This is a genomic window from Priestia sp. 179-F W1.4 NHS, assembly GCF_045369295.1.
GTDB lineage: Bacteria > Bacillota > Bacilli > Bacillales > Bacillaceae_H > Priestia > Priestia zanthoxyli.
Genome location: NZ_JBIQFF010000008.1, coordinates 1 through 57671 on the forward strand (window position 1 = coordinate 1; position 57671 = coordinate 57671).

General features: G+C 37.9%; 58 protein-coding genes (1 of these 58 running past the window's edge). 23 read left to right on the plus strand and 35 right to left on the minus strand.

Annotated elements, in window-relative coordinates; all coding sequences use genetic code 11:
- Positions 1–391: 391 nt before the first annotated feature.
- The 4 genes from ACH0CI_RS23705 to ACH0CI_RS23720 all read right to left on the minus strand — a co-directional run bounded on the left by ACH0CI_RS23705 (position 392) and on the right by ACH0CI_RS23720 (position 4642).
- Positions 392–1168 (minus strand): enoyl-CoA hydratase-related protein, encoded by a 777-nt coding sequence (locus ACH0CI_RS23705; RefSeq protein WP_047751671.1) that lies wholly within the window; start codon positions 1166–1168, stop codon positions 392–394.
- Positions 1169–1203: 35 nt separating this feature from the next.
- Positions 1204–2736: a fatty acid--CoA ligase family protein gene (locus ACH0CI_RS23710; RefSeq protein WP_028412536.1), complete on the minus strand. Its 1533-nt coding sequence runs from the start codon at positions 2734–2736 to the stop codon at positions 1204–1206.
- 169 nt (positions 2737–2905) lie between these two features.
- Positions 2906–3895 (minus strand): lipoate--protein ligase, encoded by a 990-nt coding sequence (lplA, locus tag ACH0CI_RS23715; RefSeq protein ID WP_049162875.1) that lies wholly within the window; start codon positions 3893–3895, stop codon positions 2906–2908.
- Positions 3896–3910: 15 nt separating this feature from the next.
- Entirely contained in the window at positions 3911–4642 is a 732-nt protein-coding gene (locus tag ACH0CI_RS23720) for an MBL fold metallo-hydrolase (protein WP_224980773.1), read from the minus strand.
- 228 nt (positions 4643–4870) lie between these two features.
- Between ACH0CI_RS23720 and yhfH the strand changes: the two genes are divergently transcribed.
- The gene (yhfH, locus tag ACH0CI_RS23725) at positions 4871–5002 is read left to right on the plus strand and encodes a protein YhfH (protein ID WP_013055337.1); all 132 of its coding nucleotides are present in this window, start codon (positions 4871–4873) and stop codon (positions 5000–5002) included.
- A gap of 38 nt (positions 5003–5040) precedes the next feature.
- Here the strand turns inward: yhfH and ACH0CI_RS23730 are convergent, their stop codons facing one another.
- The 3 genes from ACH0CI_RS23730 to ACH0CI_RS23740 form a co-directional block, all read right to left on the minus strand.
- Entirely contained in the window at positions 5041–6624 is a 1584-nt protein-coding gene (locus tag ACH0CI_RS23730) for a response regulator (RefSeq protein WP_176345055.1), read from the minus strand.
- On the minus strand, positions 6602–8422 hold the full coding sequence (locus ACH0CI_RS23735) for a cache domain-containing sensor histidine kinase (protein WP_406902359.1): 1821 nt from the start codon (positions 8420–8422) through the stop codon (positions 6602–6604). Before ACH0CI_RS23735 ends, ACH0CI_RS23730 begins: the two co-directional genes overlap by 23 nt.
- Positions 8423–8571: 149 nt before the next feature.
- On the minus strand, positions 8572–9861 hold the full coding sequence (locus ACH0CI_RS23740) for an ABC transporter substrate-binding protein (protein ID WP_033580638.1): 1290 nt from the start codon (positions 9859–9861) through the stop codon (positions 8572–8574).
- Positions 9862–10142: 281 nt separating this feature from the next.
- Here ACH0CI_RS23740 and ACH0CI_RS23745 point away from each other — a divergent pair, with 281 nt between their 5' ends.
- Positions 10143–12311 carry a peptidoglycan D,D-transpeptidase FtsI family protein gene (locus ACH0CI_RS23745; RefSeq protein WP_406902360.1) on the plus strand — a complete coding sequence of 723 codons (2169 nt, stop codon included), beginning with the start codon at positions 10143–10145 and terminating at the stop codon, positions 12309–12311.
- Between the two features lie 53 nt (positions 12312–12364).
- Here the strand turns inward: ACH0CI_RS23745 and ACH0CI_RS23750 are convergent, their stop codons facing one another.
- The 5 genes from ACH0CI_RS23750 to ACH0CI_RS23770 form a co-directional block, all read right to left on the minus strand.
- A complete protein-coding gene (locus tag ACH0CI_RS23750) occupies positions 12365–12934 on the minus strand; it encodes a TetR/AcrR family transcriptional regulator (protein WP_013081690.1) in 570 nt (189 codons plus the stop codon).
- A 162-nt stretch (positions 12935–13096) separates the two neighbouring features.
- The gene (gene hemY, locus ACH0CI_RS23755) at positions 13097–14518 is read right to left on the minus strand and encodes a protoporphyrinogen oxidase (RefSeq protein ID WP_013055331.1); all 1422 of its coding nucleotides are present in this window, start codon (positions 14516–14518) and stop codon (positions 13097–13099) included.
- Positions 14519–14655: 137 nt separating this feature from the next.
- Complete coding sequence (hemH, locus tag ACH0CI_RS23760; protein WP_028412544.1) at positions 14656–15588, minus strand: ferrochelatase; 933 nt, start codon at positions 15586–15588, stop codon at positions 14656–14658.
- A gap of 97 nt (positions 15589–15685) precedes the next feature.
- Positions 15686–16729 (minus strand): uroporphyrinogen decarboxylase, encoded by a 1044-nt coding sequence (gene hemE / locus ACH0CI_RS23765; RefSeq protein ID WP_013055329.1) that lies wholly within the window; start codon positions 16727–16729, stop codon positions 15686–15688.
- 196 nt (positions 16730–16925) lie between these two features.
- Entirely contained in the window at positions 16926–19055 is a 2130-nt protein-coding gene (locus ACH0CI_RS23770; protein ID WP_406902361.1) for a transglycosylase domain-containing protein, read from the minus strand.
- A gap of 185 nt (positions 19056–19240) precedes the next feature.
- Between ACH0CI_RS23770 and ACH0CI_RS23775 the strand changes: the two genes are divergently transcribed.
- Complete coding sequence (locus ACH0CI_RS23775; RefSeq protein WP_406902362.1) at positions 19241–19747, plus strand: antibiotic biosynthesis monooxygenase family protein; 507 nt, start codon at positions 19241–19243, stop codon at positions 19745–19747.
- 83 nt (positions 19748–19830) lie between these two features.
- Positions 19831–21219: a hypothetical protein gene (locus tag ACH0CI_RS23780; protein ID WP_154990710.1), complete on the plus strand. Its 1389-nt coding sequence runs from the start codon at positions 19831–19833 to the stop codon at positions 21217–21219.
- Positions 21220–21266: 47 nt separating this feature from the next.
- Here ACH0CI_RS23780 and ACH0CI_RS23785 read toward each other — a convergent pair whose 3' ends face one another.
- Complete coding sequence (locus tag ACH0CI_RS23785; RefSeq protein ID WP_028412547.1) at positions 21267–21932, minus strand: phosphatase PAP2 family protein; 666 nt, start codon at positions 21930–21932, stop codon at positions 21267–21269.
- Between the two features lie 224 nt (positions 21933–22156).
- On the opposite strand from ACH0CI_RS23785, the gene ACH0CI_RS23790 reads away from it, so the two are divergent.
- Positions 22157–23365 (plus strand): M20 family metallopeptidase, encoded by a 1209-nt coding sequence (locus tag ACH0CI_RS23790; RefSeq protein ID WP_028412548.1) that lies wholly within the window; start codon positions 22157–22159, stop codon positions 23363–23365.
- A 113-nt stretch (positions 23366–23478) separates the two neighbouring features.
- Positions 23479–24198, plus strand: a complete 720-nt coding sequence (locus ACH0CI_RS23795) for an EcsC family protein (RefSeq protein ID WP_406902363.1) — start codon at positions 23479–23481, stop codon at positions 24196–24198.
- Between the two features lie 37 nt (positions 24199–24235).
- Here ACH0CI_RS23795 and ACH0CI_RS23800 read toward each other — a convergent pair whose 3' ends face one another.
- Both ACH0CI_RS23800 and ACH0CI_RS23805 read right to left on the minus strand, forming a co-directional pair.
- A complete protein-coding gene (locus tag ACH0CI_RS23800; RefSeq protein ID WP_047751679.1) occupies positions 24236–25441 on the minus strand; it encodes an ABC transporter permease in 1206 nt (401 codons plus the stop codon).
- Positions 25434–26177 carry an ABC transporter ATP-binding protein gene (locus tag ACH0CI_RS23805; RefSeq protein ID WP_034267986.1) on the minus strand — a complete coding sequence of 248 codons (744 nt, stop codon included), beginning with the start codon at positions 26175–26177 and terminating at the stop codon, positions 25434–25436. Before ACH0CI_RS23805 ends, ACH0CI_RS23800 begins: the two co-directional genes overlap by 8 nt.
- A gap of 691 nt (positions 26178–26868) precedes the next feature.
- Here ACH0CI_RS23805 and ACH0CI_RS23810 point away from each other — a divergent pair.
- Positions 26869–27303, plus strand: a complete 435-nt coding sequence (locus ACH0CI_RS23810) for an HIT family protein (protein WP_014461670.1) — start codon at positions 26869–26871, stop codon at positions 27301–27303.
- 85 nt (positions 27304–27388) lie between these two features.
- On the opposite strand, the gene ACH0CI_RS23815 is transcribed toward ACH0CI_RS23810, so the two are convergent.
- The 3 genes from ACH0CI_RS23815 to ACH0CI_RS23825 all read right to left on the minus strand — a co-directional run bounded on the left by ACH0CI_RS23815 (position 27389) and on the right by ACH0CI_RS23825 (position 30602).
- Positions 27389–29284 (minus strand): acyltransferase family protein, encoded by a 1896-nt coding sequence (locus ACH0CI_RS23815; RefSeq protein WP_154974290.1) that lies wholly within the window; start codon positions 29282–29284, stop codon positions 27389–27391.
- Between the two features lie 302 nt (positions 29285–29586).
- Entirely contained in the window at positions 29587–30030 is a 444-nt protein-coding gene (locus ACH0CI_RS23820) for a GNAT family N-acetyltransferase (RefSeq protein ID WP_406902364.1), read from the minus strand.
- 17 nt (positions 30031–30047) lie between these two features.
- A complete protein-coding gene (locus ACH0CI_RS23825) occupies positions 30048–30602 on the minus strand; it encodes a PadR family transcriptional regulator (RefSeq protein WP_028412553.1) in 555 nt (184 codons plus the stop codon).
- A 253-nt stretch (positions 30603–30855) separates the two neighbouring features.
- Between ACH0CI_RS23825 and serC the strand changes: the two genes are divergently transcribed.
- A complete protein-coding gene (gene serC, locus ACH0CI_RS23830) occupies positions 30856–31953 on the plus strand; it encodes a 3-phosphoserine/phosphohydroxythreonine transaminase (protein ID WP_033580646.1) in 1098 nt (365 codons plus the stop codon).
- A gap of 124 nt (positions 31954–32077) precedes the next feature.
- Complete coding sequence (locus ACH0CI_RS23835; protein ID WP_028412555.1) at positions 32078–32608, plus strand: tryptophan transporter; 531 nt, start codon at positions 32078–32080, stop codon at positions 32606–32608.
- A gap of 257 nt (positions 32609–32865) precedes the next feature.
- Here the strand turns inward: ACH0CI_RS23835 and yhzF are convergent, their stop codons facing one another.
- Positions 32866–33084 (minus strand): membrane protein YhzF, encoded by a 219-nt coding sequence (gene yhzF / locus ACH0CI_RS28280; protein WP_465245805.1) that lies wholly within the window; start codon positions 33082–33084, stop codon positions 32866–32868.
- A gap of 73 nt (positions 33085–33157) precedes the next feature.
- On the opposite strand from yhzF, the gene ACH0CI_RS23840 reads away from it, so the two are divergent.
- Both ACH0CI_RS23840 and ACH0CI_RS23845 read left to right on the plus strand, forming a co-directional pair.
- On the plus strand, positions 33158–33553 hold the full coding sequence (locus ACH0CI_RS23840) for a YtxH domain-containing protein (RefSeq protein ID WP_406902365.1): 396 nt from the start codon (positions 33158–33160) through the stop codon (positions 33551–33553).
- A gap of 113 nt (positions 33554–33666) precedes the next feature.
- The gene (locus ACH0CI_RS23845; RefSeq protein WP_014461677.1) at positions 33667–34263 is read left to right on the plus strand and encodes an HTH-type transcriptional regulator Hpr; all 597 of its coding nucleotides are present in this window, start codon (positions 33667–33669) and stop codon (positions 34261–34263) included.
- 3 nt (positions 34264–34266) lie between these two features.
- On the opposite strand, the gene ACH0CI_RS23850 is transcribed toward ACH0CI_RS23845, so the two are convergent.
- Positions 34267–34611, minus strand: coding sequence for a DUF1878 family protein (locus ACH0CI_RS23850; protein ID WP_048020590.1), 345 nt, complete (start codon positions 34609–34611; stop codon positions 34267–34269).
- Positions 34612–35087: 476 nt separating this feature from the next.
- Here ACH0CI_RS23850 and ACH0CI_RS23855 point away from each other — a divergent pair, with 476 nt between their 5' ends.
- Positions 35088–35267 carry a hypothetical protein gene (locus tag ACH0CI_RS23855; RefSeq protein ID WP_013055312.1) on the plus strand — a complete coding sequence of 60 codons (180 nt, stop codon included), beginning with the start codon at positions 35088–35090 and terminating at the stop codon, positions 35265–35267.
- Between the two features lie 35 nt (positions 35268–35302).
- Here the strand turns inward: ACH0CI_RS23855 and ACH0CI_RS23860 are convergent, their stop codons facing one another.
- Both ACH0CI_RS23860 and ACH0CI_RS23865 read right to left on the minus strand, forming a co-directional pair.
- Complete coding sequence (locus tag ACH0CI_RS23860) at positions 35303–35398, minus strand: YjcZ family sporulation protein (protein ID WP_016762974.1); 96 nt, start codon at positions 35396–35398, stop codon at positions 35303–35305.
- Positions 35399–35434: 36 nt separating this feature from the next.
- On the minus strand, positions 35435–35524 hold the full coding sequence (locus ACH0CI_RS23865; RefSeq protein ID WP_074682953.1) for a YjcZ family sporulation protein: 90 nt from the start codon (positions 35522–35524) through the stop codon (positions 35435–35437).
- A 307-nt stretch (positions 35525–35831) separates the two neighbouring features.
- Between ACH0CI_RS23865 and ACH0CI_RS23870 the strand changes: the two genes are divergently transcribed.
- On the plus strand, positions 35832–36755 hold the full coding sequence (locus tag ACH0CI_RS23870; protein ID WP_013055311.1) for a peptidylprolyl isomerase: 924 nt from the start codon (positions 35832–35834) through the stop codon (positions 36753–36755).
- A 42-nt stretch (positions 36756–36797) separates the two neighbouring features.
- Here the strand turns inward: ACH0CI_RS23870 and ACH0CI_RS23875 are convergent, their stop codons facing one another.
- From ACH0CI_RS23875 to ACH0CI_RS23890, 4 genes are all read right to left on the minus strand, one after another.
- Positions 36798–36980, minus strand: coding sequence for a sporulation YhaL family protein (locus tag ACH0CI_RS23875; protein ID WP_013055310.1), 183 nt, complete (start codon positions 36978–36980; stop codon positions 36798–36800).
- A 65-nt stretch (positions 36981–37045) separates the two neighbouring features.
- Positions 37046–37987, minus strand: a complete 942-nt coding sequence (yhaM, locus tag ACH0CI_RS23880; RefSeq protein ID WP_013055309.1) for a 3'-5' exoribonuclease YhaM — start codon at positions 37985–37987, stop codon at positions 37046–37048.
- Between the two features lie 469 nt (positions 37988–38456).
- Positions 38457–39710, minus strand: a complete 1254-nt coding sequence (locus ACH0CI_RS23885; RefSeq protein WP_034267995.1) for an ABC transporter permease — start codon at positions 39708–39710, stop codon at positions 38457–38459.
- Positions 39703–40602 carry an ABC transporter ATP-binding protein gene (locus ACH0CI_RS23890; RefSeq protein WP_028412559.1) on the minus strand — a complete coding sequence of 300 codons (900 nt, stop codon included), beginning with the start codon at positions 40600–40602 and terminating at the stop codon, positions 39703–39705. Before ACH0CI_RS23890 ends, ACH0CI_RS23885 begins: the two co-directional genes overlap by 8 nt.
- A 141-nt stretch (positions 40603–40743) precedes the next feature.
- On the opposite strand from ACH0CI_RS23890, the gene ACH0CI_RS23895 reads away from it, so the two are divergent.
- Positions 40744–40929: a YhzD family protein gene (locus ACH0CI_RS23895; RefSeq protein WP_406902366.1), complete on the plus strand. Its 186-nt coding sequence runs from the start codon at positions 40744–40746 to the stop codon at positions 40927–40929.
- Positions 40930–40969: 40 nt separating this feature from the next.
- On the opposite strand, the gene ACH0CI_RS23900 is transcribed toward ACH0CI_RS23895, so the two are convergent.
- The 6 genes from ACH0CI_RS23900 to ACH0CI_RS23925 all read right to left on the minus strand — a co-directional run bounded on the left by ACH0CI_RS23900 (position 40970) and on the right by ACH0CI_RS23925 (position 47147).
- A complete protein-coding gene (locus tag ACH0CI_RS23900; protein WP_013055305.1) occupies positions 40970–41242 on the minus strand; it encodes an HU family DNA-binding protein in 273 nt (90 codons plus the stop codon).
- Positions 41243–41354: 112 nt separating this feature from the next.
- A complete protein-coding gene (locus tag ACH0CI_RS23905) occupies positions 41355–42158 on the minus strand; it encodes an enoyl-CoA hydratase (protein WP_028412561.1) in 804 nt (267 codons plus the stop codon).
- 6 nt (positions 42159–42164) lie between these two features.
- Complete coding sequence (locus ACH0CI_RS23910; protein WP_335387859.1) at positions 42165–43778, minus strand: long-chain fatty acid--CoA ligase; 1614 nt, start codon at positions 43776–43778, stop codon at positions 42165–42167.
- Between the two features lie 114 nt (positions 43779–43892).
- The gene (locus ACH0CI_RS23915; RefSeq protein ID WP_182029536.1) at positions 43893–45395 is read right to left on the minus strand and encodes a coproporphyrinogen III oxidase; all 1503 of its coding nucleotides are present in this window, start codon (positions 45393–45395) and stop codon (positions 43893–43895) included.
- A gap of 343 nt (positions 45396–45738) precedes the next feature.
- Entirely contained in the window at positions 45739–46617 is an 879-nt protein-coding gene (locus ACH0CI_RS23920; RefSeq protein ID WP_028412564.1) for a Cof-type HAD-IIB family hydrolase, read from the minus strand.
- A gap of 179 nt (positions 46618–46796) precedes the next feature.
- Positions 46797–47147: a YlbF/YmcA family competence regulator gene (locus tag ACH0CI_RS23925; protein WP_013055299.1), complete on the minus strand. Its 351-nt coding sequence runs from the start codon at positions 47145–47147 to the stop codon at positions 46797–46799.
- Positions 47148–47334: 187 nt separating this feature from the next.
- Between ACH0CI_RS23925 and ACH0CI_RS23930 the strand changes: the two genes are divergently transcribed.
- From ACH0CI_RS23930 to ACH0CI_RS23960, 7 genes are all read left to right on the plus strand, one after another.
- Positions 47335–48681 carry a YheC/YheD family endospore coat-associated protein gene (locus tag ACH0CI_RS23930; protein WP_406902367.1) on the plus strand — a complete coding sequence of 449 codons (1347 nt, stop codon included), beginning with the start codon at positions 47335–47337 and terminating at the stop codon, positions 48679–48681.
- Positions 48678–49757: a YheC/YheD family endospore coat-associated protein gene (locus tag ACH0CI_RS23935; protein WP_063247664.1), complete on the plus strand. Its 1080-nt coding sequence runs from the start codon at positions 48678–48680 to the stop codon at positions 49755–49757. Before ACH0CI_RS23930 ends, ACH0CI_RS23935 begins: the two co-directional genes overlap by 4 nt.
- A gap of 4 nt (positions 49758–49761) precedes the next feature.
- Positions 49762–51111, plus strand: a complete 1350-nt coding sequence (locus ACH0CI_RS23940) for a YheC/YheD family endospore coat-associated protein (RefSeq protein ID WP_335387855.1) — start codon at positions 49762–49764, stop codon at positions 51109–51111.
- Positions 51108–52268 carry a YheC/YheD family endospore coat-associated protein gene (locus ACH0CI_RS23945; protein ID WP_028412568.1) on the plus strand — a complete coding sequence of 387 codons (1161 nt, stop codon included), beginning with the start codon at positions 51108–51110 and terminating at the stop codon, positions 52266–52268. Before ACH0CI_RS23940 ends, ACH0CI_RS23945 begins: the two co-directional genes overlap by 4 nt.
- 66 nt (positions 52269–52334) lie before the next feature.
- Positions 52335–52544: a YheE family protein gene (locus ACH0CI_RS23950; protein WP_028412569.1), complete on the plus strand. Its 210-nt coding sequence runs from the start codon at positions 52335–52337 to the stop codon at positions 52542–52544.
- A gap of 29 nt (positions 52545–52573) precedes the next feature.
- Positions 52574–53476, plus strand: a complete 903-nt coding sequence (locus ACH0CI_RS23955; protein WP_033580652.1) for a PucR family transcriptional regulator — start codon at positions 52574–52576, stop codon at positions 53474–53476.
- Between the two features lie 139 nt (positions 53477–53615).
- Positions 53616–54725 (plus strand): ABC transporter ATP-binding protein, encoded by a 1110-nt coding sequence (locus tag ACH0CI_RS23960; RefSeq protein WP_025752961.1) that lies wholly within the window; start codon positions 53616–53618, stop codon positions 54723–54725.
- A gap of 22 nt (positions 54726–54747) precedes the next feature.
- Here ACH0CI_RS23960 and ACH0CI_RS23965 read toward each other — a convergent pair whose 3' ends face one another.
- Positions 54748–54990: a hypothetical protein gene (locus ACH0CI_RS23965; protein ID WP_034268022.1), complete on the minus strand. Its 243-nt coding sequence runs from the start codon at positions 54988–54990 to the stop codon at positions 54748–54750.
- 292 nt (positions 54991–55282) lie between these two features.
- Here ACH0CI_RS23965 and ACH0CI_RS23970 point away from each other — a divergent pair, with 292 nt between their 5' ends.
- Positions 55283–55501, plus strand: a complete 219-nt coding sequence (locus ACH0CI_RS23970) for an alpha/beta-type small acid-soluble spore protein (protein WP_013055290.1) — start codon at positions 55283–55285, stop codon at positions 55499–55501.
- 65 nt (positions 55502–55566) lie between these two features.
- Here ACH0CI_RS23970 and ACH0CI_RS23975 read toward each other — a convergent pair whose 3' ends face one another.
- On the minus strand, positions 55567–56832 hold the full coding sequence (locus ACH0CI_RS23975; protein WP_406902368.1) for a hemolysin family protein: 1266 nt from the start codon (positions 56830–56832) through the stop codon (positions 55567–55569).
- A gap of 184 nt (positions 56833–57016) precedes the next feature.
- On the opposite strand from ACH0CI_RS23975, the gene ACH0CI_RS23980 reads away from it, so the two are divergent.
- Positions 57017–57637 carry an NAD(P)-dependent oxidoreductase gene (locus ACH0CI_RS23980; RefSeq protein WP_406902369.1) on the plus strand — a complete coding sequence of 207 codons (621 nt, stop codon included), beginning with the start codon at positions 57017–57019 and terminating at the stop codon, positions 57635–57637.
- Here ACH0CI_RS23980 and ACH0CI_RS23985 read toward each other — a convergent pair.
- Positions 57554–57671 carry the end of an SPRY domain-containing protein gene (locus tag ACH0CI_RS23985; protein ID WP_406902370.1) on the minus strand. The gene runs 203 nt beyond the window's last position, so the window shows 118 of its 321 coding nt (coding positions 204–321); the start codon falls outside the window, past its right edge; its stop codon occupies positions 57554–57556. The genes ACH0CI_RS23980 and ACH0CI_RS23985 overlap by 84 nt on opposite strands.

Here is a 57671-nt window from a genome sequence, read left to right on the forward strand (position 1 = left end):
AAAAAATAAAAATTAACGTTGACGTTTGTCGCTTTGTTCAGTTTTCAAAGTTCAACCGCCGCTCTTAAGCGACTTTATTATCTTATCAAGTTACCGACGTAATGTCAACAACTTTTTAAAATTCTTTTTTCAGCTTCGTTGTTACTGTTATGTCTCAACGACGCTTTATAATAATAAAATATATCTTTATTAAAGTCAACAGTTTTTAACAAAAAAATTCGAAATCATTACTTTTTGATTCAGATGGCTGTTTTATCTAGATCATATCATCATATTATAGGCAAAAGCTAGGTTTAAACTTTGCCTTCTCTATTCTTGAACCCTTTACTTTTTTCAATTTCTTCATTATACGAAGAAATTAAAAAAGAGCTGTCCATTAGACAGCCCCTTCTTATTTCCCTTTAAAACTAGGTCTTCTCTTCTCAGCAAATGCTTGAAGCGCCTCTAGACGATCTTCTGTCGGAATCGTTAACTCATATGCTTTTCTTTCAATTTGCAAACCAGTCTGCAAATCGGCCTTCATTCCTTCTTTGATAGCAAATTTTGCTTGCTGAAGTGCAATTGGCCCATTTTTTAATAAAAGCGAGATAAAAATATCTATTGTTTCTTCTATTTGATATCCAGGAGCTACCTTCGTTACTAGACCACATTCTTTTGCTTCTGATGCCGTGAGGCGCTGAGCTGTTAAAATTAGTTCCATTGCTTTTGCTTCACCAACTAGGCGAGGGAGACGCTGTGTTCCTCCTGCGCCTGGTATAATCGCTAAGCTTGTTTCCGTTAAACCCATAAGCGCTTCTGTTGAAGCGATCCGGAAATCACATGCTAAAGCCAGCTCCATTCCTCCTCCAAATGCATATCCGTTGATGATTGCTATCGTTGGCTGAGGAAGCTGCTCTATCTTAGAAAACACTTCTCCTATTTTGTAAATATTGCGCTTTACCTCTTGATCAGAGAGGGTTTTACGTTCTTTTAAATCCGCACCTACACTAAAAGATTTTTCACCTGCCCCTTTAAACGTCACAACTCGAATATCTTTTTGAATACGAATTCCTTCAATTACTTCTTCCAATTCTTTAAGCATATCGTAATTAAAAGCATTCATCGCTTCCGGACGGTTCAGTATCACATGGGCGACGTGTCCCTTTATTTCATAAGAAATAGATGACATTCTTTTACCACCTCCAAATTGGAATCGCTTTCATTTTATCGCTCCTGAGATACCTGCTGCTTCAGTGCACGCCTTAAAATTTTTCCCGTTGTATTTTTAGGAAGTTCTTTTAAAAATTCAATTTCACTTGGCACTTTATATTTAGCAAGGTGCTCTTTGCAGTAGGCAATAAGCTTCTCTTCCGTTATCTCTTGATTATTGCAAACCACGTAACACTTCACACATTCACCTAAAGAAGGATCAGGAACTCCGATAACAGCCACTTCTACAATATCCCGATGCGCATATAGCACTTCTTCTACTTCGCGAGGATAAACATTATATCCTCCTACAATAATTAAATCTTTTTTACGGTCAACGATATAAAAATAACCTTCCTTATCCATTCTTGCTAAGTCACCTGTATACAGCCAACCATCTCGGAGAGCATATTCCGTATCTTCAGGAAGCTTATAATACCCTTTCATCACATTAGGGCCTTTGACGATAAGTTCGCCAACTTGTCCTACTTCTACTTCTTTTCCTAGTTCATTTACCACTTTATTTTCAACATTCATAATAGATGTGCCTATAGAACCTGCTTTTCTCTCTCGATCAATCGGATTGAAACACGTCACAGGAGAAGCCTCAGATAATCCATAGCCTTCTGCTACCATGACCCCAAACTTACGTTCAAAATGGGTTAGAAGTGCCACCGGCATTGATGCCCCGCCTGATATACAAAGCCTTACCGTGTGAAAGTGCTCTTTTTTCCCTTTGTCATGCTGAAGTAAAAAATTATACATTGTCGGAACGCCAGCAAAAATAGTCGCTTGTCGATTTTGAATTAATTCAAATATAGAAGATGGACTGAATTTTGGTTCAATTAATATCGTTCCTCCATTCATTAAAGGCGCATTCAATGAAACAGTTAAACAAAATACGTGAAACATCGGCAAAGCAGCTACGACTCGGTCATTCCCATTTATACTTAAATAATCTGCTACGTCTTGAGCGTTTGAATAAATATTCTTATGCGTAAGCATAGCTCCTTTTGGTTTTCCAGTCGTTCCTGACGTATACAGAATGATGGCCACATCTTCTTCTTTTAACTCGAGAAAATCATATGTAGCTTCCCCTCTGTTTACAACTTGCGAAAACGTGTGAAAATAAGAAGGTATACTTTCCACTGTATCTGTCGTTTCACATAAGATAACGTGTTCCAAAAATGGAGTGTGTCCAATGATTTTTTTTAAAACAGGGAGAAGTAAATCAACCGCAATAACTGCTTTTACATCTCCATCCTGAAGCATGTAGCTAATTTCATCCGCTGTGTAAATAGGATTAATGGGTATAACAGTAGCTCCTACTCGAAGAGCACCGTACAATCCAATAACAAAATGAGGCGAGTTGCCGACAATTAAAGCGATATGATCTCCTTTTTTTACACCTAATTGCTTCAGACCATTAGCAAACTTAGATACCGATGCATCAAGATCTGCATAAGATGTTTCCTGATCCATAAAAACATATGCCGATTTTTGCGGAAATTGCTCAGCTGTTTTATGAAGCTGTGCTGACAAATTCATCTCATAACTTCCTCCTTTTAATAACGAATGAATGAACAACCATTCATTATTAAGTCATAATAATGGAAAAATTCTTACTTCTTCTATTCTATTATAATGTTACTGCTGTTCTATTGACAAGACTCATCTGTTTAAAAAGAAAAAAAGCCTGATGTGGCAGACTTTTTTCTTAATAGATTAATTCAACAAACTCTTCTTTTGTAATATTACCAAAATAATGTGGAATATCGATGTCCTCTAAGGCTTGTTCAATAGAAGCTTTTTCATAACGAACACCTGTTAATTTTTCCTGTACTTCCTGGACATCTCCCACTCCAAAGAAATCTCCATAGATGGTGCAAGCATCGATTTTCCCTTTATTCACTTCCAAACGAACGTCAATTTGTCCCACAGGAAAGCGGTGAGAGTGCTGTAAGTTAAATTTAGGTGATTTTCCATAGTTCCAATCCCATGACTGATAGCGCTCTTTAGAAATTTGATGAATCGTTTCCCAATCTTTTTCCGTTAGTTTATATTCTGTTATATTTTCTTCTCCCTCAAAGATATACCGAAGCAGCATTTCTCTAAATTCTTCCACCGTTACTTTCTGTTCTAAAAATTCACTGATATTCGCTACTCTATTTCGAATAGACTTAATGCCTTTGGATTCAATTTTATCTTTTTTTACTTTTAACGCTGATACCACGTTTTCAATCTCTGAATCAAAAAGAAGAGTTCCATGGCTGAACATTCTTCCTTTCGTCGAAAACTGAGCATTTCCAGAAATTTTACGTCCTTCCGCCATTAAATCATTTCGTCCGCTTAACTCAGCATTGACTCCTAATTTCTTTAACGCTTCCACGACTGGCTCGGTAAACTTTTTAAAATTATGAAAGCTATTTCCATCGTCTTTCGTAATAAAGCTGAAGTTTAAATTTCCTTTATCATGATAAACGGCACCGCCTCCAGATAGACGTCTCACTACATGAATATGCTGATCTTCAACATATTTTGTATTAATCTCCTCAATGGTGTTCTGATTTTTTCCAATAATAATAGAAGGTTCATTAATATAAAACAGCAGATATGTCTCATTAATATCTAGATGCTTGAGCGCATATTCTTCAATTGCTAAGTTAATTCGGGGATCATAATTTTTTTGATTATCAATAAATAACATTCATTTTCCTCCTTGTTATTCCCATACGTATCCTGATTCAGCTAACGTGAGCGTACCTCCATAACGAGCAGCAGCTTCCTCTACTAGCTGTTGGTGTTCTCCGTAGTGTGGAAGGTGAGTAAGCATGAGTTGTTTGACACTTGCTTTAGAAGCAAGTGTACCGGCTTCTGTACTTGTCATGTGTCCAGCACCGCTTCCATCTTGGCTAGCATAAAAGTTACATTCACAAATAAGAAGATCTGCATTTTCTGAGAAAGAAACAAATTCTTCTAAATAGCTCGAGTCCGCTGTGTACACGACGGTTTGATTGCCAGCACTTATTTTCATGGCATAACAAACGACTGGATGTTTCGTTTTCATAAATTCGATTGTAAAAGGCCCAACGTCAAGTTTTTGACTCGGATCGTACTCTACTCCTTTGGTAATTCCTTTATGAGTAAGTTTGTTGAAGCTTTCCTGATCATATGTATGTCCGTAAATAGAAAGTTCCTTAACAGCGTTCCCTAGATGAGTCTGAATGAGGCGAGCATATTGAAATACTCCGACATCAGCCACGTGATCATGATGGTAATGAGATAAAATCATCGCATCTATTTCTTCTGGTTTTGCATATTTTTGCAGCTGAGCCAATGCACCGCTTCCACAATCAACAAGCAGCTGAAATCCATCGTGCTCAACTAAATAGCTAGAAGTAGCTTCTGAAACAGCAGGATATCCTCCCCAAAAACCAATAACAGTTACTTTCATTTCAATCACCCTTTCGTACTATTTTTATTACGTTCAGTATACCCTACTTTTTTTTGAAAACTAACTGAAAGATACTCGTTTTGCCTATTTTATCGAAATAACTCATTGTTATATAACAAATAACCACTTAGAATAGCAAAATAGGCTAAATTGTTATAAAACATAATTGACATTTCAACATCTGTTATAATACAATATTAGTAACAAAAAACAACGGAGGGGATTTAAATGTTAGAAAAAATGACTGAATTTTTCAAAAGATTACCCAATAAAAAGTGCGTAGAATGCGGAAACGACATCGAGGAACAGCATGAGTGCTACGGAAACAAATGCGATCACTGCCTAGATATCATGAAATAAAAAAAGCTGAAACTGTTTTATAACAGTTTCAGCTTTTTTTATACGGTCAAACTGCGATACTCGTTTGGCGTAATGCCTTCTACTTTTTTAAACACTTTTCGAAAGTATTTATCATCATGATATCCAATCATATTCGCAATTTCATAGATTTTTAGTTCTTCATTTAGTAAAAGTGATTTGGCTTTATTCATTCTGACTTTCACCATATAATCTGAAATATTTTCTTGAAATTCTTGCTTAAACTTTCTCGAAATGTATTCACGGCTTAAATAGAAACGTTCCGATATTTCTTGAAGCTTCACATCTCGATGAAAATTTTGCTGCAAAAATTGTTCGATCTCATAAATAACGTCGCGATTGTTTTGCTTGCTATACCTTTTTACTACTTTTAAAAAACGCTTTACTTCACGCTTTTTTCTCTCTACATACTTTGCTAGCTGAAACTGCCCATCTTGGTTATAGAAAAAAGAAAGAACATATTCAGGACCATTACTTATCGTATAAGGAATGTGATATCTTTTTAACCAATGCTGGCTTAACAGCTGATATTCCTGCTCAAAATGCAGAATTTGCTTTAATGATAGATAATTTTGTGCTTCAAAAGCTGTGATAATTTCGTTGAATACCGGCAAAAAAGCTTCAAACTTCCCTACTTGCAGCGCCTCTTCAATTTTACTGTTATAATCCATCATATTTATTAATAAAGCACTTGCTAAAACGTCTTGCTCGCCGTAGACCTTCACTTTATTTTGATCAAGAACATTGCTTAATAAAAGCGAATTTTTCGCATGTTCATAGGATTTCATTAGCTGATCAATAGAAGAGACTTTGCATCCTCTTGCAATCCGACAGCTCACGTCTAACGTACGGCGAATTGCTGTATGTAAAGTCGTCAGCAAAGAGGTTATGCGTTCAAAATCATTCCAAAATATAATGATAATTTCCCACTTATTTGATAAATAACGGAAGGCTACCCCATTTTCTTCTGCCATCAGCATTTCATTGATTACATTTAAAATTGAAAAATAGGCTAAATCCCGGTCACCGCCAAAAGAACGAATAATGGATTCATCTACACGTACAATCCCCACTTCATATTCTCTAGTCAGATGGAAACCAAACTCTTCATAGATTGATTGATTTAGCAAATAATTGTTCATTAACTGCGTCAGTTTTCGATCTCGATAAATCGGCTTCATTTCATTGATTAAACGATAGCTGCTATTATGGACTTTTCTGGACTCTTCTTCTTTCTTCCATTGGGTTACAGCTCGTACAAGGGTATCGTTTAAAATCGAAGGATCCACTGGCTTTAGAATATAATCCGTACTTCCAAAATGAATAGCTTTACGCATATAGTGGTAGTCATCATACCCTGTTACCACAATCGTTTTGCTAGAAGGTGAATTCTCTTTAATCCACTCCAACAAAGCAATTCCATCGATATTAGGCATCTTCATATCAGTAAAAATGATTTCCGGTCCGTGATCCTCAATAAGCGCAATCGCTTGCTCACCGCTATCAGCTTCTATCACATCTGTAATTTCATGCTCTTCCCACTGTCCAAGGAGCTTTATTCCTTCTCTTACATGCTCTTCATCATCCACGATTAATACTTTCATCACTATCCCTCTTTTCTTCAATTGTTGTTAGCTTTATGACAACGGTAAAATCGTGATTTTCTTGACTGCTAATTTGCAGTGAAGCATGATTTCCATAGTAGATGCGAAGTCGTTCATAAATGTTTTGTAACCCAATATGCTCATCTGTTTGATTATACGATTGCTGAAGTCTCGTTTTTAATTGATTCAACTCTTGCTCTCCTATCCCTTTTCCGTTGTCAGAAACAGTTAGAATCAGTTCTTCTCCGTTTAACTTCGCTGAAATCAACAGCTTTCCGCTTCCTGTGCGGGTTTCGAATCCATGTTTAAAAGAATTCTCAACAAGAGGTTGCAAGATCATTTTCGGTATTCGCATAAGCTCTGCCTCTTTTTCGATATTTAACTCATACTCAAACTTTGAACCAAACCGCTGCTTCTGCAGACTCAAGAAAGCTTTTACGTGATCGACTTCTTGCTTTAAGCTAACGATATCCTCTTTCATATTCATGCTGTAACGCATAATGTGAGAAAGTGAGGTTAATAAAGAATATACTTCAACTGCTTTATGCTTAAGGGCAAGAGTTCCAATCGATTGAAATGCGTTGTATAAAAAATGCGGATTAATTTGTGACTGCAGCACTTTTAGCTGCGTTGATTTATTTTCTAATTCCAATCGAAATTTACGTTCAATCAAGTCATTAATTGTTTCTACCATAGAGGTAAAATGCCTTCCTAAAACACCAAATTCATCGTTTCCAAGCGACTTAAACCGGACCTCAAATGATCCTTTTTCCACTTCTTTCATATTGCGAATCAATACGTTAATCGGCTGTGTAAAACGGACCGATATAAAAAGCGTCGCGATAACGAGCATACACAAAAATGGCAGGCCAATTAATACATTCATAAGTGCTGTCTTTCTTGCATCTTCATATAAAACACTGTAAGGAATTCGCTTCACAATGTATAAGTCCTCAAAAGGCTGTTTAAGCTTTTCATACATTAATACGCCTGAGAAGCTTTTATCTTCCCATTCCATGCTGTGATCCTCTTGAGACGTAAGCGCCTTTAGCCACGGGTAGTTTTCGTTTTTTCCAATAACCTTTGAATCCGAAGAATACAAAACCTTCCCTTTATTGTTCATTAAATAAAAATCTTCTGACTCTTCATTATATAAGCGCTGCGATATAGATTGAATTTGTGTCATGTTAATGTCTAAAGATAGATAAGCTAACAACTTGTCTGATGGAATTTCATCAATCCGCTGATGAAAGCTAATAACTTGATTCGGCAGTGAGTCAATTAACGTTGATAAATTATTGTAGCTATAAATTTCATGGGTAGGCTCAATGGCAAGAAATTTATGATGTTTATTTAAATAAGAATAGTAAGGCTGGGTGTAAATATCATCGTACTTCCCTCTGCTGCTCACTTTCGAATTATAAGCTGTATACGAGTCATGCCCGTTCTCAATATAAAGATGGAGCTGTTCAATCTCTGGACGAGTATTATATAAATAAAGAAGAGTGCGTGATATTTCCAGTTGATTGGCTCCTAAATCACTTGATACGCCTTCATCTAACACTTTAATAAATGGGTGGTAGCCGTACAGCCTTTTTGTAATATTAGCAATTTCATTTAAGTAATCACTCAAATCATTGCTTCCATTTTTAATAACTTGATAGTTGGTAGAAATAAATCGATTCTTAACCGTTTCTTTTGTGTATTGATACGTAAAAATCGTTGAAATTAAAAATGGAATAACGGTTGCGAATAAGAAAAACAAAATTAATTTCTTGCGTATGCTCCAGCCTTTCACAAATAACCTCCTTTGACTAATGTCATACATTATGACTATTATTATACATTAAAAGCGCTTTCAATTAACTATTATTTTTTCATAACTATGAATCTAACCAGCTATTTTTTCACACTAAAAAGTCCGCGTTTTCCACGCGGACTTTTTGGTTATTTTTTCATTTTTGCCCAAATTGCATCTAATTTCTTCATAAATTCTTCTTCCGTCATTTGTTTGCCTGCGTAAGACTGCATTGCTGCGCCTACTTCCTGAACCGTTCCTTCTGGATACTTAAACCAGTTCCAAGATAATGTTTTACCTTCTTCAGAGTATTTTAAGATGTCATCAGATAAAGAATCGATTCCTTTTCCATCGATGTTTTTGAACGCTGGAATGAACTTGAACTTTTCAACTAAGAATTTTTGACCTTCTTTAGAAGAAACCATCCAATTTAAGAATTCCTTCGCTGCTTTTTTATCTGCATCTGGCGCATTTTTGTTCACTACCCAGTTATTTGGAACTCCGATTGCTAATTTATCATTTTTCTTCGCATCGTTGCTGATTGGCATTGGAATAAAGCCCATTTTCATATCCGGATTGATTTTCGTGATCATATTTACCGTCCAGTTACCTTGTTGCATCATCGCTGTTTCACCAGAAGCAAATTGAGTAACTTGTGTATTGTAATCCGTCGTTAATGGATTTTTATTTCCATACTTTAACGTTAAATCGAACAGATTCATAAATTGCTTAAACGTTTCATTGCCTTCAAATTTTGCTTTTCCTTCGTTTAGACCTTTAATAAACGCATCTGGATCATCTTGCTGCGCCATTGGAATATTAAATAAGTGGTTACCTAGCACCCACCACTCGCCGTATCCGTTAGAAAATGGCGTAATGCCTTTTGCTTTAAGCTTTTTAGAAGCTGCTTCTAATTCCGACAGCGTCTTAGGCAATTCTTTAATGCCTGCTTTTTCAAATAAATCTTTATTATAAATAAAACCATAACCTTCTAAGTTTAGCGGCTGACCATAGATTTTCCCGTCCATTGTCATCGGTTCTTTAGCGATATCATACAGATTATCTACCCACGGCTGATCAGACAAATCTTCTAATTTATCCTTCCACGTTTGCGCTTCTTGGAACCCTCCATTATTAAAGATATCAGGTTCATTTCCAGAGGCAAACTGTGCTTTTAATGCTGCACCATAGTCCGCTCCTCCGCCGACTGTTTGGATGTTAAACTTTACGTTTGGATGTTCTTTTGTATATTCATCCGTTAATTCTTTCAGCTGATCTGCAATTTCCACTTTGAACTGGAACATATCAATAACAACTTGATCACCTGAGCCTGTTGATTTACTTGCTTTTGAATCCGTACCTGAGTTTGAACATGCTGTCGCAAATAAAAGTGATGTTGCTAACACGCCAGACATTATTGAAAGCCTTTTCATTTTCATTCGTTTTGCCCCCCTTGATATCTATCTCTCTTTATTTTACCGATTCTAGGACATTTGAACAGGTAACAATATTGAACAACCGAGTGGAAAATATTGAACACCCCCCTTCAGCACCCTTCGACAGGTCTTTCTTCTTCCGCAAAAATTTCTATAAAATTTTTATCTGTTTTATTCCACCTAATAACATTTATAGACAAAATTATGTTAATATGTAGAGTGATAGATTCATAAGAAAATTTATGAATTTTTTTAACTTGTATAAACAAAGTGAAGGGGTTTACATGAAAACTAAAAAGCGCAAAAAAACACATGTCTCATTTCGAATTAACTGGCTGTTTATTGTGGTTTTCCTGCTTTTTTCTGCACTCATTTTACGATTAGGCTTCGTACAGATTGTGTACGGAGAGAACTATAAACGAGAAGTTGAAAAAACAGAAGATGAAACGGTAGATTCACCGGTTCCTCGCGGAAAGATGCTAGACCGCTATGACCGCGTTATCGTGGATAATAAACCGTTGAACGCTGTCACGTACACGCGTTTGAAGGGCGTCACTCAAGAAGACAAGCTAAAAGTAGCTAAAAAGCTTGCCACTCTTATTGATGTTCCTGTTACAACAGACGTGTTTGGCAAATCGGATAAAAAGAAAGATAAAAATACGATTAAGCTAACAGAACGCGACTTAAAAGATTATTGGATTGCAACTCATCCAAAAGCAGCAGCGAAAAAAATTACCGCAGCAGATAAGCAAAAAGTAAAAGAAGGTCAGCTTTCTGAAGATGATTTGTATCCTCTTCAGCTGAAGCGCATCACCAAAAATGAACTTTTATCGGTGAAAGATGACCTTGAAGTGATTGCTATTAAAAGCAAGATGGAAGGCGGCTACGCGTTAACCGCTCAAATTATTAAAAGCGGCTTAACAGATAAAGAGCTTGCCGTTATTAGTGAACAATTAGGGAACTTGCCAGGCGTTGATACAACAACTTACTGGGACCGTATGTATACATACGATGGCTTACTTAGCACGCTGCTTGGTAAAATCACATCGGCAGATGAAGGATTGCCAAGCGAAAACTTACAGTACTACTTGTCCCACGGCTACAGCCGTAACGATAGAGTAGGAAAAAGTTATTTAGAAAAACAGTATGAAGACGTTCTTCGCGGTCAAAAAGCTCGCGTGCAAAACATAACGGACCGCTCTGGCAACTTAGTTAGCCAAGAGACCGTTACAGAAGGTCAGCGCGGCAGTGACTTAATTTTGACAATTGATATGGAGCTGCAAAAGCAAGTCGAAGATGCTTTAACAAAAGCTGTGACTTCTGGAGACAAAGGAACACGATTAATGGACCGAGCGTTTGCTATTATGATGGATCCTCATACAGGAGACATTTTAGCGATGGGCGGAAAACAGCTTGTTACTGATAAGCAAACCGGAGCACGTAAAGTACAAGACTTCGCTCTTGGTAACATGACAACTTCTTATGAAGTAGGTTCTGCGGTTAAAGGAGCGACCGTTCTAGCAGGACTTGATTCAGGCGCTATTCAGCCTGGTACGGTTTTTTACGATGCGCCGATGAAGTTTGCTGGAGGAACAATTAAAAAATCGTCTCATCCAATTGGAGCAACAGGTATTCAAAAAGCTTTGGAACAATCATCAAACGTGTTCATGTACCGTACGGTTATGAGCATGGCTGGCGAAACATATCGACCTGGCGGAAAGCTGAATATTCCCCCATCTATTTTTAACAAACTGCGCTCATACTATAGCCAGTTTGGTCTTGGAATTTCAACTGGAATTGACCTAGAAAATGAATCGACGGGTATTCGTAACAGCGTCACAAACGAACCGGGTAAAGCGTTGGATTTTGGTATCGGACAGTATGATACGTACACACCGCTTCAGCTTGTTCAGTACATCTCAACGATTGCTAACGGTGGATATCGCATGAAACCGCACTTAGTAAAAGAAATCCGCGAGCCTGAGCTTGATAGCGAGCTAAAAGGAAGTATTCAAAGTTCTGTTGAACCGGAAGTGTTAAATCGTATTACGATGAGCCAATCAGAAATTGAAATTGTTAAACAAGGTTTCCGTCGCGTAGTCACAAATGGAACTGGTAGAGCTCTAGGAAACGGAACAGCATATGCAAAATACAACATTGCTGGTAAATCAGGTACAGCTGAAACCTTCAACAAAGGGGTCAGCGTTCGTAACTCTACATTCGTTTCATACGCGCCTTATGATAACCCCGAAGTAGCCGTAGCGGTTGTTATCCCTTCTGCTTATGTAGCCGGAACTTCGAATTCATTAAGCAAAAAAGTTACTGGTGAAGTTATTAAAGCTTACTTCGACCTTAAGAAACAAGGCGAAAAAGAAGTAGAGCAAAAAGAAGAAGATGCAAAAACAGGAAATACAGAATTAAACGGCGTAAAAAAAGATGATAATGAACAATAACAAAAGGTCTCGTCATGAGACCTTTTTTGTTTTTTCTATGAAAAAAGCCCATCTCACTGAGACAGACCGCGTAAAAAGTATAGTTCAATTAATTCAGCAATTTTTTCTTCTGAAAGCGGCTCATGCCGTTTTTCCCAATCATAGACGAGTGCAATGTACATTTTAAATAGTAAAAAAGCTGTGAGCTCCGGGTTGCACGGTTTGATTTCTTTTTTAGAAATCGCAATTTCGATTTTGTTTTTTATATAAGTCAAAATCTCTTCTTCTACTCGCACCAGCACTTCTTGCACTGCTGTAGTGCCTAACTGCTGTTCCTGTACCAGCTTCAGCATGAGCTGATGCTCAGTGCGGAACTCTAAGATTCGAAAAATGGCTGCTTGGGCATTTTCAAAAAAAGGACGGTTGCTGTCAATGACAGTTTCAGCTGCATCTGTCATTTCTCGAATCATTCGTGTCACAATTTCATCGAATAACTCTTCTTTGTTTTTAAAAAAAGTATAAATCGTTCCTTTTCCGACATTTGCAAGCTTCGCCACTTGCTCCATAGTCGTTGCTTTATATCCAAACAGCGCAAATGATTTTGACGCTGCATCAACAACTGATTGCTTTCGGTCTATCGCCACGTTATCCCCTTCTTTCTGACCAAATGAATATTTCAGTCAACAAGTACGGTTTTACTATAGCATAAGTTTCTTTTGCTTTTCAACCACAATCTCTTCTCTTAGTATAACCTTTCTCTACGGGTAGTAGACAAAAAAGCGGAGCATTGATTCACCGCTCCACTTCTACAGTTGCTGCACATATTTAACCGCTTTTTTAGCCACATCTTCTCCTTGCTCTACACATTCTGGTATACCCAGACCTTCGTATGAACTTCCCGCTACATAAAGACCGGCAAGCTCTTTTTCAAGCTGTTCGTTCATTGTATCTAGCATATCGTGATGTCCGACCGTATACTGAGGCATTGACTGCTTCCATCTCGTTACCGCGTAAAATTCAGGCTCAGCAGAAATGGTAATGAGCTTCTTCAAATCCTCCAGGACAATTTTAAAAATTTCATCGTCAGGCTGATCCACCACAGCTTCATCCCCGGTTCGTCCAACTAAACATCTTAGCAGCACTTTTCCTTCCGGAACCGCATGCGGCCACTTTTTATTTAGCCACGTGCATGCCGTAATCGTGTAATCGCTATTTCTGGAAACGGCGATGTTCATTGCATCTAGATTGTCTTGCAGCGCTTCTTGTGCAAAGGCTATCACAACAGTAGCTACTGAAGTGGAAGGCATATGCTTTAACGGTTCGAATATTTTATATTCCGAGAGCATAGACTGAGCAGCTGCATGAGGGGAAGTTACAATAACGCTGTCTGCTTTTATTACTTTCCCGCTATTTAAGGATAATTCATATGTGGTATCTTCTTTATAAATTTTCTCTACCTTTATTCCTTTTGTAATAATATCAGGATCTATTGCTTTTTCTACCCCATCTACTAGCGATTGAAGACCTTCTTTTAATGTTAAAAAGACGCTATTTTTTTTAAACTCCGAATCATCACCGTGCTGTGGGTGAATTTCTTTTAGCTTTTTCATTCCAACAATTAAGCTTCTGTACTTATGTTCAGCATGCAAAAACTGTGGAAATGTTGATCTTAAACTCAAACGATCAACGTCTCCTGCGTAAATTCCTGATAATAGAGGCTCAATTAAATTTTCAACAACTTCATCACCAAACCGTCTTCTAAAAAATACGCCTAGCGAACGGTCATCCTGATTTTTTGTCTTCGGTATAAAAAAATCAGCTGCTGCGCGCAGCTTGCCAACAGGCGAAAATAGCCCTGTTGTGATAAAAGGAGATAACTTGGTTGGTATCCCCATTACAGCACCATCAGGCAGCGCATGCGGTGTATCTTTTACCAGAATATAGGATTTTCCCTTTTCATTTCCGACTAGCTCCCGACCTAGCCCCACTTCTTTTGCCAGTTTTGTAGCAGCTAGCTTACGCGCTAAAAATGAATCAGGACCTTTTTCAAATAAATAACCGTCTCGTTTGACCGTTTGAATTTTCCCGCCAAGCCGATGCGTCGCTTCTATTAGTTGAAGATCAATAGGCAGCTGATGATCCTTTATTTTTTTTTGCAAATAATAGGCAGCTGAAAGACCTGTTATTCCTCCACCGATGATGACAACCTTTTTTCGTCTATCCGTCACGTTATCATCGCCTTTTCTGTAAAATTCAATATAAAGAGAAGCGATTATGGAAACCCATAGCTCGCTTCTTACTTTTCTTTATATTGATTATAAGTTACTTTTCGTCCCTGTTCAACGTACAAAGAATCTATATTGACTTAACGAGCAATTCGTTTTAACACAACTGTAGCTAACCCATCGATAAATTCAGGCTGTGCATTCGGCATTTCAGGACGGTAATAATCAGCCCCAATTTCATCTGTTACCACTTTGCATTCGTAGTCGTTATCATAAAGTACTTCTAAGTGATCCGCGATAAATCCAACCGGGGTATAGACGAACGACGTATAGCCTTTTTCTTCATGCAGTTCTCTTGTTAAATCTTGGACATCAGGACCTATCCATGGCTCAGGCGTATTTCCAGCACTTTGCCAGCCAATTTCGTAATGTTCAATACCAGCTGCTTGTGCAATTAAATCCGCTGTTTCTTGAAGCTGATTTGGATATGGATCTCCTGCTGCAATAATTTTTTCTGGCAAGCTATGCGCAGACACAATCAATACGGCTTTTTGGCGTTTCTCTTCGTCTATTAAATCAAACGTTTGTTTAACACGTGTAGCCCAGTACTGAATGAACTTTGGCTCACTGTACCAGCTTTCTACGGAATGAATGATTGGTCCTCCTAATTTTTCAGCTGTTTCTTTGGCGCGTCCATTATAGGATTTTACGCTAAACGTTGAAAAGTGAGGTGCAAGCACAATGCTGACCGCTTCTTTAATTCCGTCTTTATGCATGGCTTCTACTGCATCTTCAACAAACGGTTCAATATGCTTTAAGCCAAGATACGCTTTAAATTCAATTTCATCCTGTACTTCATTCAAGCGCTTTTCTAGACTTTCCATTTGCTGCTGCGTAATTTTTGCAAGAGGTGAAATGCCCCCAATTGCTTCGTAGCGGTTTTGTAAATCTTCCAAGGCTTCCGGTGAAGGTTTACGTCCGCGGCGGATATGTGTATAGTAACGTTCAATATCTTCTTCTTTATATGGTGTTCCATATGCCATTACAAGTAATCCCATTACTTTTTTACTCATGTGTTCGACACCTCTTTGTTAGATTCAATACTTGTCTTCATTTTGCCATGAATAAAAAGAAAAATTCAAAGTTTAGCGCTCCAAATTATTTGACAATTTATTGTCTATTTGCAGAATATTCATGAATAAAGGTTGTTAAACGCTTCAACGTTTCCGGCTGAACCTGTGGAAAGACGCCGTGCCCCAAGTTGAAGATGTAACCAGGACTGGCCATCCCTTTATCTAATATTTCTGTTACACGTTCTTCAATAACTTCCCATGGAGCTAACAAAATAGCAGGATCTAAGTTTCCTTGCAGTGTTTTTGTTAAGCCTAGTGCGCGTGCTTCATCCAGCTGTGTTCGCCAATCTAATCCCACTACATCCAGCGGCAGATCATGCCATTCTTTTGCCAAATGACTTGCTCCTACTCCAAACATAATGAGAGGTACATTTTTTTCGCGCAAAGAGGTAAAAATCCGCTCCATAACAGGCTTTATAAAATAACGATAATCCGCTACATTTAAAGCCCCCACCCATGAATCAAAGATTTGAATGGCTTTTGCTCCAGCGTCAATTTGCGCTTTTACATATGTAATCGTCATATCTGCTAACTTATCCATTAGCGCAAACCATGCTTTAGGTTCCGTGTACATAAATGCTTTTGTTTTATTATAGTTTTTTGAAGGTCCTCCTTCAATCATATAGCTTGCTACTGTGAAAGGAGCACCGGCAAAACCAATTAGAGGTACGTTTAACTGTTCTGTTGTTAACAGCTTAATCGTATCTAATACATACGGAACATCTTCTTCCGGGGTAATTTCTCCTAGCTTTTCTACATCGCTTAAAGATTGAATTGGATTAGAAATGACAGGACCAATTCCTGACTTGATTTCAACATCCACTCCAATTGAAGGAAGCGGTGACATTATATCTTTATATAAAATAGCTGCATCCACTCCGTACTGTTCAACGGGCAGGCGTGTTACGTATGCCCCAAGCTCCGGTTGATGAGTGATTTCAAATAGAGAGTACTTCTCTTTTAGCTTTCGGTATTCCGGCTGTGAACGCCCTGCTTGGCGCATATACCAAACCGGAACATGATCCGTTTTTTCCCCTCTACAGGCTTTTAAAAAAGTATCGTTAAACGTTCCTTGACTCATAATTTCCACCTTTCTCGATTGTCTTCCATCCGTATTTTCTTCGATTAGACAGACAATAATCAGCAAAGGAACATACCGGTTCCTCTACTGATTAAAGTTTCACGTTATATTCTCTACTTGTCACTATACCCATTTCTTTACGACTTGTATAGCCACCTGCTAAAAATGTCAAAAAATCGCCCTACTCTTCCTTTTTTTATTGAAAAAGAGCAGGTGTTACTTCGTTGGATTTTTTTCCTTTTTGTTGTGTTTGGGAATTGTAAGGAACTACATAATAAGTAGGACTGTCGAGCAGATTCACACGCTCTTTTTCAAATGCTCCTTTTCCCTTCACTTTGCCAATCAATTCGGCTTTATCCCCTTTTTTCTCATAAACATAATAAACAGCTCTTTTATCAGGTGAAGGTGTCCACGATAAACTTACCGTTAGCAAACCAAATGGATGGAATGTTAATTCTTGTTTTAAATCTTTAACTTGCTCTAAACGTATTGGTTTTGGCAGATCTTTAACGCCTGCTGGCTTTTGAAATGCAGCTTCGTCGTAACCAGCTCTTGTTAGAATGTCTTTAAATAATAGAGTTGGATAAGAACTTCCTTTTGTTAAATAGTGCTGGTCATTTGTAGAATCATATCCCATCCACACGCTTCCTACAACATCTGGGGTATATCCAACAAACCAAGCATCTCTTGTGGCTCCTTTAACATTCGTATACGAAGTAGACCCTGTTTTCCCTGCTAACTCTCCTTTAAACTCTCCATTTTTTGCCGTTCCTTCTTTAACAACTCCTTGAAGCATTTTTGTCATATACCAAGCCGTCTGTTTTGAAAATGCTTTGTGAGTGTCGGGAACAGCTTTTGCAATCACTTTTCCATCTTGATCTTTTATCTCTTGAATAAAGTACGGTTGGATGTTTTCTCCATTTTCAGCAAATGCTCGGTACGCTCCTGCTAATTGAAGCGGTGTAATTCCTTCCTTTAATCCTCCAAGAGCAATCGCAAGCCCTTTATCTTCTAACGGAATTCCTAGCTTTGTGAGATACTGCTTGCTTGTTTCAACTCCTAGCTGATTCAATGTCCAGACGGCAGCTGCGTTTTTAGAATCTTTTAAGGCATCGTACATCGTTACCTTTTTAGCATATTGGCCGTCTACGTTTTTAGGTGTGTATCCCCCGTAGCTTCTAAGCTTGTCTTGCAGCAACGAATAAGGCTTGAATTGACCTTCTTCTAATGCAGGGCCATATACCGCAATAGGTTTCATCGTAGAACCTGGCTGTCTTTTGACATTTACGCGGTTGAGCGATTTTTGTACATAATCTCGTCCTCCCATAACAGATAAAACTCCTCCGCTTTTGTTATCGACTAATACAAAAGCACCTTGGGCACTGTTATCTGTACCTGGAAAATAACGATTTTCTTTCATCAGCTCGTAGGCGGCTTCTTGTACTTTTATATTCATCGGTACTTTGACCGTATAACCTCCGCGCAGAAGCTCATTGCCCGAAATGCTGTATTTCTTCTCTGCTTCTTGGATAACCATATCGATATAGGTTAAATACACTGGATTTTTAGCCTGCTCCTTTATGTTCAACCCCAGCGTTCTTCCTTGCAAACGGACATTTTTTTCAGCTGATAAATAACCTGCTTTTTGCATGGCATTTAACACAACATTTCTACGTTCTATACTTTTTTCTGGATGTAAAATAGGAGAATAGGAATTCGGTGCTTTTGGCAGTGCAGCGAGAAATGCACCTTCTTCTACCGTTAATTCGGAGACATCTTTATTGAAGTAAAGCTTGGATGCAGCTTGGATTCCATAGGCTCCGTGTCCAAAGTATATTTGATTCAAATACATTTCAAGCAGTTTTTGCTTACTGTAACGCTGCTCCAGGTTAATAGCCACCACTACTTCTTTTGTTTTTCTAAGCAGCGTTTTATCATTCGATAAAAACACATTTTTAGCCAGCTGCTGTGTTAAAGTACTTCCTCCTTCAACACTTCCTCCAGCCAATATATCTCGGTATAATGCTCGGCCAATAGATTTAAAATCGATTCCGTGGTGTTCATAAAAACGAACATCTTCAATTGAAATAAATGCTTGTTGCACATGCTTTGGAATCTTGTCAATTGAAACCAAGTCCCGATTTTTCACATAGAGCTTTGTTAATTCGTCTCCATTTTCATCGACTAGTCTCGTAGCCGAGTCCATGACGATTTTTTTCTCATCAATTACATAGTTTCCAAGAAACAAGATGATAGTATATCCAATCAATCCTAATAGAAAAATTCCAACTAAGGCAGCAATTGCGTATAAGCCTTTTTTGTACATCGTGCCACCCCTTTTCTTCCGCTAAACTTTTGATAATATGGAAAACAACTTCATCAATGTTTTACTTTACCATCTTCATTAGAAGTTCACAATTTTTGAATTTTCGTGTGTAAAATTTTATAATTTTAGTATGATTTACAATTGTAAATTGTATGCAATTCCCAATTAGAAAGGAAGTATAACCCATGAAGATCTTTATTACTTACGGAACAGGCCCTTACCTTCAAAAGTTGATCGACGAACATCCGAGTGAACGTTTATTACTGCTTCACAAAGATGACGATCAATTTGCACTAGTCCACGAAACAGATGGAGATACAATTTTTAAAGAAGGACATGCTTATGAACTATTAGATGCTTCTGGAGATCTTGCAGATAGCGGATTTGCTGTACTAAATAATATTTCAGTTACAGATGAAGGCCGTCCTTTGTTTGAACAGCGATTTAGCCAACGCGCTCGTTTAATTGAAAATGAAGCAGGCTTTTCAGCTATTCGTGTGCTTCGTCCACTGCAAAATGACACATACATTATCTTTACAGGATGGAAAGATGAAAGTTCATTTAGCGATTGGCAGTCTTCAAAAGCCTATAATGAAGCACACAAAAAACGCGGTACGTCAGAAGGCGTGGATCAGCAGCCATCGATTTTCTCTCGCCCTTCTTATGTGACCTCATACCACGTAGTTAAATAAGTAAACATCCTCCTAGTAGGCGAGTATCACAATAGGCATAAACGTCATATTGTATACTACATCACCTATTGGGAGGAATTTTTATGGGCATAGAGCTTGGAGCTCTTCATTGGATGTATGTCCTTTTTATCGCCTTCATTATCGGCTTTATGATTATGCGGCGAGATACGAGTATCCTTTGTATACTCGGGATTTTTTTGCTTTCCTTAACGGCTACCTCTTCGTTAAGCCACTCCGTCAGCGCTGTTTTTTCCAGCTTCATTTATGCCATTACAGAACTGCTTCCTACCATTTTAATTATTTCAATTATTGTATCCATGAGTAAAGTCTTAATGGCTACAGGAATAAATGAATCGATGATTTCACCTTTTGCTCGCCTCATTAAAACACCCACTCTTGCCTATTGGGTTATTGGATTAGTTATGATGACCATCTCCTATTTTTTCTGGCCTTCTCCAGCAGTTGCTTTACTTGGAGCCGTGCTTTTACCAGTTGCCATCCGCGTAGGGCTTCCAGCTATAGGCGTAGCTGTAGCGATGAATTTATTCGGCCACGGCGTTGCGCTTTCAGGAGACTTTGTTATTCAAGCTGCCCCTAAGATAACCGCTGACGCAGCAGGTCTTCCGGTTCACGAGGTTGTTCAAGCAAGTGTCCCTCTTGTCATTGTGATGGGAGTCGTTACCACACTCTCTGCTTTTTACTTTCTAAAACAAGATATGAAGCACAATAAAATTCAGTCGCAACCGACAATTTTAACAAGCAACTCTTCTAACCAATCCACACCTCTTTCTCCTTCATTACGCCGGGCTTTAGCCATTATAGTTCCTCTTTTCTTTGCTATAGACGTATGGGCAATGTTCGCCCTTCATTTACAGGGAGGAGATGCCACTGCTCTCGTTGGAGGTACAGCTCTATTTATTTTAGTAGTGGTGTCGCTTATTGCTCACAAAGGAAAAGGTCTCGAACAAACCACTTCCTACTTGATTGAAGGCTTGCAGTTTGGGTTTAAAGTATTCGGTCCCGTTATTCCAATTGCCGCTTTTTTCTATTTAGGAGATGCTGGATTCAAAACAATCATTGGTGACTTTCTTCCGAAAGGATCACATGGACTTGTCAATGACCTAGGTGTTGCGCTTGCTTCGACTGTACCGTTAACTGCACAGGTCGCTACTGTGACGATAACTGCGCTAGGAGCTATTACAGGGTTAGACGGTTCAGGCTTTTCAGGTATTTCACTCGTAGGCTCTGTCTCTCATTTATTTGCATCTGCTTTAGGATCGGGCGCTGCCACGCTAACTGCTTTGGGGCAAATTGCTGCGATTTGGGTTGGAGGGGGAACGTTGATTCCATGGGCGCTCATTCCAGCTGCTGCGATTTGTGGAGTCAGTCCGTTTGAACTCGCTAGACGCAATTTAAAACCTGTAGCGATTGGATTAGTTGTTACAACGATTGTCGCAATGTTCCTAGTTTAAACAAAAGCCCCCTTCTTTTGATGAAGGGGGTCATATGTATATATTTGTTACATACCTTTTGGAAACTCTTTTTCCGCTGACGGCCTTACATACGCATAAACAAGCGTATAGAAGAAAATGCCTACAATTAGCCACATAAGCCCTAAGCTGTAGCCAGCTAATACATCTGTTAAAAAGTGTTCTCTTAACAGAATACGGCTCACGCCGATTAACAAAACAATTAAAGTAATTGCCCGCTGATACCACTTGGCCACCTTTTGATTGTTTATATGCTTGATCAGAAAAAAGAAAATCAGACCGTAGATAAGAATTCCCATCATTGCATGGCCGCTTGGAAAACTGTAGCCTTCGATGCCTTCAAGAGGACGGGCTCGTTCTACCGCATCTTTAACTGCTTTATTAATAATATCGCCGCTTAAAATAAGTAAAAATGAGGATATCATGCCAATATAGTCTTTTTTTAAAAATAAAAAAACAATAAGTACAGCTAAAAGAACCATAATCATCACTTTTGAAGCTAAAAAAGACAGGCCGTGAAAAACAGATGACGCTGACTGAAGAATAGTGCTGTCATCTATAGCTGAAACAAGCCAGCGGTCTCCTTGAAAAGAATCTGTCGACACAGCAAACAACACTCCTAAAAAAACGAGACCCGCAATCCCAAACGCCCACATCAATTTTTTGTACAGAGATACAGTTTGTGAATCTACCATATCGTTACCTCCTATTATCTCACGAGAAAATTGGTAAAAAACTCATTCTTTGTCCCTATTTCTCATCTTATGTATCTATTATGTATATAAAATATTTCATGATTCAATTACTTTTTTCAATAACAACGCTTACATTCTTTTCTTTTTTATAGATAATGATATAATGATTAAAATGTCAAAAAATTCAAAACTTTATTCAACTTACACAGAAAGGATATGGTTATGTGAACTCCAAGCTACATACTTTACTTGAAGAAAAATTTGATGAAATGGTTCAAATTCGCCGATATCTGCATCAGTATCCAGAACCGTCTTTTAAAGAATTTCAAACTGCTGCCTACATTCGGTCTTTTTATGACAAGATCGGTATTTCTTACCGAGCAAATGTAGGAGGAAACGGCATTGTAGCAAGCATTCAAGGAGGAAAACCTGGTCCTACTGTAGCTTTGAGAGCCGACTTTGATGCCCTTCCTATTCAAGATGAAAAAGATGTACCCTATCAATCAACTGTTCCGGGCGTGATGCATGCATGTGGCCACGATGGTCATACGGCTACTCTTTTAGTCCTTGCTAAAGCGCTTTTTGAAATAAGAGATTCTCTCCCTGGTAAAATCGTCTTCATTCATCAGCACGCTGAAGAGTATGCTCCCGGAGGCGCCAAGTCCATGATTGAAGACGGATGCTTAGACGGTGTAGACGCGATATTCGGAACGCATTTATGGTCATTAACTCCCACTGGTGTGGTTCAATATCGAACGGGCCCTATTATGGCTGCTGCTGATCGCTTTGAAATTACGATCAAAGGAGCAGGAGGACACGGTGCACAGCCCCACAAAACAAAAGACTCAATCGTCATCGCCTCTCAGCTTGTTGTTAATTTACAGCAAATTGTAAGCAGACGTGTAAATCCAATTGATTCAGCGGTTGTAAGCATAGGTTCTTTTGTAGCGGAAAATGCATTTAATATTATCGCTGATTCTGCTCGACTAATTGGAACGGTAAGAACATTTAATGAAGATGTACGAAATGATGTCGAAAAAGAAATCGAACGAATTGTCCAAGGTACATGCTTAACAGCTGATGCTTCTTATGAGCTGAGTTATACGCGCGGCTATCCTTCCGTCGTAAACCACCCGGAAGAAACGGCCTTTCTTGCTTCTGCTGCTTCTCAAATCGATGAAGTTCATACAGTCGAAGAAACGGAGCCTCACATGACTGGAGAAGATTTCTCTTATTATTTGCAGCATATTAAAGGAACGTTCTTCTTTACAGGAGCTCAGCCAGAAGGTGTAGATGCTCCTTATCCTCATCATCATCCTAAATTTGATTTTAACGAAAAAGCAATGCTTATCGCAGCGAAAACGCTTGGTACGGCTGCTGTTGAGTATTTAAGAGAACAAGCTCATTCTAAAAACGCAATAAAAGCGAATTAATCATTCAGCAAGCATTCGTACAGATAAACAGACGATTGCTTGCTGTTTTATTTTAGGAAACTTTTTCTCACTTAAAACGTAGTATTTATATCGACTGAAAAGAGGTGACTTTTTTGAATACGTATGAAGAAAAAGTGTTACGAGAAGCTGAACATTGGAAATTTAGCATGTTGAAACGACCTTCTAAATTTCAGCGTACCGCAAAATCCTTACAGCTTAAACTAAATGAAAAAATCCCTGCTAAAGTCCATAGAATTATAACTGAAAGTATAAAAAAAATGGTTGAAACCACGCTTATTGGGTCCGATTTCACGACTAAAAAAAGAGATGTCAGCGGTCTTTCGTTTGAAGAAAAAGAGAAAAGAATTTTGGAGCTCATACCTAAGTACAAAAAAACAGCTGCTGTAGAAGGAGCTGGTACTGGTGCAGGTGGTCTCCTTTTAGGCGCAGCAGATTTCCCACTTCTTCTTTCCATAAAAATGAAGTGCTTATTTGACATTGCCGCGACGTATGGTTTTGATGTAAAAGAAAAAGAAGAACGCATTTATATGCTATATATTTTTCATCTTGCCTTTTGCAGCGACGACCATAGAACGAAGCTGCTCGAAGTAGTAGAAAGCTGGGAGGAAAAGAAAGAGGAACTTCTTGAGCTTGATTGGAAAGCTTTTCAACAAGAATATCGCGATTACATTGATGTTGTGAAAATGTTTCAGCTGATGCCGGGAATTGGAGCTGTTGTAGGTGCGTATGCGAATTATCAGCTTCTTGATCATCTCACAAAAGTAGCGATGAACGTCTATCGCTTTCGGATATTATCTTCGTCTCAAAAGTAGTCTAAAAACGTAAAAAAAGCTCCATTCGGAGCTTTTTTTACGTTAATTTTTTATTTACATATGCATTTACAAATAAGTGAATAAATATAGCACCTGCTGCCAAGGAAAGCAGTGCAGCAACTATATTAGAAAAAGCCACCACTATGGCGAGCACAAGAATTTGTACATACAGCGCTTTTTTCCATACGTCCAAAAATGCCCTTTTTCGTTCTTTAGCTTCGACTGGATAAAGAGAAAGCCATAAAATTTGCTTGTGCTGCTTCCAAAGCGGGAGTAATTGAAAACCCGTCATGTATACAACAAATAAAACAACCACTATATTGCCGTATTGAAACGGCGCAGCTACAATTAAAAATCCGCCAATGACAGTTAAGCGAACGAGCAAACTTAAATAATCTCCTGATCGCAAAAATGTTCTGGTGTACAAGTAATGGTAAGTGGCATTTTGACGAAATGGAATACGTGTTACTAGCCAATCTAAATATCTACGGCGTTTGATTCGTTCTTTGACTTGTGGAACATCCGTAAATAAATTAGCTAATCGATAAAAATAGCCCATGCGCTTTTCTTCTAAGTCAATTAGCTTTTCCCATTTAATCGGCTTCCTTTTTGTAAGAGAGCGATAATAAACGGCTAGCGCAATCATAATTACCGCTACAATTCCTGTGAAAAATACGTATGCATGCGAAAATAAGAAATAAGTAAAAACTGCGTTTAAGAAAAATCTGACGATATAATCTGTCCACTTCGCCCACTTTTCTTCAAACCATACGGCCCACCAAGACATGCCTAAGTTTACAACTTTCAGAATGAGTAATAGCAGAAAAAACACAAAAATATTTGAGTAAGAATCATGCATTACTTTTACGTGAAGAGGCGCTGCTGCACCCGTTGCAAATAATAAAATATAAAGCTGAATCGTAAAGGTAAACCAAAAAGATTTTTTGAAATAAGGCTGCAGCTTCGTCTCCAAAGGAAGCAAAAAGACTAAATCAGGTCGTTTTAAAAACGTTTGAATTTGGCCCATTGTTAAAATCAATCCCATAAGGATCGCAATCACTACAGCCGAAGGAAACGCAGGTGTTAATGTACTCAACCACTGTTGATAATAGTAGGCTAAACCGCCAATCGCAAAAATTAACACTAATTTAATGTGATCATTTAAGATATATTTTGTATATCTTCTTACATCCACTAAATACTGCTGAAATCGTTGCTTCCATAATGCGTCAATCTTACTCATAGCCTTCTTCCTTTGTTAATTCAATATAAATTTCATCAAGAGTAGCATTGCGCATCTGAAATTCTTCTTGAAGATCTTTAAGCGTTCCTTGCGCTCTTACTTCTCCGTTATGTAAAATAACAAATTTATCACAGTAGCGCTCCGCGGTCGCCAAAATGTGTGTGGACATTAAAATGCCTGCACCTTGCTTTTTCATATCCGTCATCAAATCAAGTAAAGATTGAATACCAAGCGGGTCTAAACCTAAAAAAGGTTCATCAATAATATAAAGAGACGGCTGAACCAAAAAAGCGCACATAATCATAACCTTCTGCTTCATCCCTTTTGAAAAATGCGCGGGAAACCATTTTAACTTCCGGTCTAAACGAAATTCTTTTAAAAGCGGCTGCAGACGTGCTTCATATGCTTGAGGCTCAAGTCCATAAGCCATAGCTGTCATATCCAAATGTTCTTTTAATGTTAATTCATCGTAGAGCACAGGAGTTTCTGGAATAAACGTAAACTGACTTCGATAGCCTGTTGGGTCTTGTTGAAAGGTTTTATTATTAATGGATACACTTCCTTTTTTTGCTTCCATTAATCCAATGATATGTTTAATCGTTGTACTTTTTCCGGCTCCGTTTAAGCCGATTAACCCAACTAATTCACCTGCATTTACATCAAACGATACATCTTTTAAGACGGGAGTTTTCGTATATCCCCCTGTAATATTGTTAATTTGCAATAAAGAACCCATCACGATCTCCTTTTATTTGTTCTTTTTTGTCTACAAGCGCAAGCGCTATTTGCTCTATTGTACCAAATCTTTTTCGTCCTCACATCGTTTTCAATTCTTTTCGGTTAATTTTTCCAGAATATAATCGAAATATCGGGACATTCTATATAGGGAAGAAGGAAAACAAGTTATTGATTACAACTAATCATTACAAAGCTTCTTACATTTGGGATGAGGTGTCTACAGCAGGCATATTTCAGAAAACCTTATTGTAAATCGATGTATGTTTGATTCATAAGGGGATGGTAGTCATGAACGTAGTAAGAATATATATAATGGGTAGACAATAATGTTCATTTATTACTGTGTAAATGAGGTGTTTGTCAAAGACCAAGAACGATTTCGTTCACATTGTATATTTTTTTAGCTCAATGCTTAAATGAGGTGTTTGTTAAAGAGAATATACTTTTTCAAGTTACTGTTTCATTAGGCAATGTAATTACGTAAATGAGGTGTTCCTTAAAGATCATATGCTGCATTAAAAGCTATTTTTTCCTTCTTCACATGACGGGATGCATAATCGTTTGCATCCCGTTTTTGTGTATAAAATATGAGTGGCTATTTCTTGCCTGCTGATTGCATTTCTACTTTGTGGTAAAATAAACGTACATGTATACCCATACATTTATATTAGTAACGGAAGGTGAACATAATGAGCACACATGATGAAAACTGTATTTTTTGCAAAATTATTCGCGGTGAAATTCCAGGTGCAAAAGTATTTGAAAACGAACATGTATTAGCTTTTTTAGACATTAGTCAAGTAACAAAAGGTCATACGCTGGTGATTCCAAAAGTACATAAAAAAGACATTCACGAACTAACACCGGAAATTGCGCGCAATTTATTTGAAGTGGTTCCTCAAATCGCAAATGCAATTAAAGAAACATACAGCCCAATCGGCTTAAACATCTTAAATAATAATGGTGAAAAAGCTGGTCAATCCGTGTTTCATTATCATATGCACATTATTCCACGCTACGGGGAAGGCGATGGATTCGGTGCTGTATGGAAAGAGCATACAAGCGAATACACGCCTGAAAAACTTCAAGAAATCGCTGGCAATATTTCTTCTCGCCTTTCTTGAAACAAAAAAAGCTTACACATGTAAGCTTTTTTTGTTTTATCTATTAATCAGTTTATGATGTAAAACTCAATACGTCTCTCGCTCATTATGAACCATTTTCTTCCTTAACTTCTAAATTCATACGCTCTTCAATCAATTTTGTTAATGCTCTTGATCCTTCAGGTACCAAGTGGACACCATCTGATGTAAAGTATTCAGGGTGCTTAGAAGCCTCAGAGTACCAATCTACAAGCGTGACGTGATCAAACTTTTCAGAAGCAGCTTTCAAGTTCTTGTTCACGGTGCTTTCCCAGGAACGAGGAACGCGCGTATTCACTAAGTAAACGTCCGCTTGTGAAAAAGCTTTTAACAGTTGTTCAAGTTCTTCATTGGTAAAATAACCGTTCGTTCCTAACTCAATAATCACTGCGCTGTTCGGATTATTAAATGCTTGATAACTAGGAGTTAGCTGCAGTGCTTCATTGAGCTGCCTTCCTACTTTTCCGTCAATCGTAATACTAAGCGGCATCTCTTTAAGATTAGGAGCAATATCCAGCATGACCGAATCTCCAATCGCAAGAACATCTCTGTAAGAATTCGGCTGCTGTTCTTCTTTTGCATCAGATTTTTCTTCTGCGGAGTTCTTTTCCGCGTTCTTTGTTTTTTCATCCTCCGCTTTGTTCTTGTCTTTGACAGAAGTTGAAGCATTTTCTTTATGATTCGTTTGAATTTTAACCTCTGTTTGTTTTGCTTCGGTCTCATCCTTTTGCTGCGTACTAATAGCAAAGCTTGTCATATCCGCTGTAAACAACGCCAAAAAGAAAATGAGACTGCCCAAAACCGCTTGTCTCGAACGAGAGAGATTACGCCATTTAAAAAGCTCTCTCGGATGGTAGTGCCGGAAATAATAGCGAAAACCGCGTGTGCGAATAGGCACCTCGATGTAACGGTACGAAAGTTCAGCAATGATAAATGTAATTCCTACTTGTAACAGCGCATGCCAATAGACCGGGCGGCCAATCTCGGCTACAGGTGTTGTAAGAACAATAACCGGATAATGCCACAAATAGATACCGTATGATCTAGTACCAAGCCAGCGAAGCGGTTTAAACGACAAAGCTTTTCCTAAAAAGCTACTAGGGTGACTAATCGTTGCAACCAGCACAGCAGCGTTTAAACAAATCAGCAGCATGCCACCTTGATAAAGAAAAGATGCATGCGTATACTCATCAACGCTCCATACGCAGAGAATAAATACAAAGAAGCTTACCATACTTACTGCGTTTAATACTTGCTTGCCCACAGCTGGAAGATTTTTTGATGATAAACGATACATCGGCCAGACAAATGCAAGTAAACAACCGATTAAAAGGGCAAACAGCCGAGTATCGGTTCCATAATAAATGCGGCTAGGATCTCCTCCTGGCTCATATAAAAAAGACATCAGAATGGCTGAGGCCATTACTCCAGCTAAAATAAATAGAGAAAGAATTCCTCTCTTTTTAATAAATTTCAAACCCAACAATAAAACAAGTGGCCATACAATATAAAACTGCTCTTCAATAGCAAGTGACCATAAGTTCTTTAATGGTGACGGTGATCCAAAACTATCAAAATATGAAACTTTATGAAAAATAAACCACCAGTTACTCATATAAAAAATAGACGATAATGCATCGCCTCGTAGCGTTGTTAACAATGGTCGGTTAAATAAAATAACCCACGCTGCAGTTAATACGACCATCACATACACAGCTGGAAGAAGTCTTCTCGTACGGCTAATCCAAAAATGCTTCAAATTCTTTAAAGGATTTTCCCAAGATTGCACCAGTAAAATTGAGGTAATTAAATACCCAGATAATACAAAGAAAACGTCAACTCCTAAAAATCCTCCAGACGCCCATCCAAAGCCTAAGTGATAAGCAATCACAGCCATGACAGCAAAGGCCCGAAGTCCGTCCAAACTATATATATACCTATTTTTCTTTTCTTTTGCACTCATAAAAATGCCTCCAAGCAATATGTACAACAAATTTCTTCCTTAATAAATATTAAGAATATTACGTAATTGTTACATTTTTGTTACAAAAATCATTATATACAATATTATTACTTTCTTCAATATATCACTTACTGAAAATCAAAGAATAAGTAAAAAGAAACAAATTCACTATCTATCTTATTCATAAATTACTAATTTAGTAGTAGTCATATCGATTCTATCTGCATGCCACTAAACCCTACACGTTTCTTTCACCTTACCCGTTTTAAAAATAGAAAAACTTCACACAAATGGTGAAGTTTCTAAGGTGTCTTTAGCATATCGACGTGTGGGAGTCCTTCATCTGAATAAATATCGGAAATAGGTCTAAAACCAAACGATTCATAAAATGTTTGAAGTCTGCTTTGAGCTTGAATTTTAATTGTCTTCTCGTGCAATTCATTCTCTAGAAAAGCAATTCCTCTTGCTACTAGTTCTCTTCCGAGACCTGTACCGCGCTGTGCTTGTTTTACAATAATACGTCCAAGAGAAGCTTCTTTATAGCTAATTCCTTTTGGTAAAACTCTAAGGTATGCGATAATTTTCTCATCTTCTTTTTTGAACAAATGATAAACAAATTTGTCTTTTCCATCTACTTCTAAGTAAGCACACTTCTGTTCCACAACAAAAATAGAGGTGCGAAGCTGTAGAATTTCATAAAGCTCATCATTTGTCAGCTCTTGAAATGATTTTATGCACCAACTCATGATCTGCTCACCTTTTCTTATTGTTCTTTTTCAATTAAATTCAGCGTACGTTCAAGCCAATTGATATAGCTTGTCTCCCGGTCTTGAGCGCGAGATAGCACCAAGTAATGACCAAATTGAGGAGAAGAAACGGTAATGTGGTGATTAACTTCTTCTAAAAGATCATCCATTCGTTTCTTTAAAAAAGTCAGCTTCATTTTCCTGCTTGATAATTGGTTATCTATTTGTTGCTTTAACTCTTCTATTGACATGGATGAAGCAAAATAAGCTTTTAACATAAATTCATCTTTAGTTGTTTCAGGAATAGGATCAATCGTAGTGAGCCACTTGCTTAGCTCCACTCTTCCTTCTTCCGTTATCGAATACATCTTTTTTTCTAATTTTTTGCCTTGAATCACCGTTTCATAGCGAATAAATCCCTCTTCTGTTAATCGCTTTAGCTCGGGATAAATCTGGCTGTGTTTAGCGCTCCAAAAATTACCAACCTCTTCTTTAAAAAGTCTGGTAATGTCATACCCGCTGAGCTCCTCCTGATTTAAGAGCCCTAATATTGCATATTTTAATACTCTCATTCTGTTCCTCCACATTATTTCTTCCATCAGTATAGCATATAAACATTTCATTTACATGTTTGCCAAAACATGTTTACGTATACTTTTTATTTATCTTTTTTCTATTATTTTCTCTTTACAGATTAATTTAAATTTTTGAAAAGTTACCTCCACAACCAATGGTTTTCATGATAGTATAATGATATTCTTTCTGACATCAGTCATTAGCCATTTTGTATGATGAGTGTTCGAACTAATTTGAGGAGGAATTAATGTGATTACGTTAAACAGAGCTTATAATTTTAATGCAGGTCCATCTGCGCTTCCCCTACCTGTCTTACAACTTGCTCAAGAGGAGCTAGTTAACTTCAAAAATACAGGTATGTCTGTGATGGAATTATCACATCGCAGCAAAGAGTTTGAAGATGTATTAACACATGCTAAAGAAACACTAACGGAATTGCTTAATATTCCAGATACACATGAAATTTTATTCCTGCAGGGCGGAGCAAGCCTGCAATTCTCTATGATTCCAATGAACTTTTTAGCTCCTGATCAAGTCGGGGCATATGTGCTAACGGGATCATGGTCGGAAAAAGCGTTAAAAGAAGCAAAGAAACTTGGAAAAACAGCAGTTGTTGCTTCTACTAAAGAAGAGAACTACCGCTCTATTCCAGCTTTAGATGATATAAAGCTTCCAAAAGAAGAGATTGGATACTTGCATATCACGTCCAATAATACCATTTTTGGTACACAATGGGCTGACTACCCTTCTATTGAAGGAGTAGACTTAATTGCTGACATGTCAAGCGACATTCTTTGCCGTCAAATTGATGTATCTAAGTTCTCACTCATTTATGCTGGTGCTCAGAAAAACCTCGGACCATCTGGTGTAACAGTTGTCATTTTGAAGAAAGAATTGCTTAAACGTATCCCTGAAGGTTTACCAACAATGCTGAACTATGAGACTCACGTAAAGAGCAATTCTCTTTACAACACTCCTCCAACGTTTGGTATTTATATGCTTTCACTTGTTTTAGATTGGATTAAAGAACAAGGGGGCGTTAAAGCCATTGAAGCTCAAAATCATAAAAAAGCTAAGTTACTCTACGCAAGCATGGAACGTTCAAACGGTTTCTATACTCCTCACGCTACAGAGGAAAGCCGTTCAATTATGAATGTCACGTTTACTTTACCAAACGATGAGCTAACGGCTGAGTTTTTACAGCAAGCAAAAGAAAAAGGCTTTGTAGGATTAGCTGGACACCGTTCAATCGGCGGATGCCGCGCTTCTATTTACAATGCTGTGCCGCTTGAAGCGTGTGAAGCTCTTGCCGTCTTTATGGATGAATTTGCGCAGGCAAACGCGTAATTGGCAGAATTAGCTGATTCTTTTTTCACATAAATATGTTATAATCAGTATGTAAATATATGCAATGGGCATAGACGCACTATTGGTATATTTCGAGCTTAGCTTAGAAGAGGAGAGATGAGAAATGAATACAAAAGTTTTAGTTTCTTTAGCGTTATTAGTCGGAATTGGAGCGGTTCTCCACACGGTGGTACCTCCTATTTTATTTGGAATGAAGCCAGATATGATGTTAACAATGATGTTTTTAGCAATCCTGTTGTTTCCTAGCGTAAAAAATGTTGCATTGGTTAGCTTAACCACAGCAGTTATTTCTGCTTTAACAACAAGCTTTCCTGGCGGACAAATTGCAAACTTGATTGATAAACCAATTACAGCATTTGTTTTCTTTGCATTATTTATGCTTGTGAAAAAAGCAATAGGCATGAAAACACCAGTTGCCGCTGCTTTAACAGCTGTTGGCACGCTCGTATCAGGAACCGTATTCTTGTCTGCTGCCGCGCTAATCGTCGGCTTACCGGGCGGAAACAGCGTCATGGCGCTTGTTGCTGCGGTTGTGTTACCTGCAACAGTAGTGAATACAATCGTTATGGTCGTTATTTATCCAATTGTTCAATCCGTTCTAAAACGCACAAGCATCAAAGCAAAATTATCGTAACGTCAAGAGCCTGATTTAGTTAAGAATCAGGCTCTTTTTTTACACCAAAAGCTAAGGCCCGCCAAAGCGTGGCGGACCTTTAGATAAAACTGTTCATTTATAGTATGTTGCTGATCTTTTAGAGACAACCTAAAGTCCGGCTCTTAACTTGTTGTTTAAAAAGAGATGATACAGGATGCTTTTCACTTAAATTTCATTTGCAGCTCATACAATAGGTATGAAGACTTACTATGTAATAAAGGTTTAAGTTCCCCATCCTAGGTTACATAATAAAGTATAAGCGCCAATAAAAAACTCGCAAAAGCCACTGTCGCACATGTAAGAGACTTTTGTTTAAGCACATGTTTAGGTGGATATGATGCCGTTCTAGTCGTAAGGCTAAACCATTTAAAAGCAGCGAGAAAAAAACTCAGGCTAATCATCAAAAGAATGAATAAAGCTATCCCATGTTGATAACCTCCTTCTTTTGTATAAATCTATGCTATTTTTTTATGATTATGTCAGAAGGAAGTGTTAGCAATTACTTTACTACATAGGAGGAAATAAATAATGAGTAGAATGAAAAAACTAGCAGCTGGAGCAGCAATCGGAAGCACCGTAGCCGCTATTACAACGCTTCTTATTACTCCATATTCAGGACGAGAACTTAAACAGCGTGTCAATTCTCGAAAAGACCGAGTTAACGCTTCACAACAAGAGCTCTCAACAAAAATAAAAGCTGTTTCTCAACAAGTACAAATGACCGCCAGAGAAGGAAATACTATAGTGAAAAATATCGCAAGTGACCTTTCTACTACCCTTGGTCAGTTTAAAGAAGAAATTGTCCCTCATAAGGAATCCATTCAGCATCATTTGAAAGAAATCCAAAATTCTTTGTCAAACCTAGAGGAACATGTACAGACAACTAAAAATCCCAATGAAAAAATTGACAAAAAAGAAGGTTAAAGCGCCTTCTTTTTTAATTTTTTAAAATTTTGTAAATTTACATCTTTATAATTTTTTATTTTATTGGCATAATAGAAGATAAATAAAAAAAGAGACTAAGTAGGTGGGAGAAGATGAAAAAGACTAGTGATCAGGATTACAGTTTGAAAGAAGCACTTCTATTTAGCCAACGTATTGCCCAATTAAGTAAAGCCCTTTGGAAAACCGTAGAGAAGGATTGGCAGCAATGGATTAAGCCTTATGACCTTAATATTAACGAGCATCATATTTTGTGGATTTCATATCATTTAAACGGGGCTTCCATTTCCGAAATTGCCAAGTTTGGAGTTATGCATGTTTCTACTGCATTTAACTTCTCCAAAAAACTAGAAGAACGAGGTTTACTTGAGTTTTCTAAAAAAGAAAGCGACAAGCGAAATACGTACATTCAGCTGACAGATAAAGGCGAGGCCATTTTACTGGATTTAATGGAACATTACGAACCTTCTAATAATTCAGTATTCAGCGGCGCACTTCCATTGCGCGACTTGTACGGCAAATTCCCTGAGTTTATGGAACTAATGACCGTCATCCGCAAAATTTACGGTGAAGATTTTATGGATATCTTCGAGCGATCTTTCCATCATATCGAAGAAGAATTCACTGAAGAAGATGGCAAGCTTGTCAAGAAAGATAAAGAGAACCACCAGGAGACTATTTCAAACTCTTAATGGTTAGTCCCTTATCCATTGAATAATTTCAAAAAATTCATTCATCACATCTTGATAAGAAGGTTGATAACGAAGCGATTCGACCGTCTCTCTAGGAGTTAATTTATAATTCAGCATACCAACAAATTGTGTAAGAAGCGGAACAAAGTCTGTTAGGCCTTCCGCTTTTTGCTCAATATATTCGCTTTTTGTATCTTCACACAGAATTAAAATTTCCTCTACTTCCCTCTTTGTAAGCTGATTTCTTACCACTAAATCAATAAATGGTTTAGCTTCTTGTTCAGATGTCCCAGATAACAGTTTTATGTAATATTCTAAACGTGATACTCGAGATTCTAAAGTTTCCATCCGCTTCCCCTACTCCTTCAACGTTCATATATCTCTACTCCATATTGTACATGATTCATTCATGTTCTTCCAAATAATTCTTTCTTCGTCAATCACATTTCCTGTTTGAGTAGCACCGTATAAAGATTTTCATATACTGATTATGTGCTCACTGCATATATTAATATAAATCCCTCTGTCCTTTTTAACAATCCTTTTGCACAATGGCTGATTGTTACTCATTTCTTATCGATTCACTTTGCTATTTCGTTTAAAACCTATTTCTCAACTTCTTAACTACCCTTTATAAAATAAAAACCGCATTTCTGTGTAAATACCTTTTGAAATTCTTTGCTCAACTGTATATATAACTATCTATTTTACCGCTTTTTTGGTAATGTTAATATAGATATTTGTAAATTCATACAAAGCTGTACTATATAAATGACTATAAGACTTTTTGTCTTCGTCACACTGATTTTGTTAGGGGGATTTTTATGTACATATTCTTTATTGTATTTGCACTATTCATTTTATTCTACATCAATGCACTAACAAATACATTGTGTATTCAAAAAGAAATTCCAGCTGAAAAACAGCCTAAAGTTTTTCGTACGATTAATGTATTAATTACCATTTTATTAGTTTCATCTTATATTGAAGTATCATTTACATAAAAAACGGTGAGATGTCTCACCGCTTTTTTATAGGCTTAGCAAAAACAGCTAGCGCCGATGATAACTAATAAGATGAATAATACGACTAATAGAGCAAATCCACTGCCGTATCCGCATCCGTAAGAACCCATATCTATCGCCCCTTTCCTTTTATATTCACCTGTTTCCTAGTGGTAACATGCACAACCAACAATGACTAATAAGATAAACAGTACAACTAATAGTGCAAAACCGCCTCCATATCCGCATCCGCTCATTTGAGCACCCCCTTTGTTTACTAATACTGCATCTTATGCATCAGCTCAAAAAACGTCTAGGCTTTTAGCCCAAACTCCATAATTTATTTCTCTTACTTCTCGTTTGGAGATTACTCTGTGAGTTTGTCCACCATTTTGAAAACGCTTTATAAAAAAGCCATCATAAGCGTATAATCACTCCATGCTTAGTGGAAAATAAATGTAAATTTACGTGGTTTTAACTTCATTTGCTAACATCAGGAAATGTGATATAGTAAATCTTGAGTCAAGCTACATAAGTAAAAATGATGAGTAGGAGTGTTTACGTATGAAAAAAAGCTTAGTTGCACTAACAACGGCAGCCAGCCTCGTTGCTTTATCAGCATGCAGTGGGGGAAATGATGCTTCAAATGCAAACGATTCTTCAAAAGTAATTGTAGAAACAAAAGCAGGCAATATCACTCAAGGTGATTTGTATAAGCAAATGAAAGATACAATCGGACAAGACCAATTTAATACACTCGTACGAAGCGTTACCGAAGAAAAAGTATTGAGTAAAAAATATAAAGTAACGGATAAAGAGCTTGATCAGCAGCTGAACATTCTAAGAGAACAATACGGTGATCAGGTAGATTCAGTTATTAAGCAAAAAGGCGAAAAAGAAGTCAAAGATATGCTAAAAGTTGATATTCTCCGTGAAAAAGCTGCTACGGCAGGCATTAAGGTATCGGACAAAGAACTGAAAAAAGCTTATGATGAATATAAAGCTCAAAAACCTCAAATTCGCGCAAGTCATATTTTAGTAAAAGACGAAAAAACAGCAAACGAAGTAGAAGCGAAAATCAAAAAAGGCGAGGACTTTGCTAGTCTAGCAAAAGAATATTCAACGGACCAGCAGTCTGCAGCTAACGGCGGCGATTTAGGCTACTTCGGTGAAGGCCAAATGGTTAAAGAATTTGAAGAAGCGGCTTACAAGCTGAAAAAAGGTGAAGTAAGTAAACCAATCAAAACAGAGTACGGCTACCATATCATTAAACTAGTCGATAAAAAGAAAGTAGAATCGTTTGAGAAAAAGAAACCCGAACTTGAGCAGCAAATCAAACGTTCAAAAGTAGATCAAGCAGAAGCGAACAAGAAGATTCAAAAAGAGCTTGATAAAGCAAAAGTGGAAGTCAAAGATAAAAATGTAAAACCAATTTTCGAAGAAGGTGCGACAGATAGTCAATCTGGCGTAGAAACTCCTCAGCAGTAATGCTAAGAGCCTGTCACTCATGTGACAGGCTCTTTTATATAATCAGATAGAATCGCTGTTGCGTCTTTCTTTTTCCACTTGCATTCTTTCGATGAAGACTTGTCCCTCTTTTTCAATAAACGAATCATCCACTTGCTTATCATGTTGTGCAGCACGAATTGCCATAAATCCACTAAAGAAAATGCCTGCTACAACTAAATAAATCCAAATTGGTAGTGTCACCATATATTGATCCCCCATCACAGTTATTTACAACCACTATATGCGAAGGAAGAAAGACTTATACCTTTTTAATCAATCGTTGGTTTATAAAATGAACGATTATCAAGTGCAAAAATACGCTCTGTAAATTCACCAGGCTTCACTTTTGTTAATGCTCGGTCCAGCATATTCATTTTAGCATCTACATTGTCAATCAAATGAAGCATCTCAGCCTCTTTAATTAACGGCTTTTTCGGACTTCCCCACTCTTCCTTACCGTGATGCGATAATACAAGGTGCTGAAGAAGCATGACCTCTTCTCCCTCAATCGCTAATTCTTCCGCCGCTTTTCCAATTTCATTCACCATAATCGAGATATGGCCAAGCAAGTTCCCTTCGACTGTGTATATCGTCGAAACAGGACCTGAAAGTTCAAATACTTTGCCAAGGTCATGAAGAATAACTCCAGCGTACAGCAAGTCGCGGTTTAAGCTTGGATAAAGGGTTGAAAATGACTCAGCCAGCTTCAGCATAGACACCACATGGTAGGCAAGCCCCGATACAAACTCATGGTGATTTTTAGTTGCTGCCGGATATTCTAAAAATTCCGTTTGATATTTTTTAAACAAATGGCGAGTAATGCGCTGGACATTTGAATTTTTCATTTCAAATATACTCTTTGTAATATGTTCCACCATTTCTTCTTGAGATAAAGGCGCCACTTCTAAAAAGTCAGATGTGCGCACTCCGTCTTGGGGCTGTGCAGGACGAATGTTGCGTATTTTCAGCTGGTTGCGCCCGCGGTAATTCATTACTTCTCCAGCAGCTCGCACAATCTTTTGAGCAGCATAATTTTCCTCGTCATCTGGGGATGCATCCCACAGCTTGGCTTCAATATCACCTGTTTTATCCTGTAGGATTACCGTTAAAAATGGTTTTCCATTGCTTGCAATTCCTCTCGTTGAGGATTTAATTAAAAAATAAAGATCAACTTGCTCTCCTACTTCGTATTGAGCAATTCCTTTTGTCATGCCCTTTTCCTCCTTACCACTTCATTCTATGTATTTGATAGCAAAGCTCTTATCGCTTCGTCCGCTTATTTACAGCTCTTTACATTTCATTTTACCATCGCTTGGCACCGAATGCACGGGTAGACGCTTTTTCATAAGAGATGAGATTATGACACAACAAAATCAATACAATCTAAAGACAAACAGATTGGATAAAGGAGCGAGTATGAATCGCTTGAGGCACCGCTGTTGATTTCCGTGCAAGACTTCTCTTTCCGGCAGCCGCTGAGCCTCCTCGTCGCTTCCGCTTTCTCCGCAGGAGTCTTCGTCTTGCTCTCCAATACATAGCTAGAAACAACTACATACATGCAAACTATGGTCACCATACCAATAAAAAAATCCGGACGAGTTGGATTCTCCATCAAGAATCTAGATTGTTCGTCCGGACCTCCCTTCAACTAATCTACTTTTGTCTCAGCCTCTCACTTCTTTATGTTTCTTTTTTCGTTAACTGCAGCGCCTTTTTAATATCTTTAAAAGAGGTCGATTGACCATACATAAGGACTCCTCCTTTATACACACGGGCACCAAATATAGCTAAAGCAGTAATCGTCACAACCAAAATCCCTATCGATACACTCACTTCCCACATAGGAACATTTAACATACCTACACGCAAAAACATAATCATCGGAGCAAAAAACGGGATAAAAGATGTGACCGTAATGATTGTGGTTTCAGGATCACCAAGTCCAAACATAGCAATTAAAAAAGCGGCCACAATCACAAGGGTCATGGGCGTAATCATTTGCTGTACATCTTCAATACGGCTCACAAGAGAACCTAAAAAAGCCGCGAGCGTAGCAAAAAGAAAGTACCCTAATATGAAAAAGACAAATGCATACACGAATGTAGTCAGCGGAACATCATTAAATCCGAGATAAGAAAAGATGCCGTTATGATTTGTTTCCACACTGGCTTTTAACGATGTGTAGCCCACGCTCAGTATCACTGCAAGCTGTGTTAAGCTGAGCAGTGCAATTCCAATGATTTTAGCAAACATTTGTGTAATAGGTGATACGCTCGATACGAGGATCTCCATAACGCGGGATGATTTTTCAGTAGCTACTTCCATCGCAATCATGCTCCCATACATGATAACGGCAAAATAAATAACAAACAGCAGAACATACACAAGACCTCTTGCTTGATTTAGCTCTTGTTCTGTTTTAGCATTTTCAACTAACGCTTCTTTTTTAAATGAAACAGGGCTGTAAAGCTGATCAATTTGCTTTTCTTCTAAACCAATTTTCACTGTAGCCATAGCCACTTTTGTTTGCTGTACCGCCTGTTCTAAGGTAGATGAAAGATTTGATTCGGCCAAAGAGTTAGCTTTGTACACAGCTTGAGGCAGCTGCTTATCGTTTAAAGATAAAAGTAAATAGCTATCGAGCTGCCCGCTTTTTACCGCTTGCTTTGCCTTAGCCTCAGACGTAAATTCTTTTAAATGAATGTCTTTATCCATGGCATTTACATTTTGTTTGAACAACGTATATACGCTTTCCACTTCATAGATGACACCCACATTTGTGCCATTATCGTCTGAATTAAAAACGTCGATAATTTTCTCCATATTTGTAAGAGCAACTAGAATAAGAGCAGTAATAATCGTCGTAATAATAAAAGATTTTGTCTTTAATTTATTAAGATATGTATGAAAAACGATGACCCAAAATTTATTCATAGGAAGCACCTACCTTTTCAATGAAAATATCATTTAATGAAGGCTCTTCCACTGCAAATTTAGATACAAATGAAAAATGTTTAAGTTCTTGAAAAATGAGTTGCGATACGGATTCATGCTGAATTTGAACAATCATGCCTTCAACCGTTTTTTTCACCTTTACAACACCTTCAAGCTCCGTAATTCTCTCAAACGGACCTTTCCCATGTATAATGACGTTTTTCTTGCCAAATGAACGCTTGATCTCCGGCAGTCTTCCATATACAACAGGCGTACCATGATGCATAATACATAAATATTCACAAAGTTCTTCCACATGTTCCATTCGATGACTTGAAAAAACAATCGTCGTCCCGCGTTTTTTCAAATCAAGTACCGCTTCTTTTAGTACCTCTACGTTTACAGGATCCAAGCCGCTAAAAGGTTCATCTAAAATAAGCAGCTCGGGACGATGAATAACGGAAGCGATAAATTGAATTTTTTGCTGATTTCCTTTGGATAGCTCTTCTACTTTTTTTGAAGCATATTGAGGAATATTAAATCGAGATAACCAGCGCTCCATTTCTTGCAGCACGTTAGCTTTTTTCATCCCGCGCAGCCGTCCTAGATAAACAAGCTGATCTTTGACTTTTAATTTCGGATATAATCCCCTTTCTTCTGGAAGGTAACCAACTAGATGGCTTCTACTGTAAGTTAAAGATTTATCATTCCATTGGATGTGACCTGAGGTTGGTTCAATGAGCCCTAAAATCATTCGAAACGTCGTTGTTTTGCCAGCACCGTTTGCACCTAAAAAACCAAACACTTCACCCTTTGGAATTTGCAAGGATAGTTCATTTACAGCTGTAAATTCACCGTACCTTTTTGAAACTTCACGGATAGAAAGAGACATTTAATTCCTCCTTTGTAAATAAACCTATGTTTATTGTATGGAAAAAAATGATATCTGTAAACCTTAGCAGGATTTAGAGGAATAAGACGAGAAATATGTTGAATACGCTTACAATTATACTATAAGAGGAGAGTAGATTTTATGAGTACTTATACATTAACCGCTTTTGAAAAGACTGGAGAAAAATTAATAGATGAAAGCTTCGAAGCAGCTTCTGAAACAGCAGCAAAGACAATCGGCACCAAAAAGTTAGAAGAACTTGCCTACTTAGAAAAAACACATCGATGCGTTAGCTCTAGCGGAAAACTTGTATTATTTCATCGTTAATACAAAACGCCGGAAAGGTTTAGCTTTCCGGCGTTTTATATTACTTTACAGCTTCTTTTAGTTCTTTACCAGCTTTAAATGCCGGTACTTTTGATGCTGGAATTTGCATTTCTTCACCCGTTTGAGGGTTACGGCCTGTACGAGCAGCACGCTCGCGTACTTCAAATGTACCGAAGCCGATTAACTGAATTTTTTCACCTTCACCTAGCGTTGATGAAATTGTTTCTAGTAATGCGTCAACTGCTTTAGATGCATCTGCTTTTGTTAACTCTGATTTTGTTGCCACTGCGTTTACTAAATCTGTTTTGTTCATTTCCAATCACCTCATTAGTTTCTACATTATCTTGTGTTACCACTGTTTTGCAACTTTTAAACATGCTCTATCAATATGATAGACAAAAATATTGGCTTTTAAACTAGTTCACTTAATTTTCGGAAATATCTTTTTCACTTTGATTAAAAACAGGCGCTCGCTTTTCCAGAAACGCACGTACACCTTCCTTATGATCCGAACTTTGGCTCATAGCAAACTGACTTCTTTTCTCAAGCGCAAGCACTTGCTTTAATTGTGAAATAGATGTCTCCACATAAATTCGCTTTGTTTCCTTCAAAGCACGTGAAGGTTTTTTTAGCCAATATGAGAGATAATCTTCTACACGCTTCGCCAAATCTCCTTCTTTTATTTCATCAATTATGCCAAATTGATGAGCTTCCTCTGCTTTTAATGTCTTTCCTTCCCAAATTAGCTGTTTCGCACGATGAGAACCGATGCGCTTTTCTAGTAAAAAGTGACCGCCTCCGTCTGGAATTAGAGCAATGCCGATAAAGTTCATCGCAATTTTCGTGTGTCTTTCTGCAATAATATAATCAGAAGCAAGCGCAATGCTGAGCCCTAGCCCTGCTGCCGCACCGTGCAGTACACTTATCGTCATTTGAGGCAGGCTGTATAAAGTCAGCACGGCTTCATTAATTAAATCCATCACCTGCTCAAAACGTTCTGATTGTGAAGGTGACATCATCATATTAATATCTCCCCCTGCTGAAAACACTTTTCCGTTTCCTTTTACTACTAAGAAGTCCACTTCACTTTCTTCGACAACTTTTAAACATTGAATAAACTGCTCTAGCACTTCTTCGTTTAATGCATTTAACGCATCCGGCCTGTTAAACGAAATTGTGGCGACACGCTCTTGCAAAACTAGTTCTACTACTTTTAATTCGACGGTCATATTTACTCACCCTTTCTGATAATGATTGAGGACTTTTTCACGAAGCGCACGTTTTAAAAACTTTCCGACCGTTGTCTTTGGGATTTCATCCATAAATAAAATGTCATCTGGAAGCCACCATTTTGCGAACTGCGGCGCTAAAAATTTGAGCAGCTCTTCTGACGAAACGACACCTTTATATGCATCTTTTAACACGACACAAGCAACTGGACGCTCTTGCCACACCTTATGAGGAACTGCTATGACACAGGCTTCGAAAACAGATTCATGGGCAATCAGCGCGTTTTCTAGATCAACCGATGAAATCCATTCTCCTCCGCTTTTAATTAAATCTTTTGTTCGGTCTACAATTTTGATCGTTCCCTCTTCGTCAACCGTCACAATATCTCCCGTATACAGCCAGCCGTCTTTAAACGTATCTTCTGTTCTTTTATCCTTGTAATATTCAGAAGCTACCCATGGCCCCTTTAGTAATAGCTCACCCATTTCCACTCCATCCCAAGCAACTTCTCCATTTTGACCTATTACTTTCATTTCAACGCCAGGAACTAAGAAACCTTGCTTCGCTTTTACGCTGAGCTGATACTCAGGGTCTTCGCTGTACTGATAGCTTTTTAAACGGGAGACGGTTACCACAGGGCTTGTTTCCGTCATTCCGTATGCATGCATAAATTCAATTTGATATTTTTCCTGAAATTCTCGAATGACGCTTTTTGGGGCCGCTGATCCGCCGCATAAAATAGACCTCAAACTATCAACTGCGTAAGGCTTTTTTTCTAACTCTTGTAAAAAATTTAACCAAACGGTAGGTACTGCTGCAGCAAGAGTTACTTTCTCTTGTTCAATGAGAGAGGCAATCGTCTCTGAGGTACAAAAAGCGCCCGGCAGCACGAGCTTTGTCCCAAACCAGACCGCAGCAAAAGGAATTCCCCATGCATTTACGTGAAACATTGGAACGATAGGCATAGCGATATCACCTTCTGATAATCCAGCACTATCAGCAAGTCCTAGCGCCATACAGTGTAAATAAATAGCGCGATGAGAATATACAACGCCCTTTGGCTCTCCTGTAGTAGCAGAGGTATAACAAAGACCTGCTGGTTCTTCTTCGCTTAAATCTTGAACAAAGGAATGCGATGCATCCCCTTGCTGAATCCAATTTTCGTAATGATACACTGGCAACTCTGTTTCTGGCAGCTCACCTTCATCTGACATAAGGATATAGGCTTCAATATGTGGAAGCCTTTGATGAATGCTTTCAAATAAAGGTAAAAAGCATTCATCAAGTAAAATGACTTTATCGCGCGCATGGTTAATGATGTATACAATTTGCTCAGAATCTAACCGGATATTAATTGTGTGAAGCACAGCGCCTATTCCCGGCACAGCAAAATAAGCCTCTAGATGTCTATGATGATTCCATGCAAACGTTCCGACTCTTTCTCCTCGCTTCACTCCAATTCGTTCTAGCATACTAGAGAGCTGCCGAGTCCGCTTTATTAACTGATTATAAGTTAAACGTTGAATCCCTTTTGAAGATTTAGAAACCACTTCTTTTTTACCAAACAGCTTTTCAGCTCTTTCCATCATAGATGGTACGGTTAACTGTACATTCATCATTAAGCGGCACCTCGCATCGTCATAATAAGAAAACGCTTACAACTTTCTTATATATTCAACAGATTCCGACATTTCCCTGCTGAAAATAAAAAAGATCACTAAAAAGTGACCTTTTTATTTCCTAAACAATTCATCTAAAATCTTGAGTTTCTCTTGCGTATAGTGCTCGAATCCATCGTTGTACGATTTTGGGTCTTTTGGATTCGCAAACCTTGTAATAATGCCTGTTTCTGGATGCACGAACTTACTGGATGCCCCGCACCCAAGGCCAATAATCGTCTGCTTTTCTTCCATGATCATAATATTGTACAGGCTCTCTTGACCAGGGAATGAATATCCAACGTTCTCTAAATTACCTAAAATATTTTTTTGGCGATATAAATAATAAGGTTCATATCCTTGTTCTTGAGTCCACTCAGTCGCTAAATCCATCATTTTACCAATTTCATAGCGATCTGCTACTTTGTATTTCCGTTTATTTTGAGTCATTTCAGACGCGCGTTTAAACGATAGCGTATGAACAGTTAAAGATTCAGGAAGCAATTTTTTAGATTCGTCTAGCGTATGCTGAAATTCTTCTACACCTTCATTTGGAAGCCCAATAATTAAGTCCATGTTAATGTTATTCATCCCCATTTTTCGGGAAAGATGAAATTTATCAATCGTTTCTTCAACTGTATGATGACGTCCAATAGCTTTTAAGGTTTCTTGAATATAAGATTGCGGATTTACACTAATCCGGTCAATATTCCATTTGTTCAAAACAGCTAGCTTTTCTTCCGTAATCGTATCGGGTCTTCCTGCTTCTACCGTAATTTCACGGATATTTTGTACATCAGGGAACGATTCATACATCTCTTCATACAGCATGTCCATTTCTTCAGCCGTAATGCTCGTTGGTGTGCCTCCGCCATAATAGACGGTTGTAATCTTGACGTCATTGTCTTTTAACCATTTCCCTACTTCACGCATCTCATAATGCAAGCCGCCTAAAAATGACGTAACAGATCCTTGACGTCCGTTAATCGCATAGGCTGGGAATGTACAGTATGCACACTTCGTCGGACAAAACGGAATGCCTATATAAATGCTTACCTCGTTCTTTAACTCATGTAAATCGGGAATAGCTGCTAGTTGACGATCCACAATATGCTGCATTAAATTAATTTTGTCATCAGTGATTAAATATTCTTCCTTTAGCTCACGATGTGCTTGTTCTTTACTTTTGCCTGACTGCAGTTTCATATGAAGCAACTTCGTTGGACGTATACCGGTTAAAATACCCCATTTTTGAACAATGTTTGTATACTCCTGTAACACAGATAAGTAGACGCGAAGCACCACATTTTTTATTTGCTTAAATTTTTCTTTTTCTGTTTCATACGGCGTAAACGATTTAGAAAGCTCTTCTGTAAACACCTTGTCCGTTGCAGCATCATGCAGCACTGCTTTCGCATAAATTTCTTCATGAACTTTTAGCTCTACTTCAACCTTCAGCTGAGCTTCGTTATCATCCTCAAAGGAGACGTTGCTTTCTTCAAAAAACAAATCTGAAATTCGGTGAAGCGGACGTAAAAAACGCTCATCTTCTATACCTTTTATATAAATGTTCAATATAATCACCTTTCAAATCAATTCTATCTAAGTAATCAGTTTACAAAACCTACGTATGTCCGGTCAAGGTGCTCAGCTCAAGGGAATACGCGGACAGGAAACAAACGGAAAAAGAGATTGAGCCATAATTACATTAATTCAACCTATAGACGAACAAATGGGATAAATAAGCTCATATGAATTGCTTGTTACACTTCTGTTAATTTACGCAGGAGTCTTCGCCTTGCCCTTCAATCAACAGTTAGAAACAGCTACATACGTGAAGCTGACGTTTATCCTACCAATGAAAAAAATCCGAACGAGTTGGATTCTTCGTTCGGATTCCCTTCAACTAACATACTTTTATTTATTTTAAACGAAAGCTGTCAATTTGATGAAGATAACCAAGACGCTGCTGCTTTCTAAATAATTCTTTCACCATATAGGCTACACCATTTTCATTATTAGAACGAGTAACCCAATCCGCAAGCATTTTTAATTCCGTTGGTGAATTGCCCATGGCCACACCCATTCCCGCGTGTTCAATCGTTTCTACATCATCATAGCAATTTCCAATGGCTACTACGTCTTCCATCGGTATCCCTAGACGATTTGCTACATAACGAACGCCGGCAGCTTTTGTGGCTCCTTTTGGCGTAATATAGCATCTATTTTCATTTGGATACGAAAACCATTCAATATCCGGAACTGCACTGGCAATTGTTTGCTCAGCGTATTCTTTTTCTCTACGATCTGCAAAATACACTTCTATTTTTGGAGTAGAAACAGGTTCATCACGAAGCGTATCCCCTAATGAATCTACGAACTGCACGGGATAAAAGAGCGGTTCTCCCGTTTTTAACACGCTTTTAGCTACAATATTATTAGGAAGCTTTACACGATTTCCAATTGAAAACCTTTCATGCAAAATGCGGACATGACAATTAAAATTTTCAAAAAGCTGAATGAGATTAAATGTTTTTTCCTCGCTAATTCTCTTATCTAGTATTGGTTTGTCTATCGATGTTCCGATAAAGGCACCGCTATGAGTAATGAGCATTGCTGGATGAACTTTAAGTGATCGAGCAATTTTTTTAGCAGACGGAAAATGCCTGTTTGTTACTAACGTAACGTAAACCCCTTTATTTTTCACAAATTGAATTGCGTCTTTCGTTTCTTTTGTAACGCGCCCTTGGCTATTTAAAATGGTTCCATCAATATTCAACGCTAGCAATCGATAAGCCATATGAGAACCCCTTCTTTCATAGATGTCTAATCCGTTAGGATACGGTTATAAATGACCTTTTCATGATAGTCGGCATGTGTAGCCTTGTTACTAAGCTTATGAGCAGAACTGCACAATTAGAAGGAATTTCCGCATAAAAAAAGAGGAAAAGATTTCTCTTTTCCTCTTTTCTCTATCTCTTATTCAGCCGCACCGTAAAGTTCTTCAAGTGGCTTCATGATAATTTTGTTTAATTCACCAATTACCATGCTCATACGTTGCTCAGCTTCCATTAGCTTCGCGATATTTTGATCTTGTTGAACGATTGCAACTGTTTGTTGAGCTTGCTGAACTTCTTCTTCAGTGATCTCTTGGCCCATCATTTGCTTTTGTTGCAGCTCCATTTGCATTGTACGGAAACGCTCAAATAATTGTTTTGAACCTTGATCAGCGTTTACTGCTGCATATAAGTTTTTTAAATTTGTGTAATCGTCGCTTTGACGAATTGCTTTTTCTAAATCATTTGCTACATCATGTAAGTTTACAGACACGTTAAGTTCCTCCTAATTCAGTTCTATAATTTCTTGACTTCCCTAACTATAACAAATTATTATATAAAATTCAGCTTAAGACCTTTATTTTCTCAGAAAACGATAAATTCTCTTCACAGATTGGGCTAATTCCTCATAGTATATATCAGCATTCGCCTACTAAAGGAAAGAAAAAGAGGATTCGTTTATGAATACTTTTACCATTTCTCTAAAACCACTAGAGAACCATATGAGCGACGACATTTACATTAGTTCTGCTCTGTTCTCATGTGTGAAATGCAAGCACGAGTTTACGTTAACAGTAGGCTCCATCACGAAAGAAGTCAAAGCCACTGTTTTTCAGCATCGAGAATGCTGCTTCATGATGTCGGAAGCTCTATTTGCAGACTTTCGCTTTCCGTATGAAACACATCAGCTGAGAGGCATTTACGAAGAGAACACGTTTAGGATGGGACCCGTGATTAGCATCGTAACAGAAGTTCGAGAAGATGAAGAACCCTTTGGCTCCATTTCTGTATTTTGTAAGGAATTTGTTCAAGCTTGCAAGGAGTTAGGGTGTTTTTGCTATGTGAGCAAATTGAGCGACGTGAATTCATTGTCCCCTAAAGGATATGTTTATCGCGGTGATCGATGGATTTATTCAGACGTTCCCTTTCCGGGAATCGTACACAACCGGATTCATGCCAGGAAAACCGAGCAAAGTGCTGATTTTCAAACCTTTAAAACATTTTTGAAAGAGCATGACGTTCCTTTCTTTAACGCACGCTACTTAAATAAATGGACGGTTTTTCAACAGCTTAAAGATGTTGTACACTTGCTTCCATATTTGCCAAAAACGTATCAGCTTCGTTCACGTCAAGATCTTCTTGACGCTTTGGAACTTCATGACGATGTTTTTCTGAAGCCTGTTCATGGTAGCCAAGGAAAAAATATTTTTAAAATTTCAAAGAAAGAGAAGTATATTTTAGACTATACAACGTTTACACAGACGTATGAAAAAGAATATGAATCTCTCTATGACTTATTTGAAACGCTTTATAGTCAATTAAAAAGGCAAGGATTTCTTATCCAAGAAGGAATTTCACTGCAGACATACAAACAGTGCCCTTTTGATTTCCGCATTCTCTGTCATAAAAAAGACGACTTGACGTGGAAAATCACGTCCATTGTCACACGTGTATCAAAACCCGGCAATTTCGTCTCAAATCTTGCTCGTGGAGGGGATATTCATCCTCCTCAGCAAGTTTTAACTCAGCTCTATGATTCAAAAACGACGCGCCATATCCTTTCACTTTTAAAAGAGATTGCGATTGAAATTTGCACACAGCTTTCTCACCCGTCTGAACTTTATGCAGAATTTGGTATTGATTTAGCGATTGATCAAGAAGGAAAGCCTTGGATTATTGAAGTAAATGTCAAACCTTCCAAACAATTAGATTCAAGCGCTCTCTCTGTTCGTCCCTCAACAAAAGCACTGCTTGATTATTGTCTGCATGCAACGAATTTTCAATTTGCCAAGGAGGATTTACGATGATTTCATTAGGCTTTTTAACGATTCACCCACAGCAAGAAGTGGAGTATGTGACCGAAATTGCTAAACATGCTTCTGAGTTTTCAATTGAAATATACCGTTTTACTCCTTTTAACATTCATCCTAACACCGAAAATATTGAAGGCTTCCGCTACGATTTACAACAAAAGAAATGGATAGAAGATTCCTTTTTACTTCCTTCGTTTATTTACGATCGCTGCTTTTATCGAAAAGACTCGCTGTCTAATAAGGCTCGCCCTATTGTAAACTGGCTTAAACAGCGGGAAGATGTTACATTTTTAGGCCATGGATTGCCCAATAAGCTAGATGTCTATGAAGCAATTAAAAAAGATAGCTATTTATCTTCATATATTCCTCCTACCACTCCAATCGAAAGTGTAGAGCAGCTTGTTCAGCTGCTTCGAACAAACGATAGCCTAATGATTAAGCCTGCCAACGGCTCACAAGGTAAAGGAATTGTGAAATTAAGACAGCGTGGACGTGAAATTGAAGCTTCTTATCAACAAAATGACATTGTAAACACCATTCTATTTTCCTCTTTTCAGGAGTTTAAGAACTGGTTTACGAAAACGGCCCGTGATGTATTGTATATTGCTCAGCCCCATATTTCATTTTTTCCTTATGAGCGCACTCCTTTTGATATAAGACTGCTATTACAAAAAGGAAACGATGGTGCTTGGAAAGAAATTGGAAGAGGAATTAGACAAGGTGAACGAGACTCCATCGTAACAAATGTAAGTTCAGGAGCCTCTATTGTACCTTTTGAGAACTTGCTGCCTCGCATCCCTCGCGTTCACCGTCAATATGTGATGGATGAAATCAACACCATTTGTAAAACGATTCCGTCCGTGCTGGAAAAACATTTTCCTTCTCTTTTTGAATTAGGTATTGATTTATGTATCTCGAGAGACTTCAGCATCTGGATTCTAGATTTAAATTCGAAACCAGGAAGAAAAATCGTAATGGAGACAGCTCCTGAACAAAAAGAAGTCATGTATAAAAATGTCCTGTCTTACTGCATCTATTTAGCTAACACACTATCGTATCGTAAGGAGTAATGCTATGAAAAAAACTCTTACTCGCCTTGTTGTAGTAGAGCAGCTAGGATGCGATCTTTCTGTTCCTGCACCTCTTTACAAAGACTCCTTGAAACAAGCAGCTTTTGGAACAATGACAGCTCCATGCCTTATACAATCTTCAGAATGTGAAGAAATTCAGATTTCAGCTGAGCTAATGACAAAACTGCAAATTCCTTTCGCTCATATGATGCACCCTATTATTGTGAATGAGACCATTCACTTAGGACCTTTAATTGGTGTGTTATCAGCTGGTTTTACTGGTTCTCTGCTGCGGCCAATTGGAAAGCGTTCCCTTCACTTAGCTAAACTTCTTTCTACTGCAAGTATAACAGGGGGACTTCCTTTTATTTTTGGAACTCATCATATCAACTGGGAAACCGGGACCATAAACGGCTATTTTTACGAGGAAAGCGGCTGGACACAGCATGAAGTCCCGCTTCCTAACGTTGTATATAACCGTTTGCCAAATCGAAAAACAGAGGGGTTAGCTCCTTTTAAGTTCATTAAAGAAAAGATGATGACTGATTACGGCATTCCATTTTTTAATCCTGATTTTTTCAACAAGTGGGAAATTCATGAGCTTTTAAAACTGAACGAGCAGACAGCCTATTTGTTACCTTACACGGTTGAAAGTCCTTCGTGTGAGCAAATAAAAAAACTTCTGCTTCTTCATCAAACCGTTTATTTAAAGCCGAAAAACGGAAGCTTAGGCCGCGGCATTTATACGCTAGCTTTTAAGGATTCCATGTACACGCTGACTTACAAAGGAGAAAAAGGTCTTCATGTTCAAGAAAAAGAAACCTTAGAGGAACTATTATCAGAATTTGAATATTTACTTACTAATCCTTCATACATTGCTCAGCAAGGTATTTCATTAATCAAAAAAGAAAAGCGCTGTGTAGACTTTCGCGTGCATACGAATAAAGATGGGAATAACCAATGGGTGCTTACTGCTCTAGCTGCTAAAGTAGCCGGTCCCAACAGCATCACTACGCATCTTGATTACGGCGGAGAAATTGAAGCTACAGCCAAAATATTCACTAACCCTTCTTACAAAAAAGAAATTGAAAATAAGCTAAAAGATGCCGCTATCTCAATTAGTCATATACTTGAACAGGAGTTGAACGGATTAATTGGAGAGCTTGGATTCGATTTTGGAGTGGATTATCAAGGAAACGTGTGGCTGTTTGAAGCTAACTCTAAGCCCGGTCGCTCTATTTTTTCACACCCTGCCTTACGAAAAGCGGATCAACAAACTAGAAAACTTTCTCTAGAATATGCGATTTACTTATCTGGATACTATCTAAATACACCTGAAGGCATCAGCATATGATTACAATTTACTATCACAAAGAAAAGCAGCAGTGGTTTCATAATAATCCTTCAGCATCTTACACATGGGGAGTTCAAGAAATTGAACTTCCCTTTACTCAAAGTATTTCTTCTACTCAAGCTTTTCTTCGTTTAAAAGGAGAAAAAGCAGGTCCTATTGTGGGAGTTTTAACGAACAAAGCTGTTTTGGAAAAACTGAATGTAAAACAGCGTCCTTTATTAGAACTCTTACATCATACCCTGCAAGAGAAAGGCGGGCTTCTTGCTTTATTCGCTGAAGAAACAATGTCTCATCACTTCTTTGAAGGGTATTGCTTTGACGGGGCAAAAAAGCAGTGGATCAAAACAACTTTGCCGCTGCCAAACGTTATATATAATCGTTATCCAGGAAGAAAATCAGAAACCAAAAAGCTGAAATCTTTACACAAAAAAATAAAAAGCAGGCACATCCCCCTTTTTAATTCCGCTTTTTTTTCAAAATGGAAAGTGTATCAGTTATTTTCAAAACATCCACTATTATCTTCTCACCTTCCTAAAACCTATCGTTTAACACCAGAAATTGATATTGCTAAGCTTCTGCAAAAACACTCTTCTCTTTATTTTAAGCCTATTAACAGCAGTAAAGGCGCTGGAATTTTCCGATTATCTTCCGATAAGCATACGATTATTTATCAAGATCATACACGCAAAGAAGAATTTTCTTCTTTACAAGCAATTGACCTTCCCAGGTCTGCTTATCTCATTCAAGAAGCAATTGAGACGCAGCCATTCAAAGACCGGCGCTATGACTTACGTATTTTAGCGCATCACAAAGATAGCCGGTATGTTATTAGCGGCGTCGGTATTCGACATAGTCCCTATCACTCCATTACAACACATACGTTAAACGGCGGAAGCATTTCACCTTCTCAAGATCTTGAAGATGAAGTAGATACTTCCTTTCTTTCGTCTTTTGTAAATACGTGCGGGCAAGTCCTTCAAAAGTCCTTCCCTCTCATTGAAGAATTTTCTCTTGATATGGCAAAGTCAGTCCAAGGTCATTATTATCTGTTTGAAGTGAATGCAAAACCGATGATTTTTGATGAAACAGACATTCAAACGCAAGGTGCTAAACACATATGCAACATATTTTACAAATTAACAAAATTTTTAGATTAAATGATTTTTCATCTCCTTTTCTCATGGTAAGCTTATAATAACTACTTGAGAAAGGAGATTTTCTTTATGGTTGCACATTTTCAGGTTAAACCACTGTATCAAAATAATCGAATGCCGGGCTGGCACATCTCGTTTTATATGAATCGGGTTTATTACGAGGCTGATTATTTAAAAGATGGACAAATTGTATGGAAAACTGCGCTTTCTAATCAAATAGATGAAACACAATTAATTGATTATATTCATGAGCTTATGCTTTTTCACGTTTATGAATAGTAAGCTTTCACCGAAGGGAACGAGCACAGATGAAACAGCTGCACACACTATTTGGGGATAAAATGATTAAGGCTAAAATCCCTTCTCAATTTGAACGATACAAATGGTTTTCATGTGATGAAGGCTTCATTGGAATTGAACACACGGCTTTGTCTCAAAAAGAGCAGGCATTACTTTCTGCTTTTTTAACGCCTTATGATGAGGAAGTTTCTTTCCTGACGCCAGAACAATTGTATTGGTCAAACCTGTTATTTAAAGCACCTGAAAAAGTCATTCACTCTCATCATACGCACCATTCTTTTCGCTTTACCCAGTTTTTAATTAAACGTTTGTTTGAACAAAAAATAGAGTTTGAAAATGCGCTTCACGCCTTGTATTCTACCTCGATTACTGTGTTGTGGATTGATAAACAATCAGGTATCGTTATCGAAACCTTTGATGATCCTAATGACTTAACTGAAAATTTATCAGATTCTATCGAGGTGCTATGTCATGATTTTGAAACTTCAATTCAGTTCTTTGAAGGACAAATTCACTTTTTTCCGTCTTCACCGCGATTAATTTTTGAGCGTGAAAAGAAATGGTTTTATCAAATTAAGCATACAGTCGAACAAAACCATGTTATCCATTTTACCGACGTTTTACCCCATTTGGTTCTGCAAGAGTCTTCAGAGGCAATCCAAAATCATATGATACATTTACTTGACTTAGTAAAAGATGATGGAGATCTTTTAGAAACGATTAAAGTTTATTTAGAATGTAATTTAAACGTATCTCTTGCTGCTAAGAATTTGTACATGCATCGCAACAGCTTGCAGTATAGAATTGAGAAATTTATTGATCGCACACACCTTGATATCAAACACTTCACGGGAGCTGTGTCTGCTTACTTAGCTATTCTTGCGTTAAAAAATTCGCAGGATAAAAAATAAAATGAAAGGGTTTTCGTAAATAGTGCACGAAAACTCTTTCTTTTTTTTGTGCATGTTTGCCATTTACCGTTTCATTAAAAAAAATTACACTAGAGTTAAGAAAACGGTTTCACAGAGTACATACAAGGGGGAAATGGAAATGGCTGAATTACGTTTAGAACATATTTATAAAATGTATGATAAAGATGTGACGGCGGTAAAAGATTTTAACCTTCACATTCAAGATAAAGAATTTATTGTATTTGTTGGGCCTTCAGGCTGCGGGAAATCGACAACGCTTCGTATGGTTGCAGGGCTAGAGGAAATTTCCAAAGGTGATTTTTATATTGACAGCAAGCGTGTAAATGACGTTGCTCCAAAAGATCGCGATATTGCAATGGTATTCCAAAACTACGCATTGTATCCTCATATGAGCGTATATGACAACATGGCTTTCGGCTTAAAACTTCGTAAATTACCAAAAGATGAAATCGAACGCCGCGTAAAAGATGCCGCTCGTATTTTAGGACTTGAGCAATACTTAGAGCGCAAGCCAAAAGCATTATCCGGCGGACAGCGTCAGCGTGTAGCTCTAGGTCGTGCAATCGTTCGTGATGCTAAGGTCTTCTTAATGGACGAACCTTTATCAAACTTAGACGCGAAATTACGTGTGCAAATGCGTTCTGAAATTGCGAAGCTTCACCAGCGTTTGGGTACAACGACAATTTACGTAACACATGACCAAACCGAAGCAATGACAATGGCTTCTCGTCTGGTTGTTATGAAAGATGGGATTATCCAGCAGGTTGGTACACCAAAAGAAGTATATGAAAAACCTGAAAATGTATTTGTAGGCGGGTTTATTGGTTCTCCTGCTATGAACTTCTTAACCGGAACGTTAAAAGACGGAAAGGTTCAAGTAGGCGATTCTCTTCTTGCAGTTCCGGAAGGTAAAATGAAAATACTTCGCGAGCAAGGATATTTAAATAAACAAATTATTTTAGGCATCCGTCCTGAAGATTTCCATGATGAACCTGTATTTATTGAATCTTCACCCGGCACAAAAGTTACCATTAAAGTCGATGTATCCGAGTTAATGGGAGCTGAAACCATGCTTTATTCTAAACTTGGCGGACAAGACTTTGTAGCACGCGTAGATTCAAGAACAGATATTAAACCGCTTCAGTCTCTAGACTTAGCATTAGATATGAACAAAGCGCATTTCTTTGATGCAGAATCCGAACAGCGCATCCGTGCTGAACACGAATAAAAAAGACCCTTAGGGGTCTTTTTTATTCCTGTATTTGCTTCAATTCCTCACTGTGACAAGTAGAGCAGTAAAAGAGATGAATACATTGGTGATTTGCTAAATCACTAGGATACCCATTTTCTACTTTTAACTGATCGATTTCCATGTAAGCACTATAATCATCAAAATAATCGCTGACTTTTCCCATATCCCCCAGCACTTCTCCACATGCTTTGCACGTCATTTGTACATCACTAAACCCATTACATAAAGAACAAATCGACATCCGCACACCTCGCTTTACCTGATCAATATGTACCTATAATATGCACGGAATAAAACTCTCTTACTCTTTATCAAACTCCACACAAAAATTTCTATAAATTACCAATAAAATTCTATGTATATGTTTTTTTCCCTTTCGCCATAATACTAGTAACAACCGAGCACAACAGCTCGCAAACATTGAGTTACGCCGCGGTAGGCAAGCAGATCTAATCGATGCATCTGCTCGGCTGGTTCAACTCCAGCTAACTCAACCATTAAATCTATTTTATCTAACGAGGAGATGAATACACATGGCAAATTATCAAAACGCATCAAACAGAAATTCATCAAACAAGTTAGTAGCGCCTGGTGCTCAAGCTGCTATCGATCAAATGAAGTTCGAAATCGCTAGTGAGTTTGGTGTAAACTTAGGACCAGATGCAACAGCTCGTGCGAACGGATCTGTTGGTGGCGAAATCACAAAACGTTTAGTACAATTAGCTGAGCAAAACTTAGGCGGCAAGTACTAATATTAACTAATTTCATATTATGGCTTTAGCGCTCCAAGATCTCTTGGAGCGCTTTCTAATTTCTTTTAATCAGCTTCATCATTCTTATTCGCAAATGATTTTACAGAAACTTTGCGAATGCGTCGATTTTCTACTTCCTTAATGGTAAACAATATCTCTTCATATGAGAAAAAGTCTCCTTTAGCAGGAATATGATCAAACTGCTCATATATCCATCCCCCTAAGGTATGGCACGTACTGTCAGGAGAACTAACTGCTACATAGGTTAAAAATTCATCAATAGGGATGTCTGCGTTAAATTCGTACTCCTTTTCCCCTATCTGATGTACATACTTAACAGCTTCATCATGTTCATCCCAAATCTCTCCCACAATTTCTTCTAATATATCCTCTAAGGTCACAAGACCGGCCGTTCCACCAAACTCATCAACTACAATTGCCATGTGCACCTTACTTTTTTGAAGCTCTGGCAATAGTACAGATATTTTCATGGATTCTACTACAAAAATAGGTTGTCTCAACAAATCACGAATAAAAATCTCTTTTCTTTGGACTAAACAGGTTAAAAATTCTCTTTCTGATAAAATACCAATAATGTTATCAATATGATCTTCGTATACAGGGACTCTCGAATATCTCTCTTCAAGAAACATTTGACAAACCGAATCAATATCAGCATTTACGTCAACTGCTGTGACATCTATTCTAGGTTTTAAAATTTGCCCCACCACAATGTCATTAAAATTGAGTGAACGATGAACTAGCTCTTTTTCAATATTATTAATCGTTCCTTCTTCTTCGCTTAAATCTACCATCACTTTAATTTCATCTTCTGTGATCGTTGGTGTGGGAGCAGACGCTAACAAGTGAGAAGCTCCTTTTCTCACCTGTAAAAATAAGAAGGAAATCGGGGTTAATAATTTAATAATAAGAAATAACAAGGAAGAAATCATCAGCGCAAAAGATTCGGCATGCTCTTTCGCTAACGATTTCGGTAAGACTTCACCAAAAATCAAAATGATGATGGTCATAACGATGATACTAATCACAAGTGCTAGGTTTCCTTTAAACACATCGAGGGCAATTTTAGCTGCCAAAGAGGACGCAGCAATGTTTACGACAACATTTCCTACTAAAATTGTCGATAGCGTCTGCTCAAAGTGTTCAGCAATATGCAGCGCTTTTTTACTTCCTCGATATTTTTTCTCAGCGTAATGTTTTAAACGAATTTTATTTACGCTTGAAAAGGCTGTCTCAGCAGATGAAAAGAAAGCTGATAACATAAGCAAAACGACTAATATCATCATTTGATTCAGAGGCAAGTCTCCCAAAAGACATTCACTCTCCTATTTTTTGATTTTTCTGTCTTTTTATCATATCAAATTTTTTTGATGTTGAATATTTTCTTCATCAACTTTGTATTACTTTATGCTACGCATGCTTTTTATTATGAATAAGTATACAAATTGTATATTCTAAAGAATAGATACTATCTTTTATAGAGGGGTGCAACCAATGAAAATTTTACTATTAGGCTCAACAGGACGAGTTGGACAGTCTTTATTAAAAATGATGCTAAAAGATGAAAACGACGTTACGGTACTTGTTAGAGACCGCAATAAGTTAAAGATTAGTCATCCAAACCTACATATCTTACAAGGCGATGTCCTTAATCAAGAAAATATCAGCTTTGCCCTCAAGCACCAAGATATCGTAGTCAGCGCGTTAAATACAGATGGTGCAGAGACCATTTCAAAAAGTATTCCGCTTATTATAAACAGCATGAAGCATTACGGCGTTCATCGTATTCTTACTATCGGAACTGCAGGTATTTTACAGTCACGAACAGAACCGGAAAAGTATCGTTTTCAATCAAATGAATCAAAGCGTAAAACGACCAGAGCAGCAGAAGATCATTTAAAAGGATACTTACACTTGAAGGAAAGTGACCTAAACTGGACCGTTATATGCCCAACCTACTTGCCTGATGGTGAAGTAACAGGCACATACCGAGTGGAAAAAGATATTTTGCCAGCAGATGCCGTTAAAATTTCAACGGGAGATACCGCTCACTTTACCTACCATGAAATATGGGCTCAAAAATTCCCAAAATGCCGCGTTGGAATTGCTTATTGAAAAATCAGGAGAACTTTTCGTTTTCAAAACGAAA

Bases quoted from the DNA above. Each gene is read 5' to 3' on its own strand.
- ACH0CI_RS23705 (WP_047751671.1), bottom strand. From the start codon at position 1,168: ATGTCATCTATTTCTTATGAAATAAAGGGACACGTCGCCCATGTGATA.
- ACH0CI_RS23710 (WP_028412536.1), bottom strand. From the start codon at position 2,736: ATGAATTTGTCAGCACAGCTTCATAAAACAGCTGAGCAATTTCCGCAA.
- lplA (WP_049162875.1), bottom strand. From the start codon at position 3,895: ATGTTATTTATTGATAATCAAAAAAATTATGATCCCCGAATTAACTTA.
- ACH0CI_RS23720 (WP_224980773.1), bottom strand. From the start codon at position 4,642: ATGAAAGTAACTGTTATTGGTTTTTGGGGAGGATATCCTGCTGTTTCA.
- yhfH (WP_013055337.1), top strand. From the start codon at position 4,871: ATGTTAGAAAAAATGACTGAATTTTTCAAAAGATTACCCAATAAAAAG.
- ACH0CI_RS23730 (WP_176345055.1), bottom strand. From the start codon at position 6,624: ATGAAAGTATTAATCGTGGATGATGAAGAGCATGTAAGAGAAGGAATA.
- ACH0CI_RS23740 (WP_033580638.1), bottom strand. From the start codon at position 9,861: ATGAAAATGAAAAGGCTTTCAATAATGTCTGGCGTGTTAGCAACATCA.
- ACH0CI_RS23745 (WP_406902360.1), top strand. From the start codon at position 10,143: ATGAAAACTAAAAAGCGCAAAAAAACACATGTCTCATTTCGAATTAAC.
- hemH (WP_028412544.1), bottom strand. From the start codon at position 15,588: ATGAGTAAAAAAGTAATGGGATTACTTGTAATGGCATATGGAACACCA.
- hemE (WP_013055329.1), bottom strand. From the start codon at position 16,729: ATGAGTCAAGGAACGTTTAACGATACTTTTTTAAAAGCCTGTAGAGGG.
- ACH0CI_RS23770 (WP_406902361.1), bottom strand. From the start codon at position 19,055: ATGTACAAAAAAGGCTTATACGCAATTGCTGCCTTAGTTGGAATTTTT.
- ACH0CI_RS23775 (WP_406902362.1), top strand. From the start codon at position 19,241: ATGAAGATCTTTATTACTTACGGAACAGGCCCTTACCTTCAAAAGTTG.
- ACH0CI_RS23780 (WP_154990710.1), top strand. From the start codon at position 19,831: ATGGGCATAGAGCTTGGAGCTCTTCATTGGATGTATGTCCTTTTTATC.
- ACH0CI_RS23785 (WP_028412547.1), bottom strand. From the start codon at position 21,932: ATGGTAGATTCACAAACTGTATCTCTGTACAAAAAATTGATGTGGGCG.
- ACH0CI_RS23800 (WP_047751679.1), bottom strand. From the start codon at position 25,441: ATGAGTAAGATTGACGCATTATGGAAGCAACGATTTCAGCAGTATTTA.
- ACH0CI_RS23805 (WP_034267986.1), bottom strand. From the start codon at position 26,177: ATGGGTTCTTTATTGCAAATTAACAATATTACAGGGGGATATACGAAA.
- ACH0CI_RS23810 (WP_014461670.1), top strand. From the start codon at position 26,869: ATGAGCACACATGATGAAAACTGTATTTTTTGCAAAATTATTCGCGGT.
- ACH0CI_RS23815 (WP_154974290.1), bottom strand. From the start codon at position 29,284: ATGAGTGCAAAAGAAAAGAAAAATAGGTATATATATAGTTTGGACGGA.
- ACH0CI_RS23820 (WP_406902364.1), bottom strand. From the start codon at position 30,030: ATGAGTTGGTGCATAAAATCATTTCAAGAGCTGACAAATGATGAGCTT.
- ACH0CI_RS23825 (WP_028412553.1), bottom strand. From the start codon at position 30,602: ATGAGAGTATTAAAATATGCAATATTAGGGCTCTTAAATCAGGAGGAG.
- ACH0CI_RS23835 (WP_028412555.1), top strand. From the start codon at position 32,078: ATGAATACAAAAGTTTTAGTTTCTTTAGCGTTATTAGTCGGAATTGGA.
- ACH0CI_RS23840 (WP_406902365.1), top strand. From the start codon at position 33,158: ATGAGTAGAATGAAAAAACTAGCAGCTGGAGCAGCAATCGGAAGCACC.
- ACH0CI_RS23845 (WP_014461677.1), top strand. From the start codon at position 33,667: ATGAAAAAGACTAGTGATCAGGATTACAGTTTGAAAGAAGCACTTCTA.
- ACH0CI_RS23850 (WP_048020590.1), bottom strand. From the start codon at position 34,611: ATGGAAACTTTAGAATCTCGAGTATCACGTTTAGAATATTACATAAAA.
- ACH0CI_RS23855 (WP_013055312.1), top strand. From the start codon at position 35,088: ATGTACATATTCTTTATTGTATTTGCACTATTCATTTTATTCTACATC.
- ACH0CI_RS23860 (WP_016762974.1), bottom strand. From the start codon at position 35,398: ATGGGTTCTTACGGATGCGGATACGGCAGTGGATTTGCTCTATTAGTC.
- ACH0CI_RS23865 (WP_074682953.1), bottom strand. From the start codon at position 35,524: ATGAGCGGATGCGGATATGGAGGCGGTTTTGCACTATTAGTTGTACTG.
- ACH0CI_RS23870 (WP_013055311.1), top strand. From the start codon at position 35,832: ATGAAAAAAAGCTTAGTTGCACTAACAACGGCAGCCAGCCTCGTTGCT.
- ACH0CI_RS23875 (WP_013055310.1), bottom strand. From the start codon at position 36,980: ATGGTGACACTACCAATTTGGATTTATTTAGTTGTAGCAGGCATTTTC.
- yhaM (WP_013055309.1), bottom strand. From the start codon at position 37,987: ATGACAAAAGGAATTGCTCAATACGAAGTAGGAGAGCAAGTTGATCTT.
- ACH0CI_RS23885 (WP_034267995.1), bottom strand. From the start codon at position 39,710: ATGAATAAATTTTGGGTCATCGTTTTTCATACATATCTTAATAAATTA.
- ACH0CI_RS23890 (WP_028412559.1), bottom strand. From the start codon at position 40,602: ATGTCTCTTTCTATCCGTGAAGTTTCAAAAAGGTACGGTGAATTTACA.
- ACH0CI_RS23895 (WP_406902366.1), top strand. From the start codon at position 40,744: ATGAGTACTTATACATTAACCGCTTTTGAAAAGACTGGAGAAAAATTA.
- ACH0CI_RS23900 (WP_013055305.1), bottom strand. From the start codon at position 41,242: ATGAACAAAACAGATTTAGTAAACGCAGTGGCAACAAAATCAGAGTTA.
- ACH0CI_RS23905 (WP_028412561.1), bottom strand. From the start codon at position 42,158: ATGACCGTCGAATTAAAAGTAGTAGAACTAGTTTTGCAAGAGCGTGTC.
- ACH0CI_RS23910 (WP_335387859.1), bottom strand. From the start codon at position 43,778: ATGATGAATGTACAGTTAACCGTACCATCTATGATGGAAAGAGCTGAA.
- ACH0CI_RS23920 (WP_028412564.1), bottom strand. From the start codon at position 46,617: ATGGCTTATCGATTGCTAGCGTTGAATATTGATGGAACCATTTTAAAT.
- ACH0CI_RS23930 (WP_406902367.1), top strand. From the start codon at position 47,335: ATGAATACTTTTACCATTTCTCTAAAACCACTAGAGAACCATATGAGC.
- ACH0CI_RS23935 (WP_063247664.1), top strand. From the start codon at position 48,678: ATGATTTCATTAGGCTTTTTAACGATTCACCCACAGCAAGAAGTGGAG.
- ACH0CI_RS23940 (WP_335387855.1), top strand. From the start codon at position 49,762: ATGAAAAAAACTCTTACTCGCCTTGTTGTAGTAGAGCAGCTAGGATGC.
- ACH0CI_RS23945 (WP_028412568.1), top strand. From the start codon at position 51,108: ATGATTACAATTTACTATCACAAAGAAAAGCAGCAGTGGTTTCATAAT.
- ACH0CI_RS23950 (WP_028412569.1), top strand. From the start codon at position 52,335: ATGGTTGCACATTTTCAGGTTAAACCACTGTATCAAAATAATCGAATG.
- ACH0CI_RS23955 (WP_033580652.1), top strand. From the start codon at position 52,574: ATGAAACAGCTGCACACACTATTTGGGGATAAAATGATTAAGGCTAAA.
- ACH0CI_RS23960 (WP_025752961.1), top strand. From the start codon at position 53,616: ATGGCTGAATTACGTTTAGAACATATTTATAAAATGTATGATAAAGAT.
- ACH0CI_RS23965 (WP_034268022.1), bottom strand. From the start codon at position 54,990: ATGTCGATTTGTTCTTTATGTAATGGGTTTAGTGATGTACAAATGACG.
- ACH0CI_RS23970 (WP_013055290.1), top strand. From the start codon at position 55,283: ATGGCAAATTATCAAAACGCATCAAACAGAAATTCATCAAACAAGTTA.
- ACH0CI_RS23980 (WP_406902369.1), top strand. From the start codon at position 57,017: ATGAAAATTTTACTATTAGGCTCAACAGGACGAGTTGGACAGTCTTTA.